The sequence below is a fragment of the Streptomyces sp. NPDC051133 genome, from assembly GCF_040682635.1.
Classification (GTDB): domain Bacteria; phylum Actinomycetota; class Actinomycetes; order Streptomycetales; family Streptomycetaceae; genus Streptomyces.
On the sequence record NZ_JBFBBK010000036.1, the window covers coordinates 1 to 56616 of the forward strand.

Below are 56616 nucleotides of genomic sequence, written 5' to 3' on the forward strand. Positions count from 1 at the left end.
CCAGGTGGACGACGAACGGGGTGGCGAGGGCCAGGGCGTACGCGTCTACGCCGGGCTGCGGCTGGACCCCTTCTTCATGGACGTCGGCAAGGAGGATGCCCCGGACGCCTCGGCCGCGCCGGTCGCCACGGGGCGCCGGTCCGTGCCGAGCAGGGCGGTGGTGACCAGGTCCTCCCAGGAGCTCGCGGAGGCCGTGGCGTCCCTGCTGGTCGACGTCCCGTTCATCGGGTCCCCTTCCTTCCGTGGATCTGGGCGGTCGGCGGTGTGGGCCGTGGCCGTGGCGCTGGCTGTGGCTGTGCGTGGGGCGGGGTGGGCGTCCGCGGGGCCCGCCCCGGGGCCGGTCCGGCCGGCGGGGCGGAAACGCCGTGATGTCCGGCGCCTCCGGCGCCCGCGCGTCCGCCCTGCCCGGACGAGGTGCCTCCCGCGCGCATGGGCGCGGCCTCCTGCGCGCATCCGCCGCGCGGTCCTGAGGGCGGCCAGGCGCCTCTTGCGCGCGGGAGCCCGGCCTGGCGTGCGTCGCACCCGTGCGTACCTGCGGCTGTCCGAGTGCCGCTGCCGCCCCTGGCCGCCCGCACGCCGCTGCCACGCCTCCCTGCGGGCCGCCGTGCGCCTCTTTCAGGCGTCCCCGCGGTCTTCCCCGGGCCCGGGCCGTCGGTCAGCACAGCGGTACCGCCTCGCCCGGCTGCTCCGGCCAGGCCGTGAGGGGGGTGAAGCCGCGGTGGCCGCACTCGCCGAAGACCGTGACGGGGGCGCCGCCCGACAGGGCGACCATCCGCCACAGGCCGGGGCGGGAGCGGGCGGTCCGGGTCAGCGGGAGGGCCGTGTCCGTGTCGGCGTCGGCCAGCTGCCAGGTGTCGCCGTCCGGGACCGGGGTCACGCGGCCCAGCGTCACCGGGACCGCCTCCAGCCAGGGGTCGTCGCGCAGCGCCTCGCCGTACCGGGCTGCCGCCTCGGCCGTGGTCACGCCCGGCGGGCGGAACGCGGCCGGTACGGGCGGGGCGAACCGCTCGCCGAGAGCCGCGCGGGACCGACCGGCACCCGGATGGGACGAGAGCTCCGCCTCCAGGGCCAGGCCGACCGGCAGGGACAGCTCCGGGGCCCGGCCGGCCGCGCCGTAGGACAGCAGCAGCCGGGTGTGGCCCGACTCGGCGCCGTGCAGCCAGATGCGGCGCGTCGTCAGTTTTGGGTCCACCGAGTCGTACTGGGCGAGGACCAGCCAGCGGTCCCGGACCGGCGGGCCGTCCGCCGAGGCGGGCAGGCCGAGCCGGGAGCGGACCGTGGCCGCCAGGGCCTCAGGGAGCCGCTCACGGCGCACCCAGCCCTGGTCGAGCAGATGCAGCAGCGCGCACTCCTCCAGCAGCCGGGCCGGCCAGCCCGGTCCGGACGCCGGGACCGACGCCAACTCCCGGACCCGCGCGGCCAGTCCCGGGGCCTGCGCGTCGACCATGCGGGCGGCCGTCTCGTCCCATGCGCCGTACCCCGCCTGCTCGGCCGCTGCCAGGCCGCCGCGCAGCAGGTCCGCCAGGCGCTGCTCCAGCTCCGTCACTCCCGCCGTGACCCGCTCCGCCCGGCGCTCGGCCCGACGCCGCGCCGCCTCCGGATCGGCTGAGCCGACCGCCGCGCCCCCGTCGCTGCGACCCCGCTTGCTCTCCGCGCGCTCGCGTCTGCCCGCCAGCCACTGCTCCGCCCAGTCCGGCGGCTGCGCGGAGACCGGCACCGATCCGTCGCCGCCCGACCACAGCAGCAGCAGGCCCAGCGCGTGCTTGCACGGGAACTTACGGCTCGGACAGCTGCACTTGTAGCCGGGTCCCGCCGCACCCGCGAGGTCCACCACCGTCTGATACGGCCTGCTGCCACTGCCCTTGCAGAGCCCCCACACCGCCCCCTCCGCACGACTGCCTGTCCCGGACCACGGACCGGCCGCGCCGAGCTTGCTTCCCGCCTTGCGTGACGCGGCGTCAGGCGCCAGTGCCAGCACCTGGCCCGCGGTCCAGCGCACCCCCTGCTCAGTCATGCCACCGACCGTAGAACCCGCCACTGACAATCGGCCCTGCGTGCACGTCTGTGCAGGTCAGAGCGATTGTCAGTGGCGTGGTGCACCGTGGAGGCAGATCTCGAACCGGCCGAGCTGGAGGGGGCCTCAGCCATGTCTGTGTCCGTGGAAGCGATGTCCGTGGAAGCGAAGTCCGCCGATGCGAAGTCCGGCGATGCGAGCGGGAGCGAGGGGCCGCAGGCGTTGCGGCCACACGCCGAGCACGCCTTCGCGGCCGAACTCGCCGCGCTCGCCGCGCAGGACGACCGCTCGCGCCCGGCCCGCTGGAAGCTGTCGCCGTGGGCGGTGGCGACGTACCTGCTCGGCGGCACCCTGCCGGACGGCACGGTGATCACACCGAAGTACGTGGGACCGCGCCGCATCGTCGAGGTCGCCGTCACCACACTCGCCACCGACCGCGCCCTGCTCCTGCTCGGCGTGCCCGGCACCGCCAAGACCTGGGTGTCGGAGCACCTGGCGGCCGCGGTCAGCGGCGACTCGACCCTGCTGGTGCAGGGCACGGCCGGCACCCCGGAGGAGGCGATCCGGTACGGCTGGAACTACGCCCGGCTGCTCGCGCACGGCCCGAGCCGGGACGCCCTGGTGCCCAGCCCCGTCATGCGGGCCATGTCCGAGGGGATGACCGCCCGGGTCGAGGAGCTGACCCGTATCCCCGCCGACGTCCAGGACACGCTGATCACGATCCTGTCCGAGAAGACCCTCCCCATCCCCGAGCTGGGCCAGGAGGTTCAGGCGGTCCGCGGCTTCAACCTCATCGCCACCGCCAACGACCGCGACCGCGGGGTCAACGACCTCTCCAGCGCGCTGCGCCGCCGCTTCAACACCGTGGTGCTGCCGCTGCCCGAGAGCGCCGACGCCGAGGTCGACATCGTCACCCGCCGCGTCGAGCAGATCGGCCGCTCCCTGGACCTGCCGGCCGCGCCCGACGGCATCGAGGAGATCCGCCGGGTCGTGACCGTCTTCCGCGAGCTGCGCGACGGCATCACCGCCGACGGCCGGACGAAGCTGAAGTCGCCCAGCGGCACCCTGTCCACGGCGGAGGCGATCTCCGTCGTCACCAATGGCCTCGCCCTCGCCGCCCACTTCGGCGACGGCGTGCTGCGCGCGGGCGACGTCGCCGCCGGCATCCTCGGCGCCGTCGTCCGCGACCCGGCGGCCGACCGGGTCGTCTGGCAGGAGTACCTGGAGACGGTGGTCCGCGAGCGCGACGGCTGGACGGACTTCTACCGCGCCTGCCGGGAGGTGAGCGCATGACCGACCCGGGAGGGAGCCCGGCGTACGGACCGGGGCCGCTGCTGCTCGGCGTGCGGCACCACGGACCGGGCTCCGCGCGCGCGGTGCGGGCCGCACTGGACGCCGGCCGCCCCGCCGCCGTCCTGATCGAGGGCCCGCCCGAGGCCGACGCGCTAATCCCGCTGGCCGCCGACCCGGGTCTGCGGCCCCCGGTCGCCCTGCTCGCCCACGCCGTGGACGAGCCGGGCCGCTCGGCCTTCTGGCCGCTCGCCGAGTTCAGCCCCGAATGGGTGGCCATGCGCTGGGCCCTGGAGCACGGCGTTCCCGCCCGCTTCATCGACCTGCCGGCCACGCACACGCTCGCGTGGGAGGAGAAGGAGGGCACTGAGGGGGGTGTCTACGAGCCCGACGCCGATGCGGACGCCGACGATGGTGCCGGTAGCGGTGCCGGTGCCGGGGAAGAGGCCGCCGCCGGGGACCAGGTCCGCGTCGACCCGCTCGCCGTGCTCGCCGAGGCCGCCGGATACGACGATCCCGAGCGGTGGTGGGAGGACGTCGTGGAGCACCGGGGGCCGGGCAGGCGGGACCCTTTCGCGCCGTTCGCCGCCCTGGAGGAAGCCATGGGGGCGCTCCGCGAGCGGTACGGCCCCGGCGACCGCTCCCGGGACGCGGTCCGGGAAGCCCACATGCGGCTGCAACTGCGCACGGCACGCAAGGAGTTCGGGGACGGAGTGGCCGTGGTGTGCGGGGCCTGGCACGTGCCCGCCCTGCGGCGGAAGACCACCGTGGCCGCGGACCGGGCCCTGCTGAAGGGCCTGCCGAAGGCCAAGACGGATCTGACCTGGGTGCCCTGGACACACCGCAGACTCGCCCGGTCCAGCGGATACGGCGCCGGCATCGACTCGCCGGGCTGGTACGGACACCTGTTCCGTGCCCCCGACCGGCCGGTCGAGCGGTGGCTCACCAAGGTGGCGGGGCTGCTGCGCGAGGAGGACCGGATCGTCTCCTCCGCGCACGTCATCGAGGCCGTCAGGCTCGCCGAGACCCTCGCGGCGATGCGCGGCCGGCCGCTGCCGGGCCTGACCGAGACGACCGACGCGGTGCGCGCGGTGATGTGCGACGGCTCGGACGTGCCGCTGGCGCTGGTGCACGACCGGCTGGTGGTCGGGGACGTCCTCGGCGAGGTGCCCGAGTCCGCCCCCGCCGTGCCGTTGCAGCGGGACCTGGCGCGGCAGCAGCGCGCGCTGCGGCTCAAACCGGAGGCGCTGGAGCGCGAGCTGGAGCTGGACCTGCGCAAGGAGACCGACGCAGGCCGCAGCAGGCTGCTGCACCGGCTGCGGCTGCTCGGCGTCGGCTGGGGCGAGCCGGCCCGGTCGCGGGGGAGTACGGGCACGTTCCGGGAGACCTGGCGGCTGCGCTGGGAGCCGGAGCTGTCGGTGCGGGTCGCCGAGGCGGGCGTGTGGGGGACGACCGTCCTCGCCGCGGCTCTGGCCAAGGCCGAGGCGGACGCGACCGCCGCCCGGGCCCTGGCCGACGTCACCGCGCTCGCCGAGCAGTGTCTCCTCGCCGGGCTGTCGGACGCCCTGCCCGTGGTCATGCGGGTGCTCGCCGACCGGGCGGCCCTCGACGCGGACGTCGGTCACCTCGCCCAGGCCTTGCCCGCCCTGGTCCGCTCGCTGCGCTACGGCGACGTGCGCGGCACCGACACCGCCGCGCTGACCGGGGTCGCGGCGGGCCTCGCCGAGCGCATCTTCGTCGGCCTGCCCCCGGCCTGCGCCACGCTGGACACGGACGCGGCGCAGGAGATGCGCGGCCATGTGGACGCCGTGCACACGGCGGTGGGGCTGCTGGGGGAGAGCCTGGCCGCTGCCGCTGCCGCTGCCGCTGCCGCTGCCGCTGCCGCTGCCCCTGCGGCCACCGGTACCGCTACGGCCACCGATACTGCCGCGGGCGTGGGTCCCGAGGTTTCCGGGGTGGATTCCCTGGGGCTGCGCGACCGCTGGCGCGCCGTCCTGCGGACGTTGTCGCTGCGGGACACCGTGCCCGGGGTGCTCCGGGGGCGGGCCGTGCGGCTGCTGCTGGACGACGGTGTGCTGGCGTCCGACGAGGCGGCGCGGCTGATGGGGCTCGTGCTGTCGCCGGGGACGCCGCCCGCCGACGCGGCCGCCTGGATCGAGGGGTTCGTCGGCGGTGGGGGCGGTCTGCTGCTCGTGCACGACGAGCGGTTGCTCGGCTTGGTGGACAGCTGGCTGACGGGTGTGCCGGCGGAGGCGTTCACGGACGTACTGCCACTGCTGCGGCGGACGTTCGCGGCGTACGAGCCGGGGTTGCGCAGAACCCTCGGCGAACTGGTGCGGCGCGGGCCGGGCGAAGGGGCGACAGGGGCGGGCCACGCGGCGGTGACCCCCGGCTTCGCCGCCGAACCGGACGCCGTGCGTGCCGACGCCGTGCTGCCGGTGCTGCGGCTGCTGCTCGGCCTGGACGAGGAGCGGCGCACGAACGACGACAACAGCTTCGCGGGGGTGGGCACATGACGACCGGACCGACGACCCGAGCGACACCCACACCACCCGCGCCCACACCACCCACACCACCCGCGGCGCCCGGCCCGACGGTGAAGGAAGTGTCCGACCCGGCGCGGGAGCGGTTGCGGCGCTGGCGGCTGGTGCTCGGCGGCGACCAGGCCGACGGCACCGGTTGCGCGCTGTCCGGACGGGACGCGGCGATGGACGGCACGCTCGCCGCGCTCTACGGCAAGGGGGACAAACCGCAGCCGGGGCGGGACCGTTCGGCGGGGCTCGGCACGTCGGCGCCCTCCGTGGCGCGCTGGCTCGGGGACATCCGCACCTACTTCCCCTCCTCAGTCGTCCAGGTCATGCAGCGCGACGCCATCGACCGGCTGGGGCTCTCCTCGCTGCTGCTGGAGCCGGAGATGCTGGAGGCGGTGGAAGCGGACGTGCACCTGGTCGGCACGCTGCTCTCGCTCAACAAGGCGATGCCGGAGACGACGAAGGAGACGGCGCGCGCGGTCGTGCGCAAGGTCGTCGAGGACCTGGAGAAGCGGCTCGCGACCCGCACCCGGGCCACGCTCACCGGCGCCCTCGACCGCAGTGCCCGCGTCAACCGCCCGCGCCATCACGACATCGACTGGAACCGCACCATCGCGGCCAACCTCAAGCACTACCTGCCCGAGCACCGCACGGTCGTACCGGACCGGCTCATCGGCTACGGGCGGGCCGCGCGGTCCGTGAAGAAGGAGGTGGTCCTCTGCATCGACCAGTCCGGTTCGATGGCGGCGTCCGTGGTCTACGCGTCGGTGTTCGGGGCGGTGCTCGCCTCCATGCGGTCGATCAGCACGCGGCTGGTGGTCTTCGACACGGCGGTGGTCGACCTCACCGACCAGCTGGACGACCCGGTCGACGTCCTGTTCGGCACCCAGCTCGGCGGCGGCACGGACATCAACCGGGCGCTCGCCTACTGCCAGTCGCAGATCACCCGGCCCGCCGAGACGGTGGTCGTGCTGATCAGCGACCTCTACGAGGGCGGCATCCGCGACGAGATGCTCAAGCGGGTGGCGGCGATGAAGGCGTCCGGGGTGCAGTTCGTGGCGCTGCTCGCGCTGTCGGACGAGGGGGCGCCGGCGTACGACCGGGAGCACGCGGCCGCGCTCGCCGCGCTCGGCGCGCCGGCCTTCGCCTGCACGCCCGATCTGTTCCCCGCGGTGATGGCGGCGGCACTCGAGAAACGGCCGCTGCCGATACCGGACACCGTGTGACGCCGGGCGGGAAAGCGGCAGGAACGGGGATATGACTACCCATCGGTAACAGGGGACTTGCGCGGCCTCGGGCGGGGCGTGCAAGGATCGGCGGAGCCTCTGCCGTGCCGACGATCCGAGGACGTTTCCCTCCTTGACCTTCTCAGCAGCCCTCTTCGGTGCCGCCGTGCGCGCGTTGCGTACGACGGTGGCGCGGCGTGCGCTCCAACTGGTGCTGCTGGTCTGTGGGTTGTTCGCGCTCGGGTTTCTCTGCGGGGAGCAGGCGCACGCGGCCGAGCGGATTCCGGTGCCGGTGTCGGTGTCGGTGCCGGTGTCGACGCAGCCGCCGGCGCCCGGGTGTCCGGTGGATCCGGGACGGGTCGTGGGCACGGTGCGCGCGGTGTCGGACGAGGCCGTCGCCCCCGTGCGGGACGTGGTGACCACGGTCGGCCGGACCCTTGAGGCCACGGCCTCCCGGTCCGTGGACGAGGCGTCCCGGTCGGTCGGCCGGACACGGTCGACGGCGCCCTCCCTGCCGCTGCCGGACGTCACCCGGGTGCCGGCCGCGCCCGGCCACCAGGTGCCGGCCCCGAAGGGACCGGCCCCCCGCCCACAGCGGCACATCGACACCGCCGCCGCGACGAGCCCGGCCGAGCGGCACTCCGCCCGCACCGTGGTGTCCGCACCGGCATCGGCCTTCGCGGTCTTCGGCCCCGCGGCACCTCCGCCCCTCCGGCACGCGGCACGGGCCCCCGCCGCGCACACGGCCACGTCCGTCGGCGACTCCGACCGGCCCGCGCCCACCGGAGACCCGGACGGCGTGTTCGGCAAGCAGGCGGCCGACGGCAGCACATCCCGGCACGGTGACGCGTACGCCGTCATCCTCGCCGGCCGGGCGCCCCTGCGGCTCGCGCCCGGCGACGCGGCGCGCGCGGACGCGCCCGGGACCCGGGAACGGCACCGGGACATCCCCGTCTTCCCCGGCTAGGCGGCAGGGCCGGCCTCCCCGCCACGGACCCGTGGAGCGGGGCGGAAGCAGGTCTGCCCGACCGTCCGGACACTGACTTTCAGCGCGCTCCGGACGGAACTCCCTAGCCTTTCCAGCCGTTTTCGAAGGATTTGACGCACGCGATGAACAAGAACATGCGCCGTTCGATCGTGATAGCCGCCGGTGTCACCGGTGCCTGGGCGCTCGGCTCTGCCGTGGCCAGCGCGGACGAGCCGTCCGCCGCCTCCGTCTCCGTACCGGACGCCGGTGCCGAGGCGGGCCTGCCGGCGCAGACCGGCACCGCCCCCGCCGCCCAGGCGCACGCCGAGACCCCCGCCGTCCAAGCCACTCCAGTCGTCCATGCCACCCCTGCCGTCCACGCCACCCCCGCCGTCCAAGCCACTCCCGCCGTCCAAGCCGCGCCCGAGGACGAGATCGACTACCTCTTCGGCCCCCTGTCCTCCTTCGCTCCCGAGGTGCACGCGGCGCACGCGGTGCACGACGTGGCCGAGGCCGCTGTCCCGCCGGTGGCCGCGTCGGCCGTCCACGGGGCCGTTCCGGTCGCCACCGGTGCGGTGCGCGGCGCACAGCCCACGGTGGGGCATGCGGCGGCGGGTGCGCGGGGCACGGTCACGGACGCCCGGGACGATGCGTACGGCGTGGCCACGGGCGGCGTCGACGACGTGCGGACGCCGGCCGGCGCGGTCACCGGGTACGCCACGGGGCTGACCGGTCAGGTCGCCGGGGACACCGCCGACGCGGTGCTGCCGCCGGTCGCCTCCGCCGCCGTGCGCGGGGCGGTGCCTGTGGCCGGGCAGGCCGTTGCGGACGCGGGCACGCTCGCGTACGGCGTCCATGGTGATGTCCAGGGCTTCGCCGACGGGACCGCGGGCGCCGTCCCGCCGCTCGCGCACGGCGTGACCGGGCAGGCCGGGACCTTCGCCGAGGGCGTGGCCGGCCAGGTGCCGCCCTTCGCGGCCGGGGTCACCGGTGCGGTCGCACCGGTGACGGACACGGTCACCGGTGCCGTGCGCCAGGTGGTCCACACCGTCGACGGGACCGTGCGGCCGGTGGCCGACGGGGTCGAGGGGATCGGTGGGAGCGCGACCGGACTGGGCCACGGCGTGGCGGGCGAGGCCGGGCCGTTCGCGGGCGGTGTCACCGGTGACACCGGGCCCGTGGTCCAGCAGACCGGGGGACTCGCGCACGGCCTCCACGGGACCGCGCAGGGCGCCGGCGGGGCACTGGCCGGGCACGCGGCCGCCGGAGCGGCAGGGCTCGCCGGGACGGCCGTACCGGCGCACCCGCGGGACTCGTACGGCACGACCGTCCAGGACCCGTACGGCGTGCGGGAGGCCGCCGCGCAGGGCATCGGGCACGTGCAGGGCATCGGGCACGTGCAGGGCATCGGGCACGTGCAGGGCATCGGGCACGTGCAGGGCATCGGGCACGTGCAGGGCTCCGCACAGCTGCCGGGCGCCGCGCGGGACACCGCACACCGCCACGGCATCGCAGACCAGGGGCTCCGGCCCGGCCGGTAGGGCCGGGCCGAGTGCCCCGTAGCGCTCCGCAGGGTCACCGGACCCGGACGGCCGAATGCCGTCGGTTCGTCCGGCCGGGGCCCCGCGGACGGGGCGGGTGGTCCCCATTGGGGTGGGGATCAACCGCCCCGGCCCCGGGTCCGCCCGGGGCGTCCCAGGGGCCTCACCGGGTCAACCCCAGCCCGGTGAGGCCTCGCCTCCCACCCCTGTCGTGGCACGGCGTGTCACGGATTCCGGCATCATGTGACAGGTATCACCGCTCAGGTGTGACCCTCGATTTAGGGAGCCCCCGCGAGCGGAGATAACCTGCGAGACGGACATGCCGCGCGCTCGGACACCGTGTGCGCCTCCCTTGTGACAAGCGGACGTCACGTTGCCCTTCGCGGCACGCCCACGCATCCAACGAACCGCGAGATCACTGATAGGGACGGAAGCGCGTGGACCTGTTCGAGTACCAGGCGAGGGACCTCTTCGCCAAGCACGATGTACCGGTGCTGGCCGGTGAAGTCATCGACACGCCTGAGGCGGCGCGCGCGATCACCGAGCGTCTCGGCGGCAAGTCCGTCGTCAAGGCGCAGGTGAAGGTCGGTGGCCGCGGCAAGGCCGGTGGCGTCAAGCTGGCCGCCTCCGCGGACGAGGCCGTCGCCCGGGCGACGGACATCCTCGGCATGGACATCAAGGGCCACACGGTCCACAAGGTCATGATCGCCGAGACCGCTCCGGAGATCCTCGAGGAGTACTACGTCTCCTTCCTCCTCGACCGTGCGAACCGCACCTTCCTGTCCATCGCCTCCGTCGAGGGCGGCATGGAGATCGAGGAGGTGGCGGCCACCCGTCCGGAGGCCGTCGCCAAGACGCCGATCGACCCGATCGACGGTGTGGACGAGGCCAAGGCCCGCGAGATCGTCGCGGCCGCCAAGTTCCCGGCCGAGGTCGCGGACAAGGTCGTCAACGTCCTGATCAAGCTGTGGGACACCTTCATCAAGTCGGACGCCCTCCTCGTCGAGGTCAACCCGCTCGCGAAGGTCGCCTCCGGCGAGGTCATCGCCCTCGACGGCAAGGTGTCGCTCGACGAGAACGCCGAGTTCCGCCACCCCGAGTACGAGGAGCTCCACGACAAGGACGCGGCCAACCCGCTCGAGGCCGCCGCCAAGGCGAAGGGCCTCAACTACGTCAAGCTCGAGGGCGAGGTCGGCATCATCGGCAACGGCGCGGGTCTCGTCATGAGCACCCTGGACGTCGTCGCGTACGCCGGTGAGAACCACGGTGGCGTCAAGCCCGCCAACTTCCTGGACATCGGCGGTGGCGCCTCCGCCCAGGTCATGGCGAACGGCCTGGAGATCATCCTGGGCGACCCGGACGTCAAGTCCGTCTTCGTGAACGTCTTCGGCGGCATCACCGCCTGTGACGAGGTCGCCAACGGCATCGTGCAGGCCCTGAAGCTCCTGGAGGACCGCGGCGAGAACGTCTCGAAGCCGCTGGTCGTCCGCCTCGACGGCAACAACGCCGAGCTGGGCCGACAGATCCTCACCGACGCCGACCACCCGCTGGTGCAGCGCGTCGACACCATGGACGGCGCGGCCGACAAGGCCGCCGAGCTGGCCCACGCCGCCAAGTAAGCACTCAGGACGAGGACACAACACACCATGGCTATCTGGCTCAACAAGGACAGCAAGGTCATCGTCCAGGGCATGACCGGCGCCACGGGCATGAAGCACACCAAGCTCATGCTCGGTGACGGCACCAACGTCGTGGGCGGCGTGAACCCGCGCAAGGCGGGCGCCACCGTGGACTTCGACGGCACCGAGGTACCGGTCTTCGGCACCGTCAAGGAGGCCATCGAGAAGACCGGCGCCAACGTCTCCGTCATCTTCGTGCCGGAGAAGTTCACCAAGGACGCGGTCGTCGAGGCCATCGACGCCGAGATCCCGCTGGCCGTCGTGATCACCGAGGGCATCGCCGTGCACGACACGGCGTCCTTCTGGGCGTACGCCGGCAAGAAGGGCAACAAGACCCGGATCATCGGCCCGAACTGCCCCGGCATCATCACCCCGGGCCAGTCGAACGTCGGCATCATCCCGGGCGACATCACCAAGCCGGGCCGCATCGGCCTGGTCTCGAAGTCCGGCACGCTGACGTACCAGATGATGTACGAGCTGCGGGACATCGGCTTCTCGACCGCCGTCGGCATCGGTGGTGACCCGATCATCGGCACCACGCACATCGACGCCCTCGCCGCGTTCCAGAACGACCCCGAGACCGACCTGATCGTGATGATCGGCGAGATCGGTGGCGACGCCGAGGAGCGCGCGGCCGCGTTCATCAAGGAGAACGTGACCAAGCCGGTCGTCGGCTACGTCGCGGGCTTCACGGCGCCCGAGGGCAAGACCATGGGTCACGCCGGCGCCATCGTCTCCGGTTCCTCCGGCACCGCACAGGCCAAGAAGGAGGCCCTGGAGGCCGCCGGCGTCAAGGTCGGCAAGACGCCGACCGAGACGGCGAAGCTGGCCCGGGAGATCCTGGCCGGCTGAGGCACGGTCGCTCGAACGGCGGTAGGCCCGTCCCCCGAAGTGGGGGGCGGGCCTACCGCCGTCTGCGCCGGACCCGACGGCTACCGGCTCTGCGGTGCCAGGCGTTCCGGGCCGCTCGCCTCCTTCCGCCGGAGCTTCGCCCGGAGCGCCTGCTCCTCGGGGGACAAGGGGCCCAGGGCGGGGGGCGGGGGGACTCCGCGCACCGCCTGGGCCGGGGCCAGCGGGGCCTCGTAGTGGTTCGGGGCGGTCCGGAGCGTCAGCGTCGTGGCGCCGATGATCGTCACCGTGAACGCGATGGCCGCCCGCGTCCAGAAGACGTTCCGGCGTTCACCGACGGTCCGCACCACCGTCGGCCTGGCCGCCCCCAGACGCTCCGCCGAGGCCAGTTCGAGCAGCCGGCGGTGCAGCTCGGCGGGGTCGGCCAGCGCCGGCACGGCGGCGGCCAGCGCCTCGCGGGCGTGGGTCAGCCGGCTGGCGGCGGCCGGGGTGCTGGCCTCCGTCTCGGCCGCCGTCTCCGGCAGGTCGAGCCCGACCCCGTCGTACAGCACGAGCGTGCGCCGGTACGTCGGCGGCAGCTTCAGCAGGGCGTGCAGCAGCGCCCGGTCGGCGGGATCGGCGGGGGGCGGTTCGGGGTTGCGGTACCGCGGACGGAAGCGGTGCCAGGGGGACAGCGCGCAGTCGTACGCCACCGCCCGCACCCAGCCGGCCGGATCCCGGTCCCGGGCCACCTCGGGCCAGCGCTGCCAGGCCTGCTGGAAGGCCCGCTCCACGGCCTCGCGGGCCAGCTCCCGGCGCCCGCTGAGCAGATAGGCCTGGCGTACGAGGGCGGGGGCGCAGAACGCGTACAGCGCGTCGAACCCCTGAGCGGGTGTCAGTGCCCCGGGGCCCGCCCGCCCCGGTTCCTGAGAGGCCGTCGGCTCGGCGAAGGCGGCCAGGAGCGCGGCGTACTCCTGGCCCCGGCCGCCGTCGGGGACCCGGCGGCCGGACTCCCACGCGCGCATCGTGGCCCGGCTGACGCCGAGCCGGTCGGCGAGCTGAGCCTGCGTCAGCGAGGCGGCCTCACGCAGGCGTCGTCGTTCCTTCGGCGGTGGCAGCGGGATGGCGGGGCTCTGCGTCGTCACCGTGCACCCTCCCGTTCGTAAAAGAACATATTCATATTTTTAGCGACACTTCGGTGGTTCGCCTGTTACGACGGGAAAGCGCGTGTCGTTGGGAGCATGGCGTCGTGACCCAGATGACCGCCCGCCGCTCGTCGTTGACGCCCCTGCTCACCCGGATGCGTGACCGTTCGCCCGGCCTGGCCGCGAGCCTCCTGGGCGGCGCCGTCGCGGCCGGACTCGGGCTCGGCTCGCTCGCCGTGCTCGTCCTGGCGATGTGGATCAGCTCGCCGTACCCGGACAGCGGACCGGGCGGGGCGCTGCATGTCGCCGCCGCCCTGTGGCTGTTGGGGCACGGGGTCGAGCTGGTGCGCACCGAGACGCTCACCGGCACGCCCCTGCCGGTCGGCGTGACCCCGCTGCTGCTGCTCGCACTGCCGGTGTGGCTGCTGTACCGGGCGGCCAGGGACGCGGTGGACGCGCCCGCCGACGCCGACGGCCCGCCCCCCGTACCGGCGCGCACGGCCTGGACCGGGGTCGTCCTCGGCTACCTCGGCGTCGGCTGCGCGGCCGGCCTGTACTGCGGTGGAGGGGAACTGCGTCCCGAGTGGAGCGGCGTGACGGTGTGTCTGCCGCTGGTCGCGGCGGGCGCGGCGGGGGCCGGGGTGTGGGCGGCGTACGGCCGTCCGCGTGAGCCCCTGCTGAAGGTGCTGGCGGTGCTGCGCGGGCCGGTCTCCGGCGCCGACGCACCGGCCCGGCTGGGTACGGCCGTACGGGCGGCCGGTGCGGCTGCCGCGGTGCTTTTCGGGGGCGGGGCGCTGCTGGTCGGGGTGTCGCTGGTGTGGCACGGCGAGCCGGCGCGGGCGTCCTTCCTGCAGCTGACGGAGGGCTGGACGGGGCGGTTCGCGGTACTGCTGCTCGGCGTCGCGCTGGTCCCCAACGCGGCGGTGTGGGCCGCCTCCTACGCCCTCGGGCCCGGGTTCGTCCTCGGAGCCGGGCATCCGGTGGACCCGTTCGCCTCCGATCCGGCGCCGCTGCTGCCGCCGTTCCCGCTGCTGGCGGCGGTGCCGGACGCCGGGGCGGGGGTGTGGCTGAACTGGGCGACGGCTCTGGTGCCGGTGGCGGCCGGGGTGACGGCCGGGTGGTTCGTGGGGCGGGGGGCCGTGGTCCGGGCCGCCGCCGGGCGGGCGGAGTCCGGGGAACCGCTGCCGGCCCCCTGGTCGGCCGGCCGGACCGCCGGGGTGGTCCTGCTGACGGCGTCGGCCTGCGCGGTGGCCTTCGCCCTGCTCGCAGAGCTGGCGGGCGGCCCGCTGGGCGTGGCCGCACTGGCCCGCTTCGGCCCGGTGTGGTGGCAGACCGGGGGTGCGGCGGGGGTCTGGACGGCAGTGCCGGCGATGCCGGTGGCGCTGGCCGTGCGGGCCTGGCGACTGTGGGGCCGGCGGACCCGCGAGGCGGGCATTCCGGCCCAGGGCACGGGGGCGGGCCGCAAGGGGGTGACGGGCGCCGCGGCGACCCCGGGGAAGGCCGCGACGACGTCGGGCAAGGCCGCGACGGCCTCTGGCAGGACCGCGGCGGCCTCAAGCAAGGCCGCGACGAACGGGCAGCCGATGACCTCCGGGCAGCCGATGAACTCCGGGAAGGCGACGGAACCGGAGAAGGGGACGGAACCGGAGAAGGCCGAGGACGCGGGGGCGGCGAAGGGTCGGGACCCGGGGGCGCCGAACGGCAAGGAGTCAGGTGCAGCGAGGACGAAAACCCCTCAGGCGGCGGAGGACCCGGCAGACGGCGGGGAACCGGAACACCTCACGGACTTTGTGAGCACCGGAGACCCGGCGAACGCCGGCGACCCCGCCAAGGAGAAGTCCGGGAACAGGACGCCGGGCAAGGGCATGGCACCCGTCGGGGCCGGGTCCCGGTCCGACTTCGCGCCCGCCCCCCTCGACGAGGACGAGCGCTACGAGATCCTTCCGGCCGCCGACCCGTTCACCCCGGAGTGGCACGACGACCTCGCCCGCGCATCCCGCTGGGCCGCCCTGCGCGAGGCCGCCACGGCAGAGGAAGCCCCCGCTGCCGCCGCACCCACCGAGCCGACGGACCCCATGCCCACCGCGCCCTCCATGCCCCCCGTGCCCGCCACGCCCCTTCCGGCGGCCCCCACCGACCCGGGCGCCACCTCTCCGCACACCACCGATCCGGGCGCTACCGATCCGCACACCACCGATCCGGGCGCCACCGATCCGCACACCACCGACCCGGTCACCAACGACCCGGGCGCCACCGACGACGACGGACCCCGGGCCGCTCGATGACCCGGTGCCCCTCACCGACCGGTGCCCCTCACCGACCCCTGCCCCCTGCCCCTCACAGGCCCCGTGCCGCCGCGCCGGCCCTCAGTCGTTGCCGGACCCCAGGACCCCCCGCAGCTGCTGCGGCAGCAGCTGCTGGCAGGACTGCTTGGCCTCATGGGTGAGGGCGTCGCTCACGCACGTGTAGTAGTCGCGGTAGACCAGCTGGACCGTGAACGTCGAGGCCACCAGGACCAACGCCAGGGACGCCGTCACCAGCCCGCCGACGGCCGCTGTCGTCTGGGGCCGGCCGGGCGGGGGAGCCGGGGTGTCCGGGGAGGGCGTACGCGGCTTGGCGCGCAGGGCGCTGATACCCCAGTACAGGGCCAGTGCGCCCAGCAGCAGGGACACGTACGGCCAGCTGAACAGGGCGAAGAAGACGGCCCACATGCCGGACAGGAGGGCGTAGCGCGCACGGCGCTGGGCGGGGTCGGTCGGGTCCCAGCGCATCCCGGAGCCGCTGGGGCCGCCCGGACCCTGGGGGCCGCCGCCGGGCCGCTCGCCGAAGTTGCCGGGGGAGCGGCCCGGCTGGCGGTCGCTCCACTGACCCCAGGGCGAGTCGCCCCGGGAACCGGGCCCCGAGCCGGATCCGGCGGAACCCTCGGGGTGCCGGGGCTGCCACGGCCGGTCAGGGCTGCCCTCGGGCGGCGGGGCGAAGGGATTGTCGTCCTGCCCCTCACCACCCCGGCCCCCACCGGGCTGCCCGCCTCCGCGGGACCATCCGTCTCCGCCGGGCTGTCCGCCCCCACCGGGCTGGCCACTGCCTCCGGGCCGTCCGCCGCCGTGCCCGCCGGCGCCCGGACCGCCCTGCCCACCGGCGCCCGGACCGCCCTGCCCACCGGCGCCCTGACCCCCCTGGTGCGCCTCGGGCGGCGAGGCCGGGCGCTCTCGCAGCAGGACGACGCCACGCTCGCCTCCCTGGGCCTGGCGCTGGGGGAACGTGAGGAGTCGCAGACTGCGATCGGGCATCAAAAGAGCGTCTTCCCTTAGGCGAACAAGGCTGTCCGACGTGAGCTTCCACCCGGGAAACGCACCGCGCTGCGCGCGCGTTCCCGGAGCCGCTCGTTCTCGATTCCTCCCGAACGCTACCTTCCGGCCACGCCCCCGTCCCGAGGGGGCCGCCCGGAGTGCCGGTATCGTTGCTGACGGTCGACCGCTTCGTAGACTTCCCCGTATACCGGGGCGCGAAGCATTCGTACGACCGCACAAACCGCTTCCCCGAGAAAGGGCCCCACCGTGGCCGCCAAGCCCGTGGCCAAGCGCCTCGTCGTGCTGGTCTCCGGATCCGGCACCAATCTGCAGGCGCTGCTGGACGAGATCGAGGGCATCGGAGCCGAGGCGTACGGCGCGCGGATCGTCGCCGTAGGGGCCGACCGCGAGGGCATCGAGGGTCTCGCGCGGGCCGAGCGTGCCGGGCTGCCCACCTTCGTGTGCAAGGTCAAGGACCATGCCTCCCGGGAGGAGTGGGACGCCGCCCTCGCCGAGGCCGTGGCCGCGTACGAGCCCGACCTGGTGGTCTCCGCCGGGTTCATGAAGATCGTGGGCAAGGAGTTCCTCGCGCGGTACGGCGGGCGGTTCGTGAACACCCACCCGGCCCTGCTGCCCAGTTTTCCCGGGGCCCACGGCGTCCGCGACGCGCTCGCGTACGGCGCCAGGGTCACCGGCTGCACCGTCCACTTCGTCGACGACGGCGTCGACACCGGCCCGATCATCGCCCAGGGCGTGGTCGAGGTCCGGGACGAGGACGACGAGAGCGCGCTGCACGAGCGCATCAAGGAAGTCGAGCGAAGGCTGCTCGTCGAGGTCGTGGGGCGGCTCGCCCGCAACGGCTATCGCATTGAGGGACGAAAGGTAGTTATCCAGTGACCGCCACCGCCGAGAGCAACAAGCGGCCCATTCGCCGGGCGCTCGTCAGCGTCTACGACAAGACCGGCCTGGAAGACCTCGCGCGCGGGCTGCACGAGGCCGGTGTCGAGCTGGTCTCCACCGGCTCCACGGCAGGCCGCATCGCCGCCGCCGGCGTCCCCGTCACCAAGGTCGAGGAGCTGACCGGCTTCCCCGAGTGCCTGGACGGCCGGGTCAAGACCCTGCACCCCCGGGTGCACGCGGGCATCCTCGCCGACCTGCGCCTGGACAGCCACCGCGAGCAGCTCGCCGAGCTGGGCGTCGAGCCGTTCGACCTCGTCGTGGTCAACCTCTATCCCTTCCGCGAGACCGTCGCCTCGGGCGCGAGCGACGACGAGTGCGTGGAGCAGATCGACATCGGCGGCCCGTCCATGGTCCGTGCCGCCGCCAAGAACCACCCCTCCGTCGCCGTGGTCACCAGCCCGGAGCGGTACGGCGACGTGCTCGCGGCCGTCAAGGACGGCGGTTTCGACCTCGGAGCCCGCAAGCGGCTCGCCGCCGAGGCGTTCCGGCACACCGCTGCCTACGACGTGGCCGTCGCCTCCTGGTTCGCCTCGTCGTACGCCGCCGTCGACGAGTCGGGCTTCCCGGACTTCCTCGGCGCCACCTACGAGCGCAAGAACACCCTCCGCTACGGCGAGAACCCGCACCAGGGCGCCGCGCTGTACGTCGACGGCACGGGCGGCCTCGCCGAGGCCGAGCAGCTGCACGGCAAGGAGATGTCGTACAACAACTACACGGACACGGACGCCGCGCGCCGTGCCGCGTACGACCACGACGAGCCCTGTGTCGCGATCATCAAGCACGCGAACCCGTGCGGCATCGCGGTCGGCGCGGACGTCGCCGAGGCGCACCGCAAGGCCCACGCCTGCGACCCGGTGTCCGCGTACGGCGGTGTCATCGCCGTCAACCGTCCCGTCAGCAAGGCGATGGCCGAGCAGGTCGCGGACATCTTCACCGAGGTCATCGTCGCCCCGGACTACGAGGAGGGGGCTCTGGAGGCCCTCACCAAGAAGAAGAACATCCGTGTGCTGAAGGCCCCGGGCGCGCCCTGCAACCGGGTCGAGGCCAAGCAGATCGACGGCGGCGCGCTGCTCCAGGTCACCGACCGCCTCCAGGCCGACGGCGACGACCCGGCGAACTGGACGCTGGCCAGCGGTGAGGCCCTGAGCGAGGACGAGCTGAAGGAGCTGGCCTTCGCCTGGAAGGCCTGCCGCGCCGTCAAGTCCAACGCGATCCTGCTCGCCAAGGACGGCGCCTCGGTCGGCGTCGGCATGGGCCAGGTCAACCGCGTCGACTCCTGCAAGCTCGCCGTCGAGCGGGCCGGTGAGGAGCGGGCGCGTGGCTCCTTCGCCGCCTCCGACGCCTTCTTCCCCTTCCCCGACGGCCCCGGGATCCTCATCGCGGCCGGGGTCCGGGCGATCGTCCAGCCGGGCGGCTCGATCCGTGACGAGCAGGTCGTCGAGGCCGCCAAGGAGGCGGGCGTGACCATGTACTTCACGGGCACGCGCCACTTCTTCCACTGAGCACCGCCGCGGCACCGCCGCAGGCGAATGACGGCCTCCGGCCCTCCCCCGAGGGGGCCGGAGGCCGTCCGTCTCACCGGCTCAGCAGGGGCGCAGCGACCAGATCGGGTCCCAGGTCGCGGTGCCGGACTCGTAGGCCGTCGAGGTCCAGCGGACGCTGCCGTCCTGGTTGAAGAACCTGGCGACGGTGCCCGGCGTCTGGTTGTTGGTGAACGGGCCGTCGCCGGTCCAGTTGTGCACGTTCCACGTCTGGCACTTGTAGAAGTCGAACTTGGTGCCGTTGACGATCATGCAGAGGTGGCCGTAGGCGCAGTCCAGGGCCTTCGCGGCGGCCTTGCCCCGCGGGGCGCGGGTGAGGGTCAGGCCGTCGTACCGGACCTGGCCGGCGGACACCTGGAGCGGCTTCGGGTGGCCCGCGAGGACCTGGTCGGCGGTCCGCTGGATGCCGGTGACCCGGGTTCCGTCGGGTGCGGCGGCGGTGGCCCAGGCCGTGGAGCCGGCGAGCAGGGCGGTGGCCGCGGCGAGCAGTGCGGCGGGCTTGGCGATGTTCACGTGTTCCCCCATGTGAACGAAGGTGTCGGTCGCTCCGCCGTGACGCTGTGGCGGAGTGGTCCCACCGTCGCAGCCGTCCCCCCGGGCCGGTACCTCGGAAGTCTCAGGGTCACTTCTTCCCCGGGGGCGTGTACTCCTTGAGGTAGTGGGCGACACGGGCGCAGTAGTCGCGGTACTTCGGGGGAATTCCGCCCGTGTCGTTCACCTTCGAGTACGACGTCCGGTAGGCGGCGGCGAGCAGCACCCGCTTGTCGCCGGGCAGGCCGGCCTTCAGATGGGGCGCCATGAAGCAGAGGTAGCGGCCCACGGCCGGGACGGAGACGGAGGGCGTGAGGGGCGGGGTGGGCGTGGCCGACGCGGGGACGCCGTCGTCGCGCATGTACCAGCGCAGGACGGCGGGGGTCCAGCGGGCGATGCCGAACTCGTGCTTGGCCGGGTCGGAGAGGTCCGGGTCGAAATTGCTCTCGGCCTTCAGCATCGCCGCGATGAGCGCGGGGGTGACGTCGGACTCGGGGCAGGCGTGGGCCGAGTCGACGATGAGCTTGCGGTACCGCACCGGCACCCCCTGGTCCGTGCGGAGTTCGGAGGCGCCGTAGCCGGCCGCGCCCTTGTCGTCCGTGCCGCCGGCCGGGGCCCAGGCGCTGATGCCGTAGCCGAGGGCCACGACCGCGACGGTGCCGGCCACCGCGCCGGCGATCACGGCCGGACGGCGCCCGCGGTGCGGGAGGAGACGGGGCAGGCGGGGCGAGCGGCCGGTGCCGGCGGCGGACTCGACGCGGCGCAGCAGCGCCTGCGTGGTGATGCGGGCGGCGTGCGTACGGGCCAGGCAGTCGCGGACGATGCCCCGCCAGGCGTCCGGGAGCCGGGCCGACAGGCGCAGTTCGTCGGTACCGCGCGCGTAGGCCGCCGCCGCGTCGCGGCGGGCCGTGGGGGTGCCGCCGGAGAGCGGGAAGGAGCCGGTGAGGACGAGGTGGGCGAGGACGCCGAAGGCCCATACGTCGGCGGACGGGCGGATCCGCCGGCCGCGTTCGCCGATCTCCGCCCACAGCAGCTCGGGCGGGGTGTAGTCGGGGGTGGAGAAGGCCGGGGTGTAGGCGTGGGTGCCCTCCAGTTCGGCGGCCATGTTGAAGTCGGCGAGCCGTGCCGAACCGTCCGCCATCAGCAGCACGTTGGCCGGTTTCAGGTCCCCGTGCACCCAGCCCGCCCGGTGCAGCTGGGCCAGCCCCTCGCAGATCTGGGCGAGCAGGGCCGGTCCGGCGGCCGGGCGGGGCGAGGCGTCGAGCAGGGCGGACAGGGAGCGCTCGGCCCGCTCCAGGACGAGGACGGTGGCGCCGTCGAGGGCCGGCCGGGTCGGGTCGTCGACGACGAGGCTCTCGTACATCCGGATCAGCCGTGGCCGCCGGAGCCGGCGGTGCAGGTCGACCTCGCGCTCGATGAGCTCGCGCAGGTGCGTCAGTTGACGCGGGGTGCCGGTACCGGTGGGCAGGAACTTCAGGGCGGCCGTGCGCGGCAGGCCGGCGTCGCCCTCGCCGGTGCGGCGGGCCGCGTAGACGCTGCCGAAGGCGCCCGTGGCGATCGGCTCGCGCACCTCCCAGACGCCGACCCGGTAGCCCTTCGGCACGGGTACGGCGTACGGCTCGGTCACCGGGCCGCCCGGCTCGCCGACCCGGACCCGGCCAGGACGACCAGGTCGTCCTCCCGCACGAGGTCGAAGCGGAGCGCGAGGGAGACCAGGGACTCCTTCTTGCCGTTGAGGCGGGGACCGGTGTCCGCGGTCTCCGGACCGGGCTTGAGCCGCAGCTTCACGGCCAGGTAGTCGATGTTCCACTGCACCGAGGTGCGCGAGGCGGCCGGCCAGGCGGGGCGCAGCCGGTCGACGACCTGCTCGACGGTGGGCAGCGGGGCGTGCGGGTCACCGCGCAGGCGTGGCTCGCACAGGGCGGCGAGGACCGCGAAGTAGCGTTTGGTGCGGTCGACGGAGAAGGCCGGTGCGGTGGTGTCGCCGTCCGGCCCGCTGCCGTCGCGCAGGTAGTCGTGGCGCGGTGCCCACACCTGAAGCGTCAGCAGGTCCCCGCCGGCGGGCAGCACGATCCGCGAGAACTCGAACGGGATCGGCGCGTCGAGCCGGCCGGGGCCGACCTTGATGTGCTCGCCCGCGCCCTCGGGGTTCTCCACGACGTACGTGTGCCGCGCGGACAGGTTGGTCAGTATCCAGAACGCGCCCTGGGCGGTCAGCTCGCCGGCCCGGCGCGAGACCCCGGCGTGCGGGATCGGCAGGTCGTTGCCGGGCGCCCGCCCGAAGGTGAGGCGCTCACCCGGGGCGAGCCGGATCCGGGCGCGCGGGTCCGGATCCTCCGGGGTCGGCGGAGGTACGACGATGATGCTGTACAAGGTGCGTCTCCCCGTGCCTGCAGGCGGCCGCGGTCGAAACGGCTGCCCCGGCCAGAGTAGGGGGACACACCAGGGCCGTGTCTCCCCCCGGACGGGTGAGACACGGCCCTCGGTGTTGAAATGGCGCGAACTGTTCCGTCACACGGGCGAGTTCGCGCGGTCGGTTCGCGCGGGGGTTCAGTACCGGGCGCGGTTGAACCAGGCCTTGCCGTTGGCGCCGCCGACGAAGCAGGCGATCAGGATGGCCAGTACCAGGTGGACGAGGCCCACGACGACGAACGGGTACAGACCGAGCACCGCGGTGATGATGCCGAACACCAGGATGGTGACGCGCACGCCGTTGCCGCCGGTGTTGAACTTCGTCGCGAGCACGGCCGCGAAAACGCCCCAGGCGAGGGCGAACACGATCATGGCCACCAGGATGCCGGTCGAGTAGTCGGCGAGCCGCTGGAAGGAGGAGTCGTTCTGCACGGTGCTGTCGTTCTTGGCGTGGTTCACGACCGCCGCGTAGAACGCGAAGAGGCCCACGCCGATGACCTGCAGGCCGACGATCACCCAGAGCATCACGCGGGCCGCGCTGACGTTGCCCGGCATGGCGGTCATCGGGGCGGCGCCGCCGCCGTACGGCTGCTGGACGGGCGGTGCCTGCGGGTAGCCGTAACCGGGCTGCTGGCCCTGCGGGGCGCCGTAGGGGTTGTTCGGGTCGCCGTAGCTCATGGCTGGTGTTTCCTCCGGGTATCACGTGCGGGGACGGCGCGTGGCACCGCACGGAGGAAGGTTTCTACAGATGCGGTCCGTCCCCCCGATGAGCTGCCCGCTGCACTGTGCTGTTCATCGTTCTTGACCGGATAGTGGCTTGTCCAGCCGGTGAGCCGCGGTGTTGTGCAAGTGCAACATCGTTGATCGGCTCGTGACGGGCGAGGCGGGCGGACGGCCCCCCGGATTGGAACCGGGAGGCGGTCATCCGCGAGGATGGGGGTATGACCGCCCAGATTCTCGATGGCAAGGCCACCGCAGCCGCGATCAAGTCCGATCTGACCGCCCGCGTGGCGGCGCTGAAGGAGAAGGGCGTCACGCCCGGCCTCGGCACGATCCTGGTCGGGGACGACCCCGGCAGTCACAAGTACGTCGCCGGCAAGCACCGCGACTGCGCGCAGGTCGGCATCGCCTCCATCCAGCGCGAGCTGCCGGCCACGGCGACGCAGGAGGAGATCGAGGCGGTCGTCCGGGAGCTGAACGAGGACCCGGAGTGCACCGGCTACATCGTCCAGCTGCCGCTGCCCAAGGGCATCGACGAGAACCGCATCCTGGAGCTGATGGACCCGGCCAAGGACGCCGACGGCCTGCACCCGATGAACCTCGGCCGGCTGGTGCTCAACGAGCCCGCGCCGCTGCCCTGCACCCCCAACGGCATCCTCTCCCTGCTGCGGGCGCACGGCGTGGAGATCAAGGGCGCCGAGGTCGTGGTCGTCGGCCGCGGTGTCACCATCGGCCGCCCGATGCCGCTGCTGCTCACCCGGCGCAGCGAGAACGCCACCGTGACCCAGTGCCACACCGGCACCCGTGACCTGTCCGCCCACCTGAAGCGGGCCGACATCATCGTCGCGGCGGCCGGCTCCCCGCACCTGATCCGCGCCGAGGACGTCAAGCCCGGCGTCGCCGTCCTGGACGTCGGTGTCTCCCGCAACGCCGAGGGCAAGATCGTCGGCGATGTGCACCCGGACGTCGCCGGGGTGGCCGGCTGGATCTCCCCGAACCCCGGCGGTGTCGGCCCGATGACCCGGGCGCAGCTGCTGGTCAACGTGGTCGAGGCGGCGGAGCGCAGTGCCGGCTGAGGACGCCCGCGGACACGCGGAACCGACCGTGCGGGACGCGGTCAGCGCCCCCGACGCCGAGGGGCGCCCGCGCCGCGTCACCCGCCGCTTCCCGCTGTTCACGAAGGACACCGCGCGGCCCGAGGGCGGCGGCCGGGCCGCCGCCGGCGACGCCCCGGCGCCCGCCCGGCAGTGGCCCATGCTCGTCGTGCTGGGCGGCGTCGCGCTCGGTCTGCTGCTGACCGCGCTCGACGTGTTCCGCGTCGGCACCCTGCTGATCGGTGCCGCGCTGCTGGCCGGCGCGGTCATGCGGTGGATATTGCCGAGCGTCGGCATGCTCGCCGTACGCTCCCGCTTCACGGACATCGTCACCTACGGGATCCTCGGCCTCGTGATCGTCCTGCTGGGCTTGATGGCCCAGCCGAATCCGCTGCTGCAGATCCCGTTCCTGAAGGGCATCCTGCACTTCACACTCGCCAAGTAGCGCTCCTGGCACCGCCGACGGTGGTGGCGGCAGCTGGGTCTGCAACTCCCGTATCACCGCGCACGACGGCGGCCCGTCCCCTCCCCCGAGGAGGGACGGGCCGCCGTCGCACTTCAGCCTTCCGTCCGTGAACTGCCTGTTCAATGGCTGTTCTTGCGCTGTGGCACGGAAGTGACGGTTCCGCTACGGTGTCCGCGCGCCCCCTCATGTGTCCGTCCGGTGTCGATGTCGGACAGTTCGGGATACGTTACGAAGGCCCGGTGGCGCCGGGTGCACGGCCACCGCGCCGCAATGCTCCCGTGCGCCCCCGCTCGGGGAACTGGGACCCTTAGGCAGCGCATCCCTGTGGGTAGCCAGGACGGGTACCGGACCGTGGGGCCGGGCCGGGGGCCGCGCGAGACCAGGAGCACGACCGGGGGAAATAGGGGGACGGCGATGCCTCGTTGGAAAGCCTTGCCGGAGGATCTGGATCCGCAGATCAGCGAGTTCACCGGCCAGTTGCGGCGGCTGGTGGACCGCAGCGGTCTGAGCGTGGCGGCCCTGGCCGACCGCACGGGCTACAGCAAGACGTCCTGGGAGCGCTACCTGGGCGGGCGGCTCCTCGCGCCCAAGGGGGCGATCGTCGCGCTCGCCGAGGTCACCGGGACCAGCCCCATCCATCTGACGACCATGTGGGAGCTGGCCGAACGCGCCTGGAGCCGCGCGGAGTCGCGGCACGACCGCACCATGGAGGCGATCCGGATCTCCCAGGCGCGCGCCGCGCTGGGCGACTTCGGGGCGGCCGACGCGGCCGGCGGCACGAACGCCCGCCAGGGGGCAGGCGCCACCTCGGTCCCCGGCGTCGCCGGCCCCGCGGGCGTCTCCCCGACGATCCCCGCCCAGCCGACGGGGCAGGACGCGGAGGCGCGGGACGGGGCGGGTCGGGGGCCTGCCGCAGGTGGCGGTGCGCGCTCCGGCGCGGAGCGGGACTCCGGCGCGGAGCGGGACTCCGGCGCGGCCGAGGCCGGTGAGGGGGACGGGCGAGGTGCGTCCTTGGGGGGTAACTCCTGGGGGCTCGCCGGGTATCAGGGGCCGTCGCCGTCGCCGTCGCCGTCGCCGTCGCCGTCGCGGGCCGGCGCCTGGCCCGGCGCGGGGAGCAGTGCCCATGCCAGTGCGGGGGCGGGGGCGGGGGCGGGTGCGGGCGCCGGTGTCGGCGCGGGGCCGTGGGCCATGGGTGGCCCCGGTGACGGGTCCGGGAGCGGGTCCGGCGGGAGTCCGGCCGCCCCGGATCCGTACGGCGGACAGCCACCGGCTCCCCGGCCGGCGCCCCCGGCCGGGGGGAGCGCCAACCGGCAGCGGCTGACGATGTTCCTCGCGGGGCTCGTCGGCGTGCTCGTCGTGATCGCCGCCGTCTTCTTCTTCACCGACCGTGGCGGCGGCAAGCACCCGGCCGCCGCCACGAAGGCCTCCCCGACCGCCAGCACCGCCCCGAGGCCGCCCGCCGGGGTCAAGTGCGCCGGCTCCGCCTGCACCGGCAAGGACGCCGAGGCCATGGGGTGCAGCGGTGACCTGGTGACCACCGCCAGGACCGCCACCGTCGGCACCACCACCCTCGAGGTCCGCTACAGCAAGGCCTGCGGCGCCGCCTGGGGCCGGATCACCGGGGCCGCGCAGGGCGACAAGGTGGAGGTCGAGGCGGGGAAGGTCCGGCAGACCGGTGACATCACCAGCCCCGGGGACACCATCGCCTACACCCCGATGGTGGCCGTGAAGGACGCGGCCGGGGCCAGGGCCTGCGCCACGCTCGCCTCGGGGCGGACCGGCTGCACGAAGCGGTGAAGGAGTGGGGACCAGGACGGGTGAATTCGGGGACCGCGCGCATGGCGGGCCGGATCCTGGGCACGCGAACGTTACCCCCACGGGAGTCCGGTAAGCCGGTACCCCCCCACCGGCGGCCGTCTCCGTCTTCCCTCTCCCGGACGGGCGGCCGCCTCTTTTCTCGTGTCACTCTGTGGGACGGGCCACAGGGCCCCGGACGCCCGGCATGCCGGATGCGCGATAGCCTGACCGCTGATCGATCTCTTGACGCCGAGAGATCGATCATTCGCCCGGGGCAGGGACGCCCCACCGCCAGCTGTCATACGGAGAACGCCATGACCCGCACTCCCGTGAACGTCACCGTCACCGGCGCGGCCGGCCAGATCGGTTACGCCCTGCTCTTCCGCATCGCCTCCGGCCAGCTGCTCGGCGCGGACGTTCCGGTCCGCCTGCGCCTCCTCGAGATCACCCCGGCCCTGAAGGCCGCCGAGGGCACGGCCATGGAGCTGGACGACTGCGCCTTCCCGCTGCTGCAGGGCATCGACATCACGGACGACCCGAACGTGGCCTTCGACGGCGCCAACGTGGCGCTGCTGGTGGGCGCCCGTCCGCGCACCAAGGGCATGGAGCGCGGTGACCTGCTGGAGGCCAACGGCGGCATCTTCAAGCCGCAGGGCAAGGCCATCAACGACCACGCCGCGGACGACATCAAGGTCCTCGTCGTCGGCAACCCGGCCAACACCAACGCGCTCATCGCGCAGGCCGCCGCGCCGGACGTCCCCGCCGAGCGCTTCACCGCGATGACCCGCCTGGACCACAACCGCGCGCTGACCCAGCTGGCGAAGAAGACGGGCTCCACGGTCGCCGACATCAAGCGTCTGACCATCTGGGGCAACCACTCCGCCACCCAGTACCCGGACATCTTCCACGCCACGGTCGCCGGCAAGAACGCCGCCGAGGTCGTGAACGACGAGAAGTGGCTGGCCGAGGACTTCATCCCGACCGTCGCCAAGCGCGGTGCCGCGATCATCGAGGCCCGCGGTGCCTCGTCGGCCGCCTCCGCCGCCAACGCCGCGATCGACCACGTGTACACCTGGGTCAACGGCACGGCCGAGGGCAACTGGACCTCCATGGGTATCCCGTCGGACGGCTCCTACGGCGTCCCGGAGGGCCTGATCTCCTCGTTCCCCGTCACCACCAAGGACGGCAAGTACGAGATCGTCCAGGGCCTGGACATCAACGAGTTCTCGCGCGCTCGCATCGACGCGTCCGTGCAGGAGCTGGCCGAGGAGCGCGAGGCGGTTCGCTCGCTGGGCCTCATCTGAGCATTGCGTTGACACGCCGGACGCCCGGCATCCCTTCGCGGGGGTGCCGGGCGTCCGCCGTGCGCGGGTCCGTCGTGGCCCTGTCGCGCCCGCGCGGGGGAGCCGCACATCGATGCGGCCCCGCGCCTCAGGAGGCCGCAGTGCCGTCCGCCGCGCAGCGCGGCACCCTTCGGGCGGTCGAGCCGTACCCCGCCACCACCAGCGCCGTGGCCACCAGCACCACCACTCCCACCGTCCGCAGCGCCGGGCCCATCCCGTGGATCAGATCGGGGTGGGCGGACAGGACCGTACCCGTGACCGCGACGCCCAGGGCCGCGCCGGTCTCCCGGGCGGTCGTGCCGAGGCCCGAGCCGAGGCCCGCCTGGTGGGCGGGGAGCGAGGTGACCACGCCGAGGGTCAGTGCCGGCATCGACAGTCCGGCGCCGGCCGAGATGAGCAGCAGCCAGCAGACGAACAGCGCGTAGGGGGTGCCCGCGTCGGCCGTGGAGGCGCCCAGCAGGCCGAGGCCGATCAGGGCGAGACCGGCGCCGATGACCGCGCGGGGGTGGCCGGCCCAGCGGGTGCTCAGCTTCTGCGCGAGGGCCATTCCGATCGCCAGCGGCATGATCGCGAGCCCGGTGAGGGCGGCGCCGAAGCCCTTCACGTCCTGCAGGTACTGCGAGTTGACGAAGAAGAGCGAGAACAGGCCGAAGAATCCGGTGGCCGTGCCCAGCGAGGCCGCCCGCAGGCGCGCCGAGGCGAAGACCCGCGGATCGAACAGCGGCGTGGACGAGCGCAGGCCGTGCCCGGTGAAGGCGGCGATCAGCAGCGCGCCCGCCGTGAAGGCGCCGAGGATGCGGGCGGAGGTCCAGCCGTAGGACGGGCCCTCGATGATGCCGAACAGGACCGCGACCAGGCCGGCGGTGAGCAGCAGGGTGCCGAGCGGGTCGGGGTTGCTGCGGGCGGAGCGTTCGGTGCGCGGGACGGTGACCGCGGCGGCCACGGCGAGGACGGCCGCGAGCGGGACCATGACCGCGAACAGCGCCCGCCAGCTGAGGAACTGGCCGGCCAGCCCGCCGCCCAGGTTGCCCGCCGCGCCGCCCAGACCGAGCGACAGCGTCCAGGCACCCATCGAGCGGGCCCGGTGCTCCGGCGCGGACAGCTGCATCAGGATCGACAGGGTGGCGGGGGTGATCAGCGCGGCCCCGGCCCCGGACAGGCCCCGGCCGGCGATCAGGGCGGCCGGGGCGGAGGCGAGCGCGCTGGTGGCGGCGCCCGCCGCGAACAGCGCGAGCCCGGTGAGCAGGGCGCCCTTGCGGCCGTAGCGGTCACCGAGCGCGCCGGCCGGGATGAGCAGGCCCGCGAAGACGATGACGTAGGCGTCGACCGTCCACAGGACCTCGGTGTGCGAGGGGTGCAGCGACGAGGACGCCAGCTGCGGGATGAGGAGGTTGATGGCGGCCACCATGCTCTGCGCGACGAGAACGCAGGCGCACAGCGCGAGCAGGGCGGGTCGTTTCAGGGCGTGCGCGGGCACGGCTCCTCCCGGGGAGCTGAGTGGGTGGTGGGTGGGATGCGCAGCGGCGCGCTCTCACCGTAGGCTCGCGAGTGACCTGCTTTCCAGTGCAACCTTTGCAAGGAATACCTGCACATGACGCAATCCGCAGGGCTCGATCTGAATCTGCTGGTCGCGCTGGACGTCCTGCTGGAGGAGCAGAGCGTCCAGGGCGCCGCCCAGCGGCTGCATCTGTCCGAGCCGGCGATGAGCCGCACGCTCGGCCGGATCCGCAAGGCGATCGGCGACCCCGTGCTGGTGCGGGCCGGACGCCGGATGGTGCCCACCCCGCACGCGCTGGCCGTGCGCGCGGAGGTGAGCGCGGTGGTGGAGCGGGCCCGGGCCCTGTTCGCGCCGGGCCGGGACGCCGACCTGCGCACGGTGTCCCGCACCTTCACGATCATCGGCCACGACGCCACCGCCGCCACCCACGGTGCGGCCCTGTTCGCCCGCGCCGCCCGCGAGGCCCCCGGCATCCGCCTGCGCTTCCTGTCCGAGAGCCATGTGGACGCCCCGTACCTGCGCCAGGGCACCGCGGACCTGGAGGTCGGGGTGATCGACACGGTCGCGCCCGAGGTGCATGTCGAGACGGTCTACGAGGAGCGCATGATGGGCGTCGTGCGGACCGGACACCCGCTGCTCCAGGGGGAGTTGACCGCCGAGCGGTTCGCCGGTGAGGCGGGCCACCTGAGCGTCTCCCGGCGCGGCCGGCAGCGCGGTCCGATCGACGACGCGCTCGGTGCGCTCGGCCTGGCCCGGCGGGTGGTGGGCAGTGTCGGCACCTACCCCGCCTCGTTGTTCGTGCTGCGCGAGACCGACCTGATCGGGCTGATCACCTCCCACGGCCGCCCGATGGCCCACGCCCTCGGTCTGGCCACCTTCGAGATCCCCCTCGCCCTCCCCGCGGTCGAGGTGGGCTTCGCCTGGCACCCGCGCCATGACGCCGACCCCGCCCATGCGTGGCTGCGCGACTGCGTGAGGGAGCTAATGATCCAGATGTAGCCCGCTTTCGTCCGTTTCGAACCCTGTTTTCAGTGACGCCGCGCACGTTCGGCCATGAATTGCGCATGCGAGGCGACGGCCCGGGGCAGGCGGCCACGGTCCCCGAGCCGGTCACGCCTGTGACACAGGGGCACGGAACAGGAACGGAAGGCAACACCGATCATGGCGGACAGAACGGAACGACAGGCCCAGGCGACCATCCACGCGGGGGGCGAGTGGCTGGCGGCGATCTCCGGCGCGACCCGCGAGATCCTGGACCCCGCGGACGCCCGGCCGTTCGCCGTGGTCGCCGAGGGTGACGAGAAGGACGCGGAGCGCGCGATCGCCGCCGCCCGGCAGGCGTTCGACCACGGCCCCTGGCCGCACACCCCGGTCGCCGAACGCGCCGCTCTGCTGCGCCGCGTCGCCGGCCTCCTCGTACGTGACCGCGAGGAGCTCGGCCTGCTGGAGAGCCGGGACGCGGGCAAGACCGTGGAGGAGGGCCGCATCGACATCGACTGTGTCGCCGACGCCTTCCGCTACTTCGCCGACCTCGTGGCCGCCGAGGCCCCCGGCCGGGTCGTGGACGCGGGCTCACCCGACATCCACAGCGTCGTCGTACACGAGCCGGTCGGCGTCTGTGCGCTGATCACCCCCTGGAACTACCCGCTGCTCCAGGCCAGTTGGAAGGTCGCACCGGCGCTCGCCGCCGGCAACACCTTCGTGATCAAGCCCAGCGAGATCACCCCGCTGACCACCGTCGCGCTGATCGGACTGCTGGCGGAGGCCGGCCTGCCCGCCGGCGTGGCCAACATCGTCACCGGCCCCGGCCACACCGTCGGCGCCCGGCTCGCCGAGCACCCCGACGTCGACCTGGTCTCCTTCACCGGCGGCCTGGTCAGCGGCACCAAGGTCGCCCAGGCCGCCGCCCCCACCGTGAAGAAGGTCGCCCTCGAACTCGGCGGCAAGAACCCCAACGTGGTCTTCGCGGACGCCTGCGCCACCGAGGAGGCCTTCGACACCGCCGTCGACCAGGCCCTCAACGCGGCCTTCATCCACAGCGGCCAGGTCTGCTCGGCCGGCTCCCGGCTCATCGTCGAGGAGTCCGTCCGCGAGCGCTTCGTCGCCGAACTCGCCCGCCGCGCGGGCCGGATCCGCCTCGGGCGCGGCACCGAGGCCGGCGTCGAGTGCGGCCCGCTCGTCTCCGAGCAGCAGCGCGCCAAGGTCGAGGCGTACGTGGCCTCCGCGCTGGCGGAGGGCGCGGTGCTGCGCTGCGGCGGCAAGCGCCCGGCGGCCGGCGAAGTCCGCCCGGAGAGCGGCTACTTCTACGAGCCGACCGTCCTCGACGCCTGCCACCGCGAGATGAAGGTCGTCCGCGAGGAGGTCTTCGGCCCCGTCCTCACCGTCGAGACCTTCCGCACCGAGGACGAGGCCGTCCTCCTCGCCAACGACACCGAGTACGGCCTCGCCGGCGCCGTCTGGACCGCCGACCCGGGCCGGGCCCGGCGCGTCGCCGCCCGGCTGCGCCACGGCACCGTCTGGATCAACGACTTCCACCCCTACCTGCCGCAGGCGGAGTGGGGCGGCTTCGGCAAGAGCGGCACCGGCCGCGAGCTGGGCCCCGCGGGCCTCGCCGAGTACCGCGAGTCCAAGCACGTCTACCAGAACCTCGCGCCGAAGCCGGTGCGCTGGTTCGCCGGCTGAGCACCGCCCGTCCCGCCCGGAAACACCCCCTGGAGTAGTACCCCCATGTCCCACACCCCTCACGTCTACGACTACGTCGTCATCGGCGGCGGCACGGCCGGCTCCGTCATCGCCTCCCGCCTCACCGAGAACCCCGACGTCACCGTCGCCGTCATCGAGGGCGGCCCGAGCGACGTCGGCCGCGACGACGTCCTCACCCTGCGCCGTTGGATGGGCCTGCTCGGCGGCGACCTCGACTACGACTACCCCACGGTGGAGCAGCCCCGCGGCAACTCCCACATCCGGCACAGCCGCGCCCGCGTCCTCGGCGGCTGCTCCTCCCACAACACCCTCATCTCCTTCAAGCCTCTGCCCTCCGACTGGGACGAGTGGGAGGAGGCCGGCGCCAAGGGCTGGGGCGCCGTCCCCATGGAGGCCTACTTCGCCCGCCTGAAGAACAACATCGTCTCCGTCGACGAGAAGGACCGGAACGCCATCGCCCGCGACTTCGTCGACGCCGCCCAGTCGGCGCTCGGAGTACCCCGGGTCGAGGGCTTCAACCGCAAGCCGTTCACCGAGGGCGTCGGCTTCTTCGACCTCGCCTACCACCCGGAGAACAACAAGCGCTCCTCCGCCTCCGTGGCCTACCTGCACCCGGTCATGGACGAGCGCCCCAACCTCACCGTCCTGCTGGAGACCTGGGCGCATCGGCTGGAGCTGGACGGCACCCACGCCGACGGCGTCCACGTGCGCACCAAGGACGGCGAGGAACTGCTGATCCGCGCCCGCAACGAGGTCGTCCTGTGCGCCGGAGCCGTCGACTCCCCGCGGCTGCTGCTGCACTCGGGCATCGGCCCCCGCGCGGACCTCGAAGCGCTCGGCATCCCGGTCGTCGTCGACCTGCCGGGCGTCGGCGAGAACCTGCTCGACCACCCCGAGTCGGTGATCGTCTGGGAGACGAACGGGCCGATCCCGGAGAACTCCGCGATGGACTCCGACGCGGGCCTCTTCGTGCGCCGCGACCCCGGCCACGCGGGCCCGGACCTGATGTTCCACTTCTACCAGATCCCCTTCACCGACAACCCCGAGCGCCTCGGCTACGAGCGCCCGCGGTACGGCGTGTCGATGACCCCGAACATCCCCAAGCCGAAGTCCCGCGGCCGCCTCTACCTGACCAGCGCGGACCCGTCCGTCAAGCCCGCCCTGGACTTCCGCTACTTCACCGACGAGGACGACTACGACGGCCGGACCCTGGTCGACGGCATCCGCATCGCCCGTGAGATCGCCAAGGCCGAGCCCCTCGCGGGCTGGCTCAAGCGCGAGGTCTGCCCCGGCCCGGAGATCACCGGGGACGCCGAGCTGAGCGAGTACGCCCGCAAGGTAGCGCACACCGTGTACCACCCCGCCGGCACCTGCAAGATGGGCGCCGCCGACGACGAACTCGCCGTGGTGGATCCCGAGTTGAAGATCCGCGGCCTCGAAGGAATTCGTATCGCCGACGCGTCCGTCTTCCCGACCATGACCGCCGTGAACCCGATGATCGGGGTGCTCATGGTCGGGGAGAAGGCCGTCGACCTGATCGGAAGTGACGCCCGATGACTCTCACCGTGCCCACACGCAAGCCCCCCACCGCCGACGCACCGGTCTTCTCGGTATCCGGCCTGTGGAAGGTGTTCGGCCCGAAGGCCGAGCGCATCCCGGCCGACCCGGAGCTGACCGCGCTCGACCCCGCCGAACTCCGCTCCCGCACCGGCTGCACGGCCGCCGTCCGTGACGTCTCCTTCGACGTCCGCAAGGGTGAGGTCTTCGTCGTCATGGGCCTCTCCGGCTCCGGCAAGTCCACCCTGGTGCGCTGCCTGACCCGCCTCATCGAACCCACCGCCGGCACCATCGCCATCGACGGCGAGGACGTCCGCGCGATGGACAAGGGCCGCCTGCGCGAACTGCGCCGGCACCGCGCCGCGATGGTCTTCCAGCACTTCGGCCTGCTCCCGCACCGCACGGTCCTCGACAACGTGGCCTACGGCCTGGAGATCCAGGGCGTCGGCAAGGCCGAGCGCCGCGAGCGGGCCGCCGAGGTCGTCGCCAAGGTCGGCCTGGAAGGACTGGAGAAGCGCCGCCCGGGCCAGCTGTCCGGCGGCCAGCGCCAGCGCGTGGGCCTGGCCCGGGCCCTCGCGGTGGACCCCGAGGTCCTGCTCTTCGACGAGCCCTTCAGCGCCCTGGACCCGCTCATCCGGCGCGACATGCAGGAGGAGGTGGCCCGCCTGCACCGCGAGGAGGGCCGCACGATGGTCTTCATCACCCACGACCTGTCCGAGGCCCTGAAGCTCGGCGACCGCATCGCCCTGATGCGCGACGGCAAGGTCGTCCAGCTGGGCACCCCGGAGGAGATCGTGGGCTCCCCGGCCGACGACTACGTCCGCGAGTTCGTCCGCGACGTCCCCCGCGAACAGGTGATGACCTGCCGTACGGCGATGCGTCCGGCGTCCGCCGGCGAGGCGGCGGGCGGCCCCGCGGTCCGGCCGCAGGCCACGGTCGCCGAGGCGATCGAGGCCGTGGCCCGGGCGGGCGAACCGGCCCGGGTCATGGACGACGGCAAGTGCCTGGGCGTCGTCGGCCACGAGCAGCTGCTGGACGTGGTGGCCGGCGTGGACACCCGGGCCCCGCGCGCACAGGCGATCCCCGCGCAGGCCAGTACCACCCCGGAGGCCGTCTGATGGCAACGCTCAGCCTCCCGACCTCCGGTACCGGCAAACCCCGCGTCCTCAGAAGCCGGGCCGCGGGCAAGCTCCTCCTGCTCGCCCTCTTCACCGCCGTCCTGCTGCCGTTCCTGAACGGCCGCTGGGGCAGCGGGTCCTGGCCGCACGAGCTGACCGTCCACCTCGACAAGCCCCTCACCACGGCCAGCAACTGGGTCATCGACAACCGGGACAGCCACCCGGTGTTCCTCTACTTCTTCGGCTACGTCAGCAACGCCGTCGTCCTCTCCGTCCGCGCCGTCTACCTCACCCTCCTCGCCGCGGGCTGGGCCGGCGTCACCGCGTTCGGCGCCCTCGTCGCCTGGCGCGTCGCCGGAGTCCGCCTGGCCGCAGGCACGGCGATCGCCTTCCTGGCCTGCGGCGCCCTCGGCATGTGGGTCCCCACCATGCAGACCCTCGCGCTCATGGTCGTGGCGGTCCTCGCCTCCGTGGCCGTCGGCGCGGTCCTCGGCCTCGGCGCCGGCCTCTCCGACCGCCTCGACCGTGCCCTGCGCCCGGTGCTGGACACCATGCAGGTGCTCCCGGCCTTCGCGTACCTCCTCCCCGTCGTCCTGGTCTTCGGCATCGGCGTCCCCGCGGCCGTCCTCGCCACCGTCGTCTACGCCGCCCCGCCGATGGCCCGCCTCACCGCGCTCGGCCTGCGCGGCGCCGACCCCGAAGTCCTGGAGGCCGTGGAGTCGCTCGGCGCGACCCGCCGCCAGCGGCTGCTCACCGCCCGTATCCCGCTGGCCCGCAAGGAACTCCTGCTCGGCCTCAACCAGACGATCATGATGGCGCTGTCCATGGCGGTCATCGCGTCCGTGATCGGCGCCGGCGGCCTCGGCGACCGCGTCTACCAGGCCCTCGCCTCGGTCGACGTCGGCCAGGCCCTCGCGGCCGGCATCCCGATCGTGCTGCTCGCGATCGTCCTGGACCGCGTCACCGGAGCCGCCGGATCGGGCACCCCGGCGAGCGACCGCCCCCGGACGATCGGCTGGCCGTACGCCCTCGCCGTCACCGTGGCGGTCGCCCTGGCCACCCGCCTCCTCGGCGGCCTCGACTGGCCGGCCGGCTGGACCCTGAACATCGCCGAACCGGTCAACCGCGCCGTCGACTGGATGACCGCCCACCTGTACTCCGGCGTCCCGGTCGTCGGCGGCACCGCCGACTGGGCGGGCCACTTCACCACCTGGATCCTGGATCCGGTCCGCAGCGGCCTGCAGTGGCTGCCCTGGTGGTCGGTGCTGCTGATCATCGCCGCCCTGGCCTGGCTGATCGGCACCTGGCGCACCGCGCTGACCGCCGTCCTCGCCATGGCCGCCATCGGTGTGCTGGGCGTCTGGGAGCCGTCGCTGGACACCCTCTCGCAGGTGCTGGCCGCCGTCGCCGTCACCCTCGTCCTCGGCTTCGCCATCGGTATCGCCGCCGCCCGCAGCGACCGCGTCGAACGCGCCCTGCGTCCCGTCCTGGACGTCTTCCAGACGATGCCGCAGTTCGTGTACCTGATCCCGGTCGTCGCCCTGTTCGGCGTGGGCCGCGCCCCCGCCATCGCCGCCGCCGTCGTCTACGCCCTCCCGGCCGTCGTCCGGATCACCGCGCAGGGCCTGCGCCAGGTCGACGCGGCCGCCCTGGAGTCGGCGCGTTCGCTCGGCGCGACCGGCCGCCAGCAGCTGTGGCAGGTGCAGCTCCCGCTCGCCAAGCGGTCCCTGCTGCTCGCCGTCAACCAGGGCGTCGTCCTGGTCCTCGCCGTCGTCATCATCGGCGGCCTGGTCGGCGGTGGCGCCCTCGGCTACAACGTCGCCTTCGGTCTCGCCCAGGGCGACCTGGCGACCGGCCTCGTCGCCGGTGCCGCCATCGTCTGCCTGGGCCTGATGCTGGACCGGGTGACCCAGCCGACCGAGCGCCGTGCGAAGAAGGGAGCCTGACATGCGATTCCGTACGACAGCCATGACCACGGCCGCCGTCGCCGCGGCGGGCTCGCTGACGCTGCTCACCGGCTGCGGCGCCGCCGACATGACCAAACAGGCCTCGCCGTTCGCCAACGCGCAGGGCTCGAAGACCGTCACCCTGTCCGTGCAGTCCTGGGTGGGCGCACAGTCCAACGTGGCCGTCGCCCAGTACCTGCTGGAGCACAAGCTCGGCTACCGCGTCGACACCGTCCAGGTCGACGAGGTGCCCGCGTGGGACGCGCTCAGCCAGGGCCGGGTCGACGCGCTCCTGGAGGACTGGGGCCACCCGGACCAGGAGAAGCGGTACGTCGAGGACAAGAAGACGATCGCGCACGCCGGCGACCTCGGGGTGACCGGGCACATCGGCTGGTTCGTGCCGACGTACCTCGTCAAGCAGCACCCGGACATCACGGACTGGCGCAACCTGAACAAGTACGCCTCGCTGTTCCGCACCGCGGAGAGCGGCGGCAAGGGCCAGCTGATGGACGGCTCCCCGTCCTACGTCACCAACGACAAGGCCCTGGTGAAGAACCTGAAGCTGAACTACCAGGTCGTCTTCGCCGGTTCCGAGGCGGCGCAGATCACCCAGATGAAGCAGTTCGCCAAGGAGAAGAAGCCCTTCCTGACCTATTGGTACTCGCCCCAGTGGCTGTTCAAGAAGGTGCCGATGACGGAGGTGAAGCTGCCGCCGTACAAGGAGGGCTGCGACGCGGACGCGGCGAAGATCACCTGCGCCTACCCGCACACCCCGCTGCAGAAGTACCTCAACGCCGACTTCGCGAAGTCCGGCGGCAAGGCGGCGGCCTTCCTGAAGAAGTTCACGTGGACGACCGAGGACCAGAACGAGGTCTCCCTGATGATCGCCGACCAGAAGCTGTCGCCCCAGGACGCGGCGAAGAAGTGGGTGGACAGCCACCCGGACGTGTGGAAGAAGTGGCTGTCCTGAACACCTCTAGGACATCAGTGCCTTCGAGGCCTCCCGCACCGCGGAGGTCGCCCGGCGCTGGAGTCCCGGCCCGAACGTGACGCGGGTGGCCCCGAGTCCGCCGAGAGCGGCGGGCGAGGGGCCGTCCCCGTCCAGCCGGGCCAGCGCGTTCAGCGGGCCCTCGATCCCGGCCCGGAGCAGTGGCAGCAAGCCCGTCGCTGCGAGGATCGGATAGATGCAGTCGGCTCCCGCCGCGACGTACAACGCCGCCCGCTCGATGGCCCGTTCCGGATCGCCGTCGCCGTGGACGAAGGTGTCGACCCGGGCATTGAGGAACAGCAGGCCGGCGGCGGCCGAGCGGATCTCGGCGAGGTACTCGGCGTGCTCGTGCGGGTCTTTGAGCACGCCCCCGTCCCCCGAGTCCTCGACGTTGCAGCCGACGGCACCCGCCTCCAGCAGCCGCTCCACCAGCTCCTTCGGCGCGAGTCCGTAGCCGCCCTCGACGTCCGCCGACACCGGCACGTCCACCGCGCGCGTGATCCGGGCGACCGCCGCGAACATCTCACCGGCCGGGGTGGCCCCGTCCGCGTACCCGAGGGAGGCGGCCACACCCGCGCTCGGCGTGGCCAGCGCCGGGAACCCGGCCTCGGCGAGCGCCCGGGCGCTGGCCGCGTCCCACGGGCCCGGGAGGATCAGCGGGTCGCCCTGGGCGCGCCGCAGATGCAGCGCGCGGAACTCGTCCACCTTGCTCACGGTCGGTGACCTCCGAAGTTCGCTCACGGCTGGAAACCCCCCGGAGGGACACGACGGGCGACCATCAGCCGGTTCCAGCCGTTGATGACGGTGATCAGGGCGATGAGGTGGGCGAGCCCGGCCTCGTCGAAGTGCTTGGCGGCGCGCTCGTACACCTCGTCCGGTACGAAGCCCTCCGTGAGGACCGTGACCGCCTCGGTGAGCGCCAGCGCCGCCCGTTCCCGCTCGCTGTAGAGGTCCTCGGCCTCCTCCCAGGCGCTCAGCAGCTGGAGGCTGTCCTCCGGCACCCCGCTCTCCCGGGCCAGCCGGAGGTGCATGTCGAGGCAGAAGGCGCAGTGGTTGATCTGCGAGGTGCGGATCATCACCAGCTCGGCCAGGGCCGGATCGCCGAGCCCCTTCTTCGCCGCCGCGCTGAGCGCCGACATCGCCCGGGAGACCCGCGGGTCCAGTTCCCGCGTACGGCTCACTTGTGCTGCCCCGGCTGGTAGTGGCCCGGCGTCATCCGGGTGGTCACCCCGAACCGGTTCCAGGCGTTGATCACCGTGATCGCGGCGATCAGCTGCGCCAGCTCGGCCTCCTCGAAGTGCTTGGCCGCGTGGTCGTAGACCTCGTCCGGCACGAAACCGTCCGTCAGCACGGTGATCGCCTCGGTCAGCCCGATCGCCGCCAGCTCCTTCTCCGTGTAGAAGTGCCGCGACTCCTCCCACGCGCTGAGCTGCACGATCCGCTCCACGCTCTCACCGGCGGCGAGCGCGTCCTTGGTGTGCATGTCCAGGCAGAAGGCGCAGTGGTTGAGCTGCGAGGCGCGGATCTTGACCAGTTCGTACAGCGTGGGGTCGAGCCCCTGCCTGGCGGCGGTGTCCAGCCGGATCATCGCCTTGTAGACCTCGGGGGCGTGCTGGGCCCAGCTCAGTCGCGGGGCCTGCTCGGTGGCGTACTCGACGGGTTCTGGTGCAGTGCTCATGCCCTCGACCCTAGGAGTGAGGCAGCCCAGGAGTATGGTCCATTTCCATGGCGAGATCCTGGGCCACTCTGGGCGTCGACCTGCACCTCGAACCGGCCGCCTCCGGCGGACTGCGCCGGGGCCTGACCGACGCCCTGCGCGACGCCGTCCGCACCGGCCGCCTGGCGCCCGGCACCCGGCTGCCCTCCTCCCGCTCGCTCGCCGCCGACCTCGGCATCGCCCGCAACACCGTCGCCGAGGCCTACGCCGACCTGGTCGCGGAGGGCTGGCTCACCGCACGGCAGGGCTCGGGGACGCGCGTGGCGGAGCGGGCGGTGAGCCAGCCCTCCGGCCGGGGCACGGCACCCCGCCACCGGGAACCCGCCCGTCCCGCCCACAGCCTCGTCCCCGGCGCCCCCGACCTCGCCGCCTTCCCGCGCACCGAGTGGCTGCGGGCCGCCCGCCGTGCCCTGACCACCGCCCCGTACGACGCCCTCGGCTACGGCGACCCGCGCGGCCGTCCGGAGCTGCGCACCGCCCTCGCCGGCTACCTCGCCCGCGCCCGGGGCGTCCGCACCGACCCGGACACGATCGTGATCACCGCCGGGTTCACGCACGGCCTGCGCGTGCTCGGCACGGTGCTGCGGGCCCGTGGGGTGGGGACGGTGGCGGTCGAGTCGTACGGCCTCGACGTGTACTGGGAGCTGCTCCAGCAGGCCGGACTCGCCACCCCCGCCCTCCCGTACGACGAACTGGGCACGGACACGCGTGAGTTCGGCGGCGCCGGGGCGGTTCTGCTGACCCCGGCGCACCAGTTCCCCATGGGCACCGCTCTGCATCCCGACCGGCGGGCCGCCGTCGTGGACTGGGCGCGGCGCACCGGCGGGCTGGTCCTGGAGGACGACTACGACGGGGAGTTCCGCTACGACCGCCAGCCCGTCGGCGCCCTCCAGGGCCTCGACCCCGACCGGGTGATCTACCTCGGCACCGCCAGCAAGTCCCTCGCGCCCGGACTGCGCCTCGGCTGGATGGTGCTGCCGCCGGAGCTGGCGCGGGAGGCGGCCTCAGCCAAGGGCCGCAGCGACACCGTGGGCGTGCTGGAGCAGCTCACCCTCGCCGAGTTCCTCACCTCCGGCGCGTACGACCGGCACGTCCGCTCCTGCCGCCTGCGCTACCGGCGCCGCCGCGACGCCCTCGCCGCGGCCGTGGCCGACCGGGCGCCCGAGGTACGGGTGACGGGGATCGCGGCCGGGCTGCACGCGGTGCTGCGGCTGCCGCCGGGCACGGAACAGTCGGTGATCCAGGCGGCGGCCTGGCAGGGGCTGGCCCTGCACGGCCTGTCCTTCCACCGCCACCCACAGGCCGTCACCGCCCCGCTGGACGCCCTGGTGGTGGGCTACGGCACCCCACCGGACAGCGCGTGGTCGGGAGCGCTGGAGGCGCTGTGCCGGGTACTGCCGTAGCCCAGGGGGCCGCCGTGCGGGGGCGGCGGCGGGACGCGGGCCGCCCCGGGCCTCACCCCTCCGTCGCCGGTGCCTCGCCCGTCGCCGGTGCCTCCCCGAAGCGGGCGAGTGCCAGCGCCCCCGCCACGGCCACCGCGAACCCCAGCACCGCCAGCCAGGCCAGCCCCTCGCGCGTGCGGTCCCCGAGCCAGACCACGCCCACCGCCGCCGGCCCGATCGTCTCGCCGATCACCATCCCGGCGGTGGCCGTCGTCACCGAACCCCGCTGAAGGGCCGAGGTGAGCAGCATGAACGCGGCGCCGCCACCGATCAGCAGCGCATAGGCCGCCGGGTTGGTGAGCAGGTCCGCCGGCGCCAGGCTGTCGATCAGCCGGACCGACACCTCCACCACCCCGAAACCGAAGCCGGCCCCCAGCCCCAGCACCAGCGCCCGGGCCGGTCCCGACAGCCGCCCGCCCGCGAGGGCGAGCAGCAGGATCACGGCCGCCACGGCCAGCATCACCCACCGCAACGCGTCCGAGCCGTCCTGTTCGCCCTCCGGCCCGGACGCCAGTCCCAGCATCGCGAGCCCGGCGCACACCACCGCCACCGCGGACCACTCGGTGCCGCTCAGCCGCACCCGCAGCAGGCGTGCCGCCACCACCGCGGTCACCGCGAGGCTCGACGCCAGCGCGGCGCTCACCGCGTAGATCGGCAGCGACCGCAGCGCCGCGATCTGGAACAGGAAACCGAGCCCGTCCAACGCCAGTCCGGCCAGATACCGCCACTGCCTGAGCGCCCGCAGCAGCAGTGCCGCCTCGCCCCCACCGCCCGTACCGGCCGCCCGCGCGGCCATCGCCTGCAACACCGTCGCGGTGCCGAAGCAGACCGCCGCCCCCAGGGCGCACACCATTCCAAACAACACGAAAGCGACTCTAGGGGAACGGGAGTTCGCGGACCCACTTGCGGGGGTACTCACACCGATCTCTAGGCTGACCGCCGAACGCCACATCCGACGGGGGAGACACCACGATGGCACAGGCACGCCGGCAACTCCGCTCCGGCACGGTCGTCCTCGGCGGCATGGGTCTGCTGGCCGCCGCCCTCACCGCCTGCTCCTCCGACCCGGACAAGCGCTGCGTCGACCGCGACAGCTACACCTACGCCAAGGGCTACAAGGTCGTCTCCGACAAGAACTGCAAGTCCGCCAAGGCCTCCGTCGACGGCACCTGGTACTACGGCGGCAAGAAGAAGGGCTCCTGGGTGGACGGCGGGTCCTTCACCAAGCCCCGCAAGGGATCCGGCGGCTCCTCCGGCGGCAGTGGCGGGGTCCACCGCGGCGGCTTCGGCGGCGGCCACGGCAGCTCCGGCGGCTGACGGAACCCGCCGGACACCCCGCATGGAACGCCGCACCGTCACCCCCCGCCCCGGCTGGCAGCGCACCGTCGAGGAGCAGGGGCTCGTCCACCCGCTCACCCGCCACCCCGACGGGTCCCTGCGCCCCTACTGGGACGAGAGCGCCTACTACGTCTTCTCCCTGGACGAGGTCGAGGCGCTGGAGGAGACCGTCGGGGAACTGCACCGCATGTGCCTCGCCGCCGCCGGGCACCTCGTCGCCGAGGACCGCCTCGCCGACCTCGGCATCACCGACCCGCGGGTGGCCGCCGCGGTCACCGAGGCCTGGCACCGGCGCGCCGAACTCCCCTCCGTCTACGGCCGTTTCGACCTCCGCTACGACGGCACCGGCCCGGCCAAGCTGCTGGAGTACAACGCCGACACCCCGACCTCGCTGGTGGAGGCCGCGTCCCCGCAGTGGTTCTGGATGGAGGACCGCTTCCCCGGCGCCGACCAGTGGAACTCCCTGCACGAACGCCTGGTCGACGCCTGGCGGGCCCAGGCCGCGCTGCTCCCTCCGGGCGGCCCGCTGCACTTCGCGCACTCCTCGGCCGACGAACTCGGCGAGGACCTGATGACGGTCGCCTATCTGAAGGAGACCGCCGAGCAGGCCGGGCTGGACACCGACTGGCTCTCCATGGAGGAGATCGGCTGGGACACCCTCTCCGGCCGCTTCGTCGACAACCGGCTCGGCTTCATCCGCGCCATCTTCAAGCTGTACCCCTGGGAGTGGCTCACCACCGACGCCTTCGGCGGCCATGTCCTGGACACCCTGGACAACGGCGGCGGCACCGGCAGCACCCTGTGGATCGAGCCCGCCTGGAAGATGCTGCTCAGCAACAAGGCCCTGCTGGCGGTCCTCTGGGAGCTGTACCCCGGCCACCCCCACCTGCTCCCCGCCTACCTCGACGGCCCACGTGAACTGGCCTGCGGCCCGGGCTACGTCGCCAAGCCCCTGCTGGGCCGCGAGGGCGAGGGGGTCACCGTCCACCGGCCGGGAGCGCCCGCCGGGCTTCGTGACGAGCCCTGCTGCTACCAGCAGCTCGCCCCGCTGCCCGCCTTCGACGGCAACCACGTCGTCCTCGGCGCCTGGGTGGTGCGGGACGAGGCCGCCGGTCTCGGCATCCGCGAGTCCTCGGGCCTGATCACCGACGAGTACGCCCGTTTCCTGCCCCACGTGATCCTCTGACCCCTGGGGTGTCACCGCCGTCCCGGCGGCGGGGCCGGTCGTCGAGAAGCGTCGCGACGGCCGCGCGTGCCTGCCGGGCGGGAGCCGGGTCACCGGTGATGCCGGCGGTGACGACGGCGCCCTCGGCGAGCAGGAACACCGACTCGGCCACCGGCACCCCGGTGGCCCGCACCCATGCCGTGAGCTGGTCGCGGAACGCCTGCTTGTGGGACCGGACCTCGGCCAGGACCGGCTCGGACGCGGAGCCGAGCTCACCGTGGGCGTTGATCCAGGCACAGCCGCGGAAGCCGGGCTCCGCGAACCACTCGGCGAGCCAGTCGAAGACCGCGAGCACCCGCTCGCGAGGGTCCGGTATGGGGTCCACCCGGGCGGCGAGGCTCGCCCGCCAGCGCCGGTCGCGCCGTTCGAGCACGGCGACCACGAGGTCCTCCTTCGTCGCGAAGAAGCGGTAGATCCGCTTCAGCGGCAGCCCGGACGCCGCGCGCACCTGGTCCATCCCGACGGCCTGGATGCCGCGCGCGTAGAACAGCGCCTCCGCAGCGTCCAGCAGCGCCTCGCGGTCCAGGCGGTTCTGTTCCTCGGTGACCGGGGCCGGCATCCGGGCCTCCTTGACGATGAGAACGATCGTTCTCTACCTTAGCGCCAGTGCTGGAGAACGCTCGTTCTCGACCTGAGGAGGCCGCAGTGCCCGAAGACCGCCCGCCCTACCCGCCGTTCACCGAGGAGACCGCCCGCCAGAAGGTCCAGGCGGCCGAGGACGCCTGGAACACCCGCGATCCCCACCGCGTGGCCCTCGCCTACACCCCGGACTCCACCTGGCGCAACCGCGACCGCTTCCTGCGGGGCCGCGAGGAGATCGTCGCCTTCCTGACCGAGAAGTGGCAGCGCGAGCAGGACTACGCGCTGCGCAAGAGCCTCTGGGACTTCCACGGCAGCCGCATCGCCGTCCGCTTCCAGTACGAGTGCCACGACCGCGACGGCCAGTGGTGGCGCTCCTACGGCAACGAACTGTGGGAGTTCGACGAGCACGGTCTGATGCGACGCCGCGAGGCGAGCATCAACGACGTCCCCATCACCCCGGCCGACCGTCGCATCTTCGGCCCGCGCCCCACCGACGAACACGGCACCGGCATCCCCCTGCGGTGAGCGGCTCACCCGCCGGGGCGGTCAGGCGTGCGTCAGCACCGCCCGCAGCTGCTCCAGCCCCCAGTCCAGGTCCTCCTCACCGATCACCAGCGGGGGAGCGACCCGGACGGTGTGGCCATGGGTGTCCTTCACCAGCACCCCCCGGTCCATCAGCCGCTCCGACACCTCCCTGCCCGTACCGACCCCGCGGGCCACGTCCACCCCCGCCCACAGCCCGCGCCCGCGCACCGCCGTCACCGCGCCCGTGCCGAGCAGCGCCTCCAGCGCACGGTGCATCCGCTCACCGAGCCGCGCCGCCCGCTCCTGGAACTCACCCGTCCGCAGCATCGCGATCACCTCCAGCGCCACCGCGCAGGCCAGCGGATTCCCGCCGAACGTCGACCCGTGCTCACCCGGCCGGAACACCCCGAGCACCTCCGCGCTCGACACCACCGCCGACACCGGCACGATCCCGCCGCCCAGCGCCTTCCCCAGCACGTACACGTCCGGCACCACCCCCTCGTGCTCGCACGCGAAGGTCCGTCCCGTCCGCCCGAGCCCCGACTGGATCTCGTCGGCCACGAACAGCACGTTCCGCTCCCGGGTCAGTTCCCGGACGGCCGGGAGATAGCCGGCCGGCGGCACGATCACCCCGTTCTCGCCCTGGACCGGCTCCAGCAGCACCGCCACCGTGTTCTCCGTCAGAGCCGCCCGCATCGCCGTCAGATCCCCGTACGGCACGATCTCGAACCCCGGCGTGTACGGCCCGAAGTCCGCCCGCGCCTCCGGATCCGTCGAGAAGCTGATCACGGTCGTCGTACGCCCGTGGAAGTTGCCGCCCGCGACCACGATCTTCGCCATCTCCGCCGGCACCCGCTTCACCCGGTACCCCCACTTCCGGGCCGTCTTCACCGCGCTCTCCACCGCCTCCACCCCGGTGTTGACCGGCAGCACCATCTCCATGCCGCACAGCTCGGCCAGCTCCGTGCAGAACGCGGCGAACCGGTCGTGATGGAACGCCCGGGACGTCAGCGTCACCCGCTCCAGCTGGGCCCGCGCCGCCGCCACCAGGCGCCGGTTGCCGTGCCCGAAGTTCAGCGCCGAATACCCGGCCAGCAGATCCAGATAGCGGCGCCCCTCCACATCCGTCATCCACGCCCCCTCGGCCGTGGCCACGACCACGGGCAGCGGACGATAGGTCGGCGCGCAGTGCGCGTCGGCGGCGGCGATGAGGTCCTCAGCAGTGGGCACGGCCTCTCCCGGAAGCGAAGCGGACTCGACGGTGACCTCCTTCCTACTCTCGCTCGCATGGTGGACGCGGGATCTGCCGCGTCCGGCGCGCCCGGTAGGCTGACGAGCGGGCCGTGACTGGCGCGCAGGGATGGGACGGACCATCAGGGAGCGGCCCGAGCGGGAAAGAGTGCCGTGCGCCTGGGCCGAACCGAGTACGCCGAACGCCACGTCCGGAGGTCCCCGATGCCTGAGAATTCCGCCCCCCTTTCCACGGAGTCCACCGCCTTCCGTGCCGCCCTCGACGTCATCCGCGCCGTCGAGCCGCGCGTCGCCGACGCCATCGGCCAGGAGGTGACCGACCAGCGCGAGATGCTCAAGCTCATCGCCTCCGAGAACTACGCCTCCCCGGCCACCCTCCTCGCGATGGGCAACTGGTTCAGCGACAAGTACGCCGAGGGCACCGTCGGCCGCCGCTTCTACGCCGGCTGCCGCAACGTCGACACCGTGGAGTCCCTCGCCGCCGAGCACGCCCGCGAACTCTTCGGCGCCCGCCACGCCTACGTCCAGCCGCACTCCGGCATCGACGCCAACCTCGTCGCCTTCTGGGCCGTCCTCGCCGACCGCGTCGAGGTCCCCTTCCTGGAGAAGACCGGCGCCCGCCAGGTCAACGAGCTCTCCGAGGCCGACTGGGCCGAGCTGCGTCAGGCCTTCGGCAACCAGCGCATGCTCGGCATGTCCCTGGACGCCGGCGGCCACCTCACCCACGGCTTCCGCCCGAACATCTCCGGCAAGATGTTCGACCAGCGCTCCTACGGCACCGACCCCGCCACCGGCCTGATCGACTACGAGGCCCTGCGCGCCCAGGCCCGCGAGTTCAAGCCGCTGATCATCGTCGCCGGCTACTCGGCGTACCCCCGCCTGGTGAACTTCCGGATCATGCGCGAGATCGCCGACGAGGTCGGCGCGACCCTCATGGTCGACATGGCCCACTTCGCGGGCCTCGTCGCGGGCAAGGTCCTCACCGGCGACTTCGACCCGGTCCCGCACGCCCAGATCGTCACCACGACCACCCACAAGTCGCTGCGCGGCCCGCGCGGCGGCATGGTCCTGTGCGACGACTCCCTCAAGGACCAGGTCGACCGCGGCTGCCCGATGGTGCTCGGCGGCCCGCTCCCGCACGTCATGGCGGCCAAGGCCGTCGCCCTCGCCGAGGCCCGGCAGCCCGCCTTCCAGGACTACGCCCAGCGCATCGTCGCCAACTCCCGCGCCCTCGCCGAGGGGCTGATGCGCCGCGGCGCCACCCTGGTCACCGGCGGCTCCGACAACCACCTGAACCTGATCGACGTCGCCGGCTCCTACGGTCTCACCGGCCGCCAGGCCGAGGCGGCCCTGCTGGACTCCGGCATCGTCACCAACCGCAACGCCATCCCGGCCGACCCGAACGGCGCCTGGTACACGTCCGGCATCCGGATCGGCACCCCCGCCCTGACCACCCGCGGCCTCGGCACCGCCGAGATGGACGAGGTCGCCGGCCTCATCGACCGCGTCCTGACCACCACCGAGCCCGGCACCACCAAGTCCGGCGCCCCCTCCAAGGCGGCCCACGTCCTCGACCCGAAGATCGCCGACGAGATCTCCCACCGGGCGACCGACCTCGTGGCCGGCTTCCCGCTCTACCCGCAGGTCGACCTGGGCTGAAGCGCCCCGTGAGGGGCGCGGGGACGGCGCGGGCGACCGGAGACGGCCCGCGGCCCCCCGCGCCCCGGATCACCCCCGCCTCACGGGCCGATCCCACCCCCGGCCGATGAGAGAATGGGCGACATGGCCTCTGCTGACCGACCCCGCGTGCTCTCCGGAATCCAGCCCACCGCAGGCTCGTTCCACCTCGGCAACTACCTCGGCGCCGTCCGTCAGTGGGTGGCCCTGCAGGAGACCCACGACGCGTTCTACATGGTCGTCGACCTGCACGCGATCACGGTCCCGCAGGACCCGAAGGAGCTGCGCGCCAACAGCCGTCTCGCCGCCGCCCAGCTGCTCGCCGCCGGTCTGGACCCGGACCGCTGCACCCTCTTCGTGCAGAGCCATGTCCCCGAGCACGCCCAGCTCGCGTGGGTCATGAACTGCCTCACCGGCTTCGGCGAGGCGAGCCGGATGACCCAGTTCAAGGACAAGGCCGCCAAGCAGGGCGCGGACCGGGCCTCCGTCGGCCTCTTCACGTACCCCATCCTCCAGGTCGCGGACATCCTCCTCTACCAGGCCCACGAGGTGCCGGTCGGCGAGGACCAGCGCCAGCACATCGAGCTGACCCGCGACCTCGCCGAGCGGTTCAACGGGCGCTTCGGCGACACCTTCCGGATCCCGTCGCCGTACATCCTCAAGGAGACGGCGAAGATCTACGACCTGCAGGACCCGTCGATCAAGATGAGCAAGTCGGCGTCCACGCCGAAGGGTCTGATCAACCTGCTCGACGAGCCGAAGACCACGGCCAAGAAGGTCAAGAGCGCCGTCACCGACACCGACACCGTGATCCGCTACGACGTGGAGAGCAAGCCGGGCGTGTCGAACCTGCTGACCATCTACTCCACGCTGACCGGCAAGTCCGTCGAGGAGCTGGAGCGGGACTACGAGGGCAAGATGTACGGCGCCCTCAAGACGGACCTGGCCGAGGTCATGGTCGAGTTCGTGACGCCGTTCCGGGAGCGCACGCAGCAGTACCTGGACGACTCCGAGACGCTCGACAAGATCCTCGCCAAGGGCGCGGAGAAGGCGCGCGCCGTCGCCGCCCAGACGCTCGCGCTGGCGTACGAGCGGGTCGGCTTCCTCCCCGCGAAGCACTGAGGCGTACGACCGCACACACGTCCGTGGAGCAGAGCGCTGCACATCACTTCCGCTGCGCCTGCCCACGGGGCAGCGGTGGCCGTACAGTCGATACCCGGGCGACTGAGAACACAACAGACGTGACGACAGGAGACGACGTGGGGACCGTAACGATCGGCGTGTCGATCGCGGTCCCGGAGCCTCACGGCAGCCTGCTCCAGGAGCGGCGCGCGGGCTTCGGCGACGCCGCGGCTCACGGCATCCCCACGCACGTCACCCTGCTGCCGCCGACCGAGGTGGACGAGGCCGGGCTGCCGGCCGTCGAGGCGCACCTCGGCCGGGTCGCCGGGGCGGGCCGGCCGTTCCCGATGCGGCTGTCCGGCACGGGCACCTTCCGGCCGCTGTCGCCCGTGGTCTACGTCCGTGTCGTGCAGGGCGCCGAGGAGTGCACCCGGCTGCAGCAGCGGCTCCGGGACGCCTCCGGGCCGGTCGCGCGTGAGCTGCAGTTCCCGTACCACCCGCACGTCACGGTGGCCCACGGCATCGACGACGCGGCGATGGACCGCGCCTTCGAGGAGCTGGCCTGCTTCGACGCGCAGTGGCCGTGCACCGGCTTCGCCCTCTACGAGCAGGGCGCGGACGGGGTGTGGCGCAAGCTGCGGGAGTACACGTTCGGGGGCTCGGTGGTGCCCCCGCAGGCGGCCCACACCGACGTCGAACGCGGGACGATCGCAAGCCGCTAGCACCGGCCCCCTCACACCCCCAGCCTCCGGAACACCCCCCGAGGCAGATGGCGCAGTGCCGTCGTCAGCAGGCGGAGCGGGCCGGGGACCCAGATCGTCTCCGCCCGGCGGCGCAGGCCCAGTTCGATGGCCGTGGCGACCGCCTCGGGCGTGGTGGCGGGGCCGGACGGCTCGCGGCCGGCCGTCGCCGCCGTACGGACGAAGCCGGGGCGTACGACCATGACATGGACGCCGGTGCCGTGCAGGGCGTCGCCGAGGCCCTGGGCGAAGGTGTCGAGTCCGGCCTTGCTGGAGCCGTAGATGAAGTCGGCGCGGCGGGCGCGTTCGGCGGCGGTGGCGGAGAGGACGACGAGCGAGCCGTGGCCCTGGTTCTGCAGGGCCCCGGCGGCGACCAGCCCGGCGGAGACGGCTCCGGTGTAGTTGGTCTGGGCGACGTGGACGGCGCGGAGCGGGTCCCGCTCGTCGTGGGCCTGGTCGCCGAGGACGCCGAAGGCGAGCAGCACCATGTCGATGGCGCCCTCGGCGAAGACCTTGCCGAGGACGGTCTCGTGCGACGCGGGGTCGAGGGCGTCGAAGGCGACGGTGCGGGTGTCGGCCCCGAGGGAGCGCAGGTGGTCGGCGGCCTCGTCCAGGGCGGGGGAGGGTCGGCCCGCGAGCCACACGGTGCGGGTGCGGCGGGCGATCAGCCGGCGTGCGGTGGCCAGCGCGATCTCGGACGTGCCGCCGAGGACGAGCAGGGACCGGGGGAGTTCGGTGGCATCCTTCATGACAGCTGACCGTATCGCCCGGATATGAGCGTTTCGGCGGAGAAACGCGGTGTTCACGCCGCCCCGGAGCGGGCAAGGACCGATCATGGACTGGCTGAAGAGACTGCCCGGCATCGGCCCGGTCGTCACGTGGCTGATGACGACCCACGCGTGGCGGTGCTACGAGCGGCTGGACCGGGTGAAGTGGACACGGCTGGCCGCCGCCATGACGTTCGTCAGCTTCATCGCGCTGTTCCCGCTGCTCACCGTGGCCGCCGCGATCAGCGCCGCCACGCTCTCCGCGGACCGGCAGAAGACCGTCGAGCTGAAGATCGCCGAGCAGTTCCCGGGCGTGGTCTCCGACCAGCTGGACCTCACCTCGCTCGTCGACAACGCCGGCACCGTCGGCGTCATCGCGGGCGCCGTGCTGCTGCTCACGGGCATCGGCTGGGTCGGTCAGGTGCGGGACTGCCTGCGCGCGGTGTGGGAGCTGCCCGACCAGCAGCAGAACCCGGTGCTGGCCAAGGCGAAGGACGCCGGCATCCTGCTCGGCCTCGGCGGCGCCCTGCTGGTCACGCTCGCCGCGTCCACGCTCGCCTCGGCCGCCGTCGGCGTCGTCTCGGACCGGCTCGGACTGGCCGAGCACGGCTGGGGCAGCGCGCTCCTGCGGCTCGCGGCGTTCTCGGTCGCCGTGCTGGCCGATTTCCTGGTCCTGCTCTACGTCCTGACCATGCTGCCCGGGGTGGAGCCGCCGCGCCGCCGGCTGCTGGTGGCCGCGCTGCTCGGCGCGATCGGCTTCGAACTGCTCAAGCTGCTCCTCAGCGGCTACATCCAGGGGGTCGCGGCGAAGAGCATGTACGGCGCGTTCGGCGTCCCCGTGGCCCTGCTGCTGTGGATCAACTTCACCACGAAACTGGTCCTGTTCTGCGCCTCCTGGACGGCGACGCGGAGCGCGGGGGCCGAGCTCGCGGACGTCAGGGACGCGTCCGACGGCGCATCAGGTCCGGCAGCGGCCACCGGCGGTTGACGAGGAACGCCCCGCCCCCGAGCAGCACCAGCAGCCCGCCCGCGACGGCCAGGGCGGTGCCGATCCCGCGGCTGCCGGAGCGGGTCGTGGTGCTCGCCACCCGCTTGGTGCCGGACCCGTCGGTCCCGGCAGCGGCCTGACCCGACGAGGCCTGCCCGGAGGAGGCGCCGGCGCTCGGCCGCGCGGTGGACGCCGCGGCGCTCTTCGGCGGCACCAGCTCGCCCACCGGCGTCACCTTGCCGGCCGCCTGGAAGCCCCAGTCGAACAGCTTCGCGGTCTCCTTGTAGACCTCGTTGTGCTCGTGCTTCTGCGGGTTCATCACCGTGACGAGCAGCACCTTGCCGCCGCGCTCGGCGACGCCGGTGAAGGTGGCGCCCGCGTGGCTGGTGTTGCCGTTCTTCACGCCGGCGATGCCCTGGTAGACGGGGACGTCGGTGTCGCCGCTCAGCAGCCGGTTGGTGTTGCGGATCTCGCTGGAGCCGAACTTGGCGCTGACGGTCGAGCAGTAGTCCCGGAAGTCCTTCTTCTGCAGCCCGGAGCGGGCGAACAGCGTCAGGTCGTACGCCGACGACAGCTGTCCCGGCGCGTCGTAGCCGTCGGGGGAGACCACCCGGGTGTCCAGGGCCTGCAGCTCGTCGGCGTGGTCCTGCATGTCCTTGACGGTCCGGCCGACACCCTCGTTCATCGCGGCCAGCACGTGCACGGCGTCGTTGCCGGAGCGCAGGAAGACCCCGAGCCACAGGTCGTGGACCGTGTAGCTGCGCCCCGCCTTTATCCCGACCACGCTGGAGCCGGCGCCCATGCCCGCGAGGTCGGCCGGCGCCACCTTGTGCTCCATGGTCTTCGGGAACCTGGGCAGCAGGGTGTCGGCGAACAGCATCTTCAGCGTGCTCGCCGGGGGCAGCCGCCAGTGCGCGTTGTGTGCCGCGAGCACCTGGCCCGACTCGGCGTCGGAGACGATCCAGGACAGCGCCGTGAGGTCCTTGGGCAGCACGGGCACGCCCGGGGCGAGGTTGACCTGCGTACCGGCCTGGCCGAGCCGGGCACCGCCCAGCGACGACATCCGGGCCGGTGGTGTGGCCGTCGGGCCGGTGGAGGGCGTGGGCGCCGCGAGGGCCGCGGGCGCGGCGGCGGAGAGGGACAGCAGGGCGGCGGAGGTGACCAGCAGGGCGCGCCGGACGGTGGTGTGGGGAGCGGGCACGGTCGGAAACGTACCTGGAGCGCACCGGGAAGTCCCAAGACCCACCCCACCCCGGGAACGGGACCGGATGGCCGGCAGCGATACTGGTCCCATGAAGCTCAGCCGCCCGGTCTCCTGGTTCCTGCTCGCTTTCGGGGTGTGGTCCTGGGTCATCTGGGTCACTTTCGTCAAGAACCTGATCAAGGACGGCAGCGGGCTCGCCTTCGACGACGGTCACCCGACCGCGTACTTCTGGGTGCACCTGCTGCTGGCGGTCGTCTCCTTCGTATTGGGGACGGTCATCGGGGTCATCGGGTTGCGCGGTCTGCGCGCACTGCGCCGAACGTCATAACCCCTGCGCCCCCGCGTGTTCTCGCACATCTGGTCAGAAAGCCCTTCCCCCCGGCGAAACAGGTGTGGTTAGGTGAGCCGCGTCACTTAGGGGAGTGGCGGGATCGTGCGGGCCAGGGGTAGGGCCTCGAGGGGCCTGGGGAGGGCACCACCATGCGATCTGTTCGCATGCGCATTCTCGTGACGCTGTCGGTGCTGGCGGTCGTGGGAATCGGCGGCTGGCAACTGCTGCCGTCGCAGGGGGACAAGAACAAGACCATCACGGTCGGTACGACGGACGCCGTCACGGACCTCGACCCGGCAGGTGCCTACGACGCCGGTTCCTGGGCCCTGTTCAGCAACGTCTTCCAGTCGCTGCTGACGTTCGAGCCGGACGGGGTCGAACCGGTCCCGGACGCGGCGCGGAGCTGCGCGTTCCAGGGCAGCGGGCTGCGGACGTACCGGTGCACGCTGCGGTCCGGGATCACCTTCCCGAGCGGGCGCGCGATGACGGCCGAGGACGTGAAGTACTCCTTCGACCGGGTCAAGAAGATCAACTCCGATGTCGGCCCGGCGTCGCTGTTCTCCACGCTCGCCTCGGTGACGGCGGACGACGCGGCCACGGTCACCTTCCATCTGTCGTCCGCGGACGCCACCTTCCCGCTGAAGGTCGCCACCGGCGCCGGGTCGATCGTGGACAAGGAGAAGTACCCGGCCGACGCCCTGCGGGCCGGGTCCGAAGTCGACGGCACCGGCCCGTACGGCCTGAGTTCGTACACCAAGGACCAGAAGGCCGACCTCGCGCCGAACGGGCACTACAAGGGCTACCTCAGCGGCACCGGCCGGCCGGTCGAGCTGCGCTACTACACCGACTCCGCGAAGCTGGACAGCGCCTGGAGGGCGAAGCAGGTCGACGTCGCCACGCGCACGCTGCCGCCGCACGTGCTCTCCCAGCTGAACCCGAGCGACCCCGGGCAGCGCGTCACCGAGTCCGACAGCGCCGAGACCCGCAACCTGTACCTCAACACGCGCGCGGGTTCCCCGCTGCACGACGTGCGGGTGCGCCGGGCGATGGCCTGGCTGGTCGACCGCGAGGAGCTGGCGGCGACGGTCTACGAGGGCACGGTCGACCCCCTCTACTCGCTGATCCCGACCGGGATCACCGGCCACACCACGTCGTTCTTCGACACCTACCCGCAGCAGAGCGTCGCGAAGGCGCGCGAGCTGCTGACCCGGGCGGGGGTGACCCTGCCGGTGCGGTTCACCTTCGGGTACGGCATCGGCCGGGGCGCGGGCGCGGAGGAGGCCGCGGCGCTGAAGAAGCAGCTGGAGGCGGGCGGCCTGTTCCAGGTGGACGTCAAGGGATACGAGTGGACCGACTTCCAGAAGCGCTGGGCCGCCGGGAAGATGGACGCGTGGGCGGTCGGCTGGGTGGCCGACTACCCGGACCCGGACACCTTCGGCGCCGCGCTCGTCGGCAGCGACTCCACCATGAGCACCGGGTACAGCAACAAGCTGGTCGACCATCTCATCCTGGACAGCCAGCAGTTCCCCGACCGCAGCCGGGCCGCGAACGACTTCAAGGACATCCAGGGGGACGTCGCCCAGGACGTCCCGCTGATCCCGCTGTGGCAGCGCAAGGAGTACGTGGTCAGCATCGAGGACGTGGGCGGCGGCCAGTATCTGACGGACGGCACGGGCGTGTTCCGCCTGTGGCGCCTGCAGTGGATCTGATCAGCCGCGCTTCTCGGCCCGCCCCTTGGCCGCCGGGTCCGGCAGCGCCTTGGTCATGCCCGGCAGGAAGTCCGTGAACAGTTCGTGGACCTCCAGGACCAGGGGGCGCAGGACCCGGAAGCGGGCCAGGGCCACGCCCCGCGCGGTGAGGCGCGCCCCCCGCTTGGCGAGCCGGTAGCTGCGCTCGCGGTCCTCCGTGCGGTCGAAGACCCAGTACAGGACCAGGCCCATCTGCGAGAGCCACATCAATTCCGGGAGGATCTCCCGCAGTTCGGGGGCGACCTTGGACTTGGAGCCGGCCAGGACCTCGCGGTGCACGCTGATCGCCTGCTCGCGGGCGTGCTCGCTCTCCGGGGAGAAGGGGCTGAGCGGGCTGTCGGGGTCGGCGGCGTTCTTGAAGAACTGGACGGCGAACTCGTGGTACGGCCGGGCGATGTCCAGCCATGCGGTCAGCACGCCCGCGATCCGGGCCTCCAGGTCGGTCTCCCGGTCCAGGATCTCGCGGACCGCCGCCTGGTGCTCGGCGGCGATCCGGTCGTAGAAGCCCTGGATGAGGTGTTCCTTGCCCTCGAAGTAGTAGTAGGCGTTTCCGACGGAGACCCCGGCCTCCTTGGCGATGGCCCGCATGGTCGTCTTGTCGTACCCGCGCTCCTGGAACAACCGCATGGCGGTCTCCAGGATCAGCGCGCGGGTCTGCTCGGACTTGCTGCTCTGGGGGGCGGCCGGCTCGGGGCCGTCGTTGTTCGCGGGCACGGTAGAAGAGCCTAACGAGTGGCGCAGCCGCCGTCGGCGCAGGAGGGCGGTGCGTAGGTCCAGCCCGTCCGCGGGTGGTAGGCCCACCCGTCCTGCCGCCGGTAGGTGTGCTGCCCGCCCCACGTCTGCTGCGCGCCCCGCCACTTCGCCGCCGCCAGCACCGCGCCGCGCGCCAGCTTGGCGCCGGCCGGGGTGCTCAGCCGGTGGGCGAGGGGCCGGTGCTCGCGCAGGGCCCACAGGACGACGATCCAGGCGCGTGAACCCCGGTAGACCTGCCCGGAGTCGCCGATGACGGTGACCTCGTCGAGGGTGGCGCCGTGGTCGAGCCCGGGGAAGCGGGCGTGTGCCTGGGCCGAGCCCGCCGGGACCAGCTCCAGGGGCACCAGCTGCGGCTGGCGCGCCAGCCAGGTGCGCAGGTGGGTGCAGAGGCCGCACTCGGCGTCGTAGAGGACGGTCAGCCCGCGGACCGGGACGCCCCCCGTGACGCCCCGGTCCCTCGCGGTGGTCCTGCCGGCCGCGGTGGTCCTGCCGGCCGCGGTGGTCCCGCCGGCCGTGGAGGCCTCGCCGGTCACGGTGGTCACGCCCCGGCCGTCGGCGCGATCCACTCCTGCGGGGCGACCGGGGGCAGCTGCTCCCGCTCCATGATCCCGCGCCGGCGGATCCGGTTGAGCACGTAGACGTTGCCCAGGTGCATCGCGCCGAGCACCAGCAGGACCACGCCCAGCTTGGTCGACAGGGCCTCGAAGATGCCGCGGGTGTCCTCGATCGTCTCGTCGCCGCTCAGGTACAGCGCGACGAAGCCGAGGTTGACCAGGTAGAAGCCGACGACCAGGAGGTGGTTGACGGCGTCCGCGAGCTTCTCGTTGCCGTGCAGGACGTCGGCCAGGAAGATCCGGCCGTTGCGGCTGAGCGTGCGCGCCACCCAGACGGTCAGCCCGATGCTGACGATCAGGTAGACGACGTAGGCGATGACGGTGCGGTCCATGCCCCACCCCTTCTTGAACGCGTTCAAAACGCTGACAGGGATGACTGTAGACCTGTTTTTGAACGTGTTCAAGTCAAGGGTGCTCAGTTCCTGCGGCCGAGCTCCGGGCGCTTGCCGTAGTCCGTGAACCCCAGGACGTTCCCCCACGGGTCGGCGATCTCCACGGCCCACCCCGTGGCCACCTGGAACACCTCGTCCAGCGGCGGGATGCCGGCCGCGGCCAGCTCCCGCGCCGCCACCCGCGCGTCCGGCACCTCGAGCCAGACGCGCGGCGAGGGCCAGGGAGGGGTCCGGTGCCGCAGCTCCTCCTCCAGGTGCAGCAGGATCCCGGGCGTCTCGCCGCCGACCTTCAGCAGCGCGATCCCGCCCTCGTCGAATCGGAATCCGACGCTGAACCCGGCCCGCTCGTAGAAGCCGACGGCCTCGCCGAGGTCGCCGACGGGGAGCAGTACGTTGTCGAAACCGAGCAGTTCGTAGGACTCTTTGTCTGACATGTCGTCACATTAGAACCGGGCCCGCGGGAAACCCGACAAAAACGCCCGAGGGCCCTGCTTCCGGAGGATCGGAAACAGGGCCCTCGGGCCGGATGTGCCTGACCGGGAAGATCAGTAGCGACGCGTGATCAGCGCGCGCTTGACCTCCTGGATCGCCTTCGTGACCTCGATACCGCGCGGGCAGGCGTCCGTGCAGTTGAAGGTCGTGCGGCAACGCCACACGCCGTCGCGGTCGTTGAGGATCTCCAGCCGCTGCTCGCCCGCCTCGTCACGCGAGTCGAAGATGAAGCGGTGGGCGTTCACGATCGCGGCCGGACCGAAGTACTGGCCGTCGTTCCAGAACACCGGGCAGGAGGAGGTGCAGGCCGCGCAGAGGATGCACTTCGTCGTGTCGTCGAAGCGCTCGCGGTCCTCGGCGGACTGCAGCCGCTCACGCGTCGGCTCGTTCGTGTCCTTGGTGACCAGGAACGGCATGACGTCCCGGTACGCCTGGAAGAACGGCTCCATGTCCACGACCAGGTCCTTCAGGACCGTCAGGCCCTTGATGGGCTCGACCGTGATCGGCTTCTCGGGGTTGATGT

At 73.1% G+C, this 56616-nt stretch carries 51 protein-coding genes and 1 pseudogene (1 of these 52 only partly in view); 30 read left to right on the top strand and 22 right to left on the bottom strand.

Annotation, left to right across the window (positions count from 1 at the left end; genetic code table 11):
* Window positions 1-45: 45 nt before the first annotated feature.
* Window positions 46-225: a hypothetical protein gene (locus AB0N17_RS30945; protein ID WP_366014866.1), complete on the bottom strand. Its 180-nt coding sequence runs from the start codon at window positions 223-225 to the stop codon at window positions 46-48.
* Between the two features lie 430 nt (window positions 226-655).
* Complete coding sequence (locus AB0N17_RS30950) at window positions 656-2014, bottom strand: SWIM zinc finger family protein (protein WP_366014867.1); 1359 nt, start codon at window positions 2012-2014, stop codon at window positions 656-658.
* A 132-nt stretch (window positions 2015-2146) separates the two neighbouring features.
* Here AB0N17_RS30950 and AB0N17_RS30955 point away from each other — a divergent pair, with 132 nt between their 5' ends.
* From AB0N17_RS30955 to sucD, 7 genes are all read left to right on the top strand, one after another.
* The gene (locus AB0N17_RS30955) at window positions 2147-3307 is read left to right on the top strand and encodes an AAA family ATPase (RefSeq protein ID WP_366014868.1); all 1161 of its coding nucleotides are present in this window, start codon (window positions 2147-2149) and stop codon (window positions 3305-3307) included.
* Complete coding sequence (locus AB0N17_RS30960) at window positions 3304-5820, top strand: DUF5682 family protein (protein WP_366014869.1); 2517 nt, start codon at window positions 3304-3306, stop codon at window positions 5818-5820. Before AB0N17_RS30955 ends, AB0N17_RS30960 begins: the two co-directional genes overlap by 4 nt.
* An 80-nt stretch (window positions 5821-5900) precedes the next feature.
* Window positions 5901-7061, top strand: coding sequence for a VWA domain-containing protein (locus AB0N17_RS30965; protein WP_366014941.1), 1161 nt, complete (start codon window positions 5901-5903; stop codon window positions 7059-7061).
* Between the two features lie 133 nt (window positions 7062-7194).
* Window positions 7195-8028 (top strand): hypothetical protein, encoded by an 834-nt coding sequence (locus AB0N17_RS30970; protein ID WP_366014870.1) that lies wholly within the window; start codon window positions 7195-7197, stop codon window positions 8026-8028.
* A gap of 143 nt (window positions 8029-8171) precedes the next feature.
* Entirely contained in the window at window positions 8172-9569 is a 1398-nt protein-coding gene (locus tag AB0N17_RS30975; protein ID WP_366014871.1) for a hypothetical protein, read from the top strand.
* Window positions 9570-10006: 437 nt separating this feature from the next.
* On the top strand, window positions 10007-11188 hold the full coding sequence (gene sucC, locus AB0N17_RS30980) for an ADP-forming succinate--CoA ligase subunit beta (RefSeq protein WP_366014872.1): 1182 nt from the start codon (window positions 10007-10009) through the stop codon (window positions 11186-11188).
* Between the two features lie 27 nt (window positions 11189-11215).
* Window positions 11216-12100, top strand: coding sequence for a succinate--CoA ligase subunit alpha (gene sucD, locus AB0N17_RS30985; protein WP_366014874.1), 885 nt, complete (start codon window positions 11216-11218; stop codon window positions 12098-12100).
* An 80-nt stretch (window positions 12101-12180) separates the two neighbouring features.
* Here sucD and AB0N17_RS30990 read toward each other — a convergent pair whose 3' ends face one another.
* Window positions 12181-13221, bottom strand: a complete 1041-nt coding sequence (locus tag AB0N17_RS30990) for a sigma factor-like helix-turn-helix DNA-binding protein (protein WP_366014875.1) — start codon at window positions 13219-13221, stop codon at window positions 12181-12183.
* 113 nt (window positions 13222-13334) lie between these two features.
* Here AB0N17_RS30990 and AB0N17_RS30995 point away from each other — a divergent pair.
* Window positions 13335-14627: pseudogene (locus AB0N17_RS30995) on the top strand (DUF6350 family protein); the annotation flags it as partial.
* A gap of 960 nt (window positions 14628-15587) precedes the next feature.
* On the opposite strand, the gene AB0N17_RS31000 reads toward AB0N17_RS30995, so the two are convergent.
* Window positions 15588-16511, bottom strand: a complete 924-nt coding sequence (locus tag AB0N17_RS31000) for a hypothetical protein (protein ID WP_366014876.1) — start codon at window positions 16509-16511, stop codon at window positions 15588-15590.
* A gap of 267 nt (window positions 16512-16778) precedes the next feature.
* Here AB0N17_RS31000 and purN point away from each other — a divergent pair, with 267 nt between their 5' ends.
* Window positions 16779-17408: a phosphoribosylglycinamide formyltransferase gene (purN, locus tag AB0N17_RS31005; protein WP_366014877.1), complete on the top strand. Its 630-nt coding sequence runs from the start codon at window positions 16779-16781 to the stop codon at window positions 17406-17408.
* Window positions 17405-18973: a bifunctional phosphoribosylaminoimidazolecarboxamide formyltransferase/IMP cyclohydrolase gene (gene purH, locus AB0N17_RS31010; RefSeq protein WP_366014878.1), complete on the top strand. Its 1569-nt coding sequence runs from the start codon at window positions 17405-17407 to the stop codon at window positions 18971-18973. Before purN ends, purH begins: the two co-directional genes overlap by 4 nt.
* Window positions 18974-19054: 81 nt before the next feature.
* Here the strand turns inward: purH and AB0N17_RS31015 are convergent, their stop codons facing one another.
* From AB0N17_RS31015 to AB0N17_RS31030, 4 genes are all read right to left on the bottom strand, one after another.
* Window positions 19055-19537 carry a hypothetical protein gene (locus AB0N17_RS31015; protein ID WP_366014879.1) on the bottom strand — a complete coding sequence of 161 codons (483 nt, stop codon included), beginning with the start codon at window positions 19535-19537 and terminating at the stop codon, window positions 19055-19057.
* A gap of 97 nt (window positions 19538-19634) precedes the next feature.
* Window positions 19635-21170: a protein kinase gene (locus tag AB0N17_RS31020; protein ID WP_366014880.1), complete on the bottom strand. Its 1536-nt coding sequence runs from the start codon at window positions 21168-21170 to the stop codon at window positions 19635-19637.
* Window positions 21167-21916: an FHA domain-containing protein gene (locus AB0N17_RS31025; protein WP_366014882.1), complete on the bottom strand. Its 750-nt coding sequence runs from the start codon at window positions 21914-21916 to the stop codon at window positions 21167-21169. The genes AB0N17_RS31020 and AB0N17_RS31025 overlap by 4 nt, the downstream gene beginning before the upstream one ends.
* Before the next feature lie 177 nt (window positions 21917-22093).
* The gene (locus tag AB0N17_RS31030; protein ID WP_366014883.1) at window positions 22094-22633 is read right to left on the bottom strand and encodes a hypothetical protein; all 540 of its coding nucleotides are present in this window, start codon (window positions 22631-22633) and stop codon (window positions 22094-22096) included.
* 263 nt (window positions 22634-22896) lie between these two features.
* Here AB0N17_RS31030 and AB0N17_RS31035 point away from each other — a divergent pair, with 263 nt between their 5' ends.
* The 4 genes from AB0N17_RS31035 (at window position 22897) to AB0N17_RS31050 (ending at window position 27336) form a co-directional block, all read left to right on the top strand.
* Entirely contained in the window at window positions 22897-23751 is an 855-nt protein-coding gene (locus tag AB0N17_RS31035; protein ID WP_366014884.1) for a bifunctional methylenetetrahydrofolate dehydrogenase/methenyltetrahydrofolate cyclohydrolase, read from the top strand.
* Window positions 23741-24214 carry a DUF3017 domain-containing protein gene (locus AB0N17_RS31040; RefSeq protein ID WP_366014885.1) on the top strand — a complete coding sequence of 158 codons (474 nt, stop codon included), beginning with the start codon at window positions 23741-23743 and terminating at the stop codon, window positions 24212-24214. The genes AB0N17_RS31035 and AB0N17_RS31040 overlap by 11 nt, the downstream gene beginning before the upstream one ends.
* Window positions 24215-24649: 435 nt before the next feature.
* A complete protein-coding gene (locus AB0N17_RS31045) occupies window positions 24650-26032 on the top strand; it encodes a DUF2690 domain-containing protein (RefSeq protein WP_366014886.1) in 1383 nt (460 codons plus the stop codon).
* Window positions 26033-26346: 314 nt separating this feature from the next.
* Window positions 26347-27336, top strand: coding sequence for a malate dehydrogenase (locus tag AB0N17_RS31050; protein WP_366014887.1), 990 nt, complete (start codon window positions 26347-26349; stop codon window positions 27334-27336).
* A gap of 127 nt (window positions 27337-27463) precedes the next feature.
* On the opposite strand, the gene AB0N17_RS31055 is transcribed toward AB0N17_RS31050, so the two are convergent.
* Window positions 27464-28852 (bottom strand): MFS transporter, encoded by a 1389-nt coding sequence (locus AB0N17_RS31055; RefSeq protein ID WP_366014888.1) that lies wholly within the window; start codon window positions 28850-28852, stop codon window positions 27464-27466.
* A gap of 114 nt (window positions 28853-28966) precedes the next feature.
* Here AB0N17_RS31055 and AB0N17_RS31060 point away from each other — a divergent pair, with 114 nt between their 5' ends.
* The 6 genes from AB0N17_RS31060 (at window position 28967) to AB0N17_RS31085 (ending at window position 37167) form a co-directional block, all read left to right on the top strand.
* Window positions 28967-29872 carry a LysR family transcriptional regulator gene (locus AB0N17_RS31060; protein ID WP_366014889.1) on the top strand — a complete coding sequence of 302 codons (906 nt, stop codon included), beginning with the start codon at window positions 28967-28969 and terminating at the stop codon, window positions 29870-29872.
* Window positions 29873-30034: 162 nt separating this feature from the next.
* On the top strand, window positions 30035-31555 hold the full coding sequence (locus AB0N17_RS31065; protein ID WP_366014890.1) for an aldehyde dehydrogenase family protein: 1521 nt from the start codon (window positions 30035-30037) through the stop codon (window positions 31553-31555).
* Between the two features lie 45 nt (window positions 31556-31600).
* Window positions 31601-33133, top strand: a complete 1533-nt coding sequence (locus AB0N17_RS31070) for a GMC oxidoreductase (RefSeq protein ID WP_366014891.1) — start codon at window positions 31601-31603, stop codon at window positions 33131-33133.
* Window positions 33130-34251 carry a glycine betaine/L-proline ABC transporter ATP-binding protein gene (locus tag AB0N17_RS31075; RefSeq protein WP_366014892.1) on the top strand — a complete coding sequence of 374 codons (1122 nt, stop codon included), beginning with the start codon at window positions 33130-33132 and terminating at the stop codon, window positions 34249-34251. Before AB0N17_RS31070 ends, AB0N17_RS31075 begins: the two co-directional genes overlap by 4 nt.
* The gene (locus AB0N17_RS31080; RefSeq protein ID WP_366014893.1) at window positions 34251-36197 is read left to right on the top strand and encodes an ABC transporter permease subunit; all 1947 of its coding nucleotides are present in this window, start codon (window positions 34251-34253) and stop codon (window positions 36195-36197) included. Before AB0N17_RS31075 ends, AB0N17_RS31080 begins: the two co-directional genes overlap by 1 nt.
* 1 nt (window position 36198) lies before the next feature.
* Entirely contained in the window at window positions 36199-37167 is a 969-nt protein-coding gene (locus AB0N17_RS31085) for an ABC transporter substrate-binding protein (RefSeq protein WP_366014894.1), read from the top strand.
* Window positions 37168-37173: 6 nt separating this feature from the next.
* Here AB0N17_RS31085 and AB0N17_RS31090 read toward each other — a convergent pair whose 3' ends face one another.
* Genes AB0N17_RS31090 through AB0N17_RS31100 form a run of 3 tightly spaced genes read right to left on the bottom strand, consistent with a single transcriptional unit; the run spans window position 37174 to window position 38863 of the window.
* Window positions 37174-37899 (bottom strand): isocitrate lyase/phosphoenolpyruvate mutase family protein, encoded by a 726-nt coding sequence (locus tag AB0N17_RS31090; RefSeq protein WP_366014895.1) that lies wholly within the window; start codon window positions 37897-37899, stop codon window positions 37174-37176.
* Between the two features lie 23 nt (window positions 37900-37922).
* Complete coding sequence (locus tag AB0N17_RS31095) at window positions 37923-38366, bottom strand: carboxymuconolactone decarboxylase family protein (RefSeq protein WP_366014897.1); 444 nt, start codon at window positions 38364-38366, stop codon at window positions 37923-37925.
* The gene (locus AB0N17_RS31100) at window positions 38363-38863 is read right to left on the bottom strand and encodes a carboxymuconolactone decarboxylase family protein (RefSeq protein ID WP_366014898.1); all 501 of its coding nucleotides are present in this window, start codon (window positions 38861-38863) and stop codon (window positions 38363-38365) included. The genes AB0N17_RS31095 and AB0N17_RS31100 overlap by 4 nt, the downstream gene beginning before the upstream one ends.
* Window positions 38864-38910: 47 nt before the next feature.
* Between AB0N17_RS31100 and AB0N17_RS31105 the strand changes: the two genes are divergently transcribed.
* On the top strand, window positions 38911-40305 hold the full coding sequence (locus tag AB0N17_RS31105; RefSeq protein WP_366014899.1) for a PLP-dependent aminotransferase family protein: 1395 nt from the start codon (window positions 38911-38913) through the stop codon (window positions 40303-40305).
* A 52-nt stretch (window positions 40306-40357) separates the two neighbouring features.
* Here AB0N17_RS31105 and AB0N17_RS31110 read toward each other — a convergent pair whose 3' ends face one another.
* Complete coding sequence (locus AB0N17_RS31110) at window positions 40358-41197, bottom strand: DMT family transporter (protein ID WP_366014942.1); 840 nt, start codon at window positions 41195-41197, stop codon at window positions 40358-40360.
* A 119-nt stretch (window positions 41198-41316) separates the two neighbouring features.
* On the opposite strand from AB0N17_RS31110, the gene AB0N17_RS31115 reads away from it, so the two are divergent.
* Both AB0N17_RS31115 and AB0N17_RS31120 read left to right on the top strand, forming a co-directional pair.
* Complete coding sequence (locus AB0N17_RS31115) at window positions 41317-41661, top strand: hypothetical protein (RefSeq protein ID WP_366014900.1); 345 nt, start codon at window positions 41317-41319, stop codon at window positions 41659-41661.
* 22 nt (window positions 41662-41683) lie between these two features.
* Window positions 41684-42868 carry a glutathionylspermidine synthase family protein gene (locus AB0N17_RS31120; protein ID WP_366014901.1) on the top strand — a complete coding sequence of 395 codons (1185 nt, stop codon included), beginning with the start codon at window positions 41684-41686 and terminating at the stop codon, window positions 42866-42868.
* Here the strand turns inward: AB0N17_RS31120 and AB0N17_RS31125 are convergent.
* Entirely contained in the window at window positions 42825-43466 is a 642-nt protein-coding gene (locus AB0N17_RS31125; protein ID WP_366014902.1) for a TetR/AcrR family transcriptional regulator, read from the bottom strand. The two genes, AB0N17_RS31120 and AB0N17_RS31125, sit on opposite strands and share 44 nt — an antisense overlap.
* An 86-nt stretch (window positions 43467-43552) precedes the next feature.
* Here AB0N17_RS31125 and AB0N17_RS31130 point away from each other — a divergent pair, with 86 nt between their 5' ends.
* Complete coding sequence (locus AB0N17_RS31130; protein ID WP_366014903.1) at window positions 43553-44014, top strand: nuclear transport factor 2 family protein; 462 nt, start codon at window positions 43553-43555, stop codon at window positions 44012-44014.
* 21 nt (window positions 44015-44035) lie between these two features.
* Here the strand turns inward: AB0N17_RS31130 and rocD are convergent, their stop codons facing one another.
* Window positions 44036-45244: an ornithine--oxo-acid transaminase gene (gene rocD / locus AB0N17_RS31135; protein ID WP_366014905.1), complete on the bottom strand. Its 1209-nt coding sequence runs from the start codon at window positions 45242-45244 to the stop codon at window positions 44036-44038.
* Between the two features lie 225 nt (window positions 45245-45469).
* Here rocD and AB0N17_RS31140 point away from each other — a divergent pair, with 225 nt between their 5' ends.
* The 3 genes from AB0N17_RS31140 (at window position 45470) to AB0N17_RS31150 (ending at window position 48786) form a co-directional block, all read left to right on the top strand.
* On the top strand, window positions 45470-46924 hold the full coding sequence (locus AB0N17_RS31140) for a glycine hydroxymethyltransferase (RefSeq protein ID WP_366014906.1): 1455 nt from the start codon (window positions 45470-45472) through the stop codon (window positions 46922-46924).
* Window positions 46925-47047: 123 nt separating this feature from the next.
* The gene (gene trpS / locus AB0N17_RS31145; RefSeq protein ID WP_366014907.1) at window positions 47048-48064 is read left to right on the top strand and encodes a tryptophan--tRNA ligase; all 1017 of its coding nucleotides are present in this window, start codon (window positions 47048-47050) and stop codon (window positions 48062-48064) included.
* 137 nt (window positions 48065-48201) lie between these two features.
* Window positions 48202-48786, top strand: a complete 585-nt coding sequence (locus tag AB0N17_RS31150; RefSeq protein ID WP_366014908.1) for a 2'-5' RNA ligase family protein — start codon at window positions 48202-48204, stop codon at window positions 48784-48786.
* Between the two features lie 11 nt (window positions 48787-48797).
* Here the strand turns inward: AB0N17_RS31150 and AB0N17_RS31155 are convergent, their stop codons facing one another.
* Entirely contained in the window at window positions 48798-49553 is a 756-nt protein-coding gene (locus tag AB0N17_RS31155) for an SDR family NAD(P)-dependent oxidoreductase (protein WP_366014909.1), read from the bottom strand.
* An 85-nt stretch (window positions 49554-49638) separates the two neighbouring features.
* Here AB0N17_RS31155 and AB0N17_RS31160 point away from each other — a divergent pair, with 85 nt between their 5' ends.
* Window positions 49639-50559: a YihY/virulence factor BrkB family protein gene (locus AB0N17_RS31160; RefSeq protein ID WP_366014910.1), complete on the top strand. Its 921-nt coding sequence runs from the start codon at window positions 49639-49641 to the stop codon at window positions 50557-50559.
* Here the strand turns inward: AB0N17_RS31160 and AB0N17_RS31165 are convergent.
* On the bottom strand, window positions 50507-51760 hold the full coding sequence (locus tag AB0N17_RS31165) for a D-alanyl-D-alanine carboxypeptidase (protein ID WP_366014911.1): 1254 nt from the start codon (window positions 51758-51760) through the stop codon (window positions 50507-50509). The genes AB0N17_RS31160 and AB0N17_RS31165 overlap by 53 nt on opposite strands.
* Before the next feature lie 91 nt (window positions 51761-51851).
* Between AB0N17_RS31165 and AB0N17_RS31170 the strand changes: the two genes are divergently transcribed.
* A complete protein-coding gene (locus tag AB0N17_RS31170; protein WP_366014912.1) occupies window positions 51852-52091 on the top strand; it encodes a hypothetical protein in 240 nt (79 codons plus the stop codon).
* 167 nt (window positions 52092-52258) lie between these two features.
* The gene (locus AB0N17_RS31175) at window positions 52259-53803 is read left to right on the top strand and encodes an ABC transporter substrate-binding protein (protein WP_366014913.1); all 1545 of its coding nucleotides are present in this window, start codon (window positions 52259-52261) and stop codon (window positions 53801-53803) included.
* On the opposite strand, the gene AB0N17_RS31180 is transcribed toward AB0N17_RS31175, so the two are convergent.
* The 5 genes from AB0N17_RS31180 to AB0N17_RS31200 form a co-directional block, all read right to left on the bottom strand.
* Window positions 53804-54556, bottom strand: coding sequence for a TetR family transcriptional regulator (locus tag AB0N17_RS31180; protein ID WP_366014914.1), 753 nt, complete (start codon window positions 54554-54556; stop codon window positions 53804-53806).
* An 11-nt stretch (window positions 54557-54567) separates the two neighbouring features.
* The gene (locus tag AB0N17_RS31185) at window positions 54568-55014 is read right to left on the bottom strand and encodes a DUF393 domain-containing protein (protein ID WP_366014943.1); all 447 of its coding nucleotides are present in this window, start codon (window positions 55012-55014) and stop codon (window positions 54568-54570) included.
* Window positions 55015-55133: 119 nt separating this feature from the next.
* Complete coding sequence (locus AB0N17_RS31190; RefSeq protein ID WP_366014915.1) at window positions 55134-55541, bottom strand: hypothetical protein; 408 nt, start codon at window positions 55539-55541, stop codon at window positions 55134-55136.
* Between the two features lie 83 nt (window positions 55542-55624).
* Complete coding sequence (locus AB0N17_RS31195; protein ID WP_366014916.1) at window positions 55625-56035, bottom strand: VOC family protein; 411 nt, start codon at window positions 56033-56035, stop codon at window positions 55625-55627.
* Window positions 56036-56146: 111 nt separating this feature from the next.
* Window positions 56147-56616: the 3' portion of a succinate dehydrogenase iron-sulfur subunit gene (locus AB0N17_RS31200; RefSeq protein ID WP_366014917.1), read on the bottom strand. Its footprint extends 310 nt past the window's final position; 470 of the gene's 780 nt are visible here — the last part of the coding sequence; its start codon lies beyond the right edge, outside the window; it ends in the stop codon at window positions 56147-56149.

Coding starts and splice junctions, on each gene's coding strand:
- AB0N17_RS30945 (WP_366014866.1), bottom strand. CDS start 225: ATGAACGGGACGTCGACCAGCAGGGACGCCACGGCCTCCGCGAGCTCC.
- AB0N17_RS30950 (WP_366014867.1), bottom strand. CDS start 2,014: ATGACTGAGCAGGGGGTGCGCTGGACCGCGGGCCAGGTGCTGGCACTG.
- AB0N17_RS30955 (WP_366014868.1), top strand. CDS start 2,147: ATGTCTGTGTCCGTGGAAGCGATGTCCGTGGAAGCGAAGTCCGCCGAT.
- AB0N17_RS30960 (WP_366014869.1), top strand. CDS start 3,304: ATGACCGACCCGGGAGGGAGCCCGGCGTACGGACCGGGGCCGCTGCTG.
- AB0N17_RS30975 (WP_366014871.1), top strand. CDS start 8,172: ATGAACAAGAACATGCGCCGTTCGATCGTGATAGCCGCCGGTGTCACC.
- sucD (WP_366014874.1), top strand. CDS start 11,216: ATGGCTATCTGGCTCAACAAGGACAGCAAGGTCATCGTCCAGGGCATG.
- AB0N17_RS31000 (WP_366014876.1), bottom strand. CDS start 16,511: ATGCCCGATCGCAGTCTGCGACTCCTCACGTTCCCCCAGCGCCAGGCC.
- AB0N17_RS31015 (WP_366014879.1), bottom strand. CDS start 19,537: ATGGGGGAACACGTGAACATCGCCAAGCCCGCCGCACTGCTCGCCGCG.
- AB0N17_RS31030 (WP_366014883.1), bottom strand. CDS start 22,633: ATGAGCTACGGCGACCCGAACAACCCCTACGGCGCCCCGCAGGGCCAG.
- AB0N17_RS31035 (WP_366014884.1), top strand. CDS start 22,897: ATGACCGCCCAGATTCTCGATGGCAAGGCCACCGCAGCCGCGATCAAG.
- AB0N17_RS31045 (WP_366014886.1), top strand. CDS start 24,650: ATGCCTCGTTGGAAAGCCTTGCCGGAGGATCTGGATCCGCAGATCAGC.
- AB0N17_RS31050 (WP_366014887.1), top strand. CDS start 26,347: ATGACCCGCACTCCCGTGAACGTCACCGTCACCGGCGCGGCCGGCCAG.
- AB0N17_RS31060 (WP_366014889.1), top strand. CDS start 28,967: ATGACGCAATCCGCAGGGCTCGATCTGAATCTGCTGGTCGCGCTGGAC.
- AB0N17_RS31065 (WP_366014890.1), top strand. CDS start 30,035: ATGGCGGACAGAACGGAACGACAGGCCCAGGCGACCATCCACGCGGGG.
- AB0N17_RS31070 (WP_366014891.1), top strand. CDS start 31,601: ATGTCCCACACCCCTCACGTCTACGACTACGTCGTCATCGGCGGCGGC.
- AB0N17_RS31075 (WP_366014892.1), top strand. CDS start 33,130: ATGACTCTCACCGTGCCCACACGCAAGCCCCCCACCGCCGACGCACCG.
- AB0N17_RS31080 (WP_366014893.1), top strand. CDS start 34,251: ATGGCAACGCTCAGCCTCCCGACCTCCGGTACCGGCAAACCCCGCGTC.
- AB0N17_RS31085 (WP_366014894.1), top strand. CDS start 36,199: ATGCGATTCCGTACGACAGCCATGACCACGGCCGCCGTCGCCGCGGCG.
- AB0N17_RS31100 (WP_366014898.1), bottom strand. CDS start 38,863: ATGAGCACTGCACCAGAACCCGTCGAGTACGCCACCGAGCAGGCCCCG.
- AB0N17_RS31105 (WP_366014899.1), top strand. CDS start 38,911: ATGGCGAGATCCTGGGCCACTCTGGGCGTCGACCTGCACCTCGAACCG.
- AB0N17_RS31110 (WP_366014942.1), bottom strand. CDS start 41,197: ATGGTGTGCGCCCTGGGGGCGGCGGTCTGCTTCGGCACCGCGACGGTG.
- AB0N17_RS31115 (WP_366014900.1), top strand. CDS start 41,317: ATGGCACAGGCACGCCGGCAACTCCGCTCCGGCACGGTCGTCCTCGGC.
- AB0N17_RS31120 (WP_366014901.1), top strand. CDS start 41,684: ATGGAACGCCGCACCGTCACCCCCCGCCCCGGCTGGCAGCGCACCGTC.
- AB0N17_RS31125 (WP_366014902.1), bottom strand. CDS start 43,466: ATGCCGGCCCCGGTCACCGAGGAACAGAACCGCCTGGACCGCGAGGCG.
- AB0N17_RS31140 (WP_366014906.1), top strand. CDS start 45,470: ATGCCTGAGAATTCCGCCCCCCTTTCCACGGAGTCCACCGCCTTCCGT.
- trpS (WP_366014907.1), top strand. CDS start 47,048: ATGGCCTCTGCTGACCGACCCCGCGTGCTCTCCGGAATCCAGCCCACC.
- AB0N17_RS31155 (WP_366014909.1), bottom strand. CDS start 49,553: ATGAAGGATGCCACCGAACTCCCCCGGTCCCTGCTCGTCCTCGGCGGC.
- AB0N17_RS31160 (WP_366014910.1), top strand. CDS start 49,639: ATGGACTGGCTGAAGAGACTGCCCGGCATCGGCCCGGTCGTCACGTGG.
- AB0N17_RS31170 (WP_366014912.1), top strand. CDS start 51,852: ATGAAGCTCAGCCGCCCGGTCTCCTGGTTCCTGCTCGCTTTCGGGGTG.
- AB0N17_RS31175 (WP_366014913.1), top strand. CDS start 52,259: ATGCGCATTCTCGTGACGCTGTCGGTGCTGGCGGTCGTGGGAATCGGC.
- AB0N17_RS31190 (WP_366014915.1), bottom strand. CDS start 55,541: ATGGACCGCACCGTCATCGCCTACGTCGTCTACCTGATCGTCAGCATC.
- AB0N17_RS31195 (WP_366014916.1), bottom strand. CDS start 56,035: ATGTCAGACAAAGAGTCCTACGAACTGCTCGGTTTCGACAACGTACTG.